Origin of the sequence: Aeromonas sp. 602200 (assembly GCF_049173895.1) — a bacterium.
GTDB classification, from domain to species: domain Bacteria; phylum Pseudomonadota; class Gammaproteobacteria; order Enterobacterales; family Aeromonadaceae; genus Aeromonas; species Aeromonas veronii_A.
On record NZ_JAAKSL010000001.1, the window covers coordinates 55,995 to 113,665 of the forward strand.

At 58.4% G+C, this 57,671-nt stretch carries 48 protein-coding genes (2 of these 48 cut by a window edge); 28 read left to right on the forward strand and 20 right to left on the reverse strand.

Annotated elements, in window-relative coordinates; all coding sequences use genetic code 11:
* A protein-coding gene (locus G5221_RS00295; RefSeq protein ID WP_005336856.1) for a MarR family winged helix-turn-helix transcriptional regulator crosses the window boundary here: on the reverse strand, positions 1–108 show its 5' end (the start). It extends 357 nt beyond the left edge of the window; 108 of the gene's 465 nt are visible here — the first part of the coding sequence; the start codon lies at positions 106–108; the stop codon falls past the left edge of the window.
* Between the two features lie 170 nt (positions 109–278).
* Positions 279–1,493, reverse strand: a complete 1,215-nt coding sequence (locus G5221_RS00300) for a UPF0149 family protein (protein ID WP_421262579.1) — start codon at positions 1,491–1,493, stop codon at positions 279–281.
* A 231-nt stretch (positions 1,494–1,724) separates the two neighbouring features.
* On the opposite strand from G5221_RS00300, the gene G5221_RS00305 reads away from it, so the two are divergent.
* Positions 1,725–2,585, forward strand: a complete 861-nt coding sequence (locus G5221_RS00305) for a CvfB family protein (RefSeq protein WP_005336853.1) — start codon at positions 1,725–1,727, stop codon at positions 2,583–2,585.
* 1 nt (position 2,586) lies between these two features.
* Positions 2,587–2,898 carry a DUF1289 domain-containing protein gene (locus tag G5221_RS00310; protein WP_421262580.1) on the forward strand — a complete coding sequence of 104 codons (312 nt, stop codon included), beginning with the start codon at positions 2,587–2,589 and terminating at the stop codon, positions 2,896–2,898.
* A gap of 55 nt (positions 2,899–2,953) precedes the next feature.
* Here G5221_RS00310 and G5221_RS00315 read toward each other — a convergent pair whose 3' ends face one another.
* Entirely contained in the window at positions 2,954–3,277 is a 324-nt protein-coding gene (locus tag G5221_RS00315) for an HI1450 family dsDNA-mimic protein (protein WP_005336851.1), read from the reverse strand.
* Positions 3,278–3,424: 147 nt separating this feature from the next.
* Here G5221_RS00315 and G5221_RS00320 point away from each other — a divergent pair, with 147 nt between their 5' ends.
* Complete coding sequence (locus G5221_RS00320) at positions 3,425–3,553, forward strand: hypothetical protein (protein ID WP_019445852.1); 129 nt, start codon at positions 3,425–3,427, stop codon at positions 3,551–3,553.
* Positions 3,554–3,556: 3 nt separating this feature from the next.
* Here the strand turns inward: G5221_RS00320 and mtgA are convergent, their stop codons facing one another.
* The 5 genes from mtgA to minC all read right to left on the reverse strand — a co-directional run bounded on the left by mtgA (position 3,557) and on the right by minC (position 6,675).
* Positions 3,557–4,348 carry a monofunctional biosynthetic peptidoglycan transglycosylase gene (gene mtgA / locus G5221_RS00325; RefSeq protein ID WP_421262581.1) on the reverse strand — a complete coding sequence of 264 codons (792 nt, stop codon included), beginning with the start codon at positions 4,346–4,348 and terminating at the stop codon, positions 3,557–3,559.
* A complete protein-coding gene (locus G5221_RS00330) occupies positions 4,333–4,659 on the reverse strand; it encodes an HI1450 family dsDNA-mimic protein (protein WP_005352317.1) in 327 nt (108 codons plus the stop codon). The genes mtgA and G5221_RS00330 overlap by 16 nt, the downstream gene beginning before the upstream one ends.
* 196 nt (positions 4,660–4,855) lie before the next feature.
* Positions 4,856–5,122 (reverse strand): cell division topological specificity factor MinE, encoded by a 267-nt coding sequence (gene minE / locus G5221_RS00335; RefSeq protein WP_005336848.1) that lies wholly within the window; start codon positions 5,120–5,122, stop codon positions 4,856–4,858.
* 2 nt (positions 5,123–5,124) lie between these two features.
* Entirely contained in the window at positions 5,125–5,937 is an 813-nt protein-coding gene (minD, locus tag G5221_RS00340; protein WP_005336847.1) for a septum site-determining protein MinD, read from the reverse strand.
* 18 nt (positions 5,938–5,955) lie between these two features.
* Entirely contained in the window at positions 5,956–6,675 is a 720-nt protein-coding gene (gene minC, locus G5221_RS00345; RefSeq protein WP_139408307.1) for a septum site-determining protein MinC, read from the reverse strand.
* A 107-nt stretch (positions 6,676–6,782) separates the two neighbouring features.
* On the opposite strand from minC, the gene G5221_RS00350 reads away from it, so the two are divergent.
* Complete coding sequence (locus G5221_RS00350) at positions 6,783–7,061, forward strand: YcgL domain-containing protein (protein ID WP_270904862.1); 279 nt, start codon at positions 6,783–6,785, stop codon at positions 7,059–7,061.
* Positions 7,062–7,915: 854 nt separating this feature from the next.
* Here G5221_RS00350 and G5221_RS00355 read toward each other — a convergent pair.
* From G5221_RS00355 to G5221_RS00365, 3 genes are all read right to left on the reverse strand, one after another.
* Positions 7,916–9,286 carry an L-serine ammonia-lyase gene (locus tag G5221_RS00355; protein ID WP_005336844.1) on the reverse strand — a complete coding sequence of 457 codons (1,371 nt, stop codon included), beginning with the start codon at positions 9,284–9,286 and terminating at the stop codon, positions 7,916–7,918.
* Positions 9,287–9,561: 275 nt separating this feature from the next.
* Positions 9,562–10,947, reverse strand: coding sequence for an L-serine ammonia-lyase (locus G5221_RS00360; RefSeq protein WP_421262582.1), 1,386 nt, complete (start codon positions 10,945–10,947; stop codon positions 9,562–9,564).
* A gap of 152 nt (positions 10,948–11,099) precedes the next feature.
* Entirely contained in the window at positions 11,100–11,384 is a 285-nt protein-coding gene (locus G5221_RS00365; RefSeq protein WP_005336842.1) for a pyrimidine/purine nucleoside phosphorylase, read from the reverse strand.
* A 270-nt stretch (positions 11,385–11,654) separates the two neighbouring features.
* On the opposite strand from G5221_RS00365, the gene G5221_RS00370 reads away from it, so the two are divergent.
* Positions 11,655–12,896, forward strand: coding sequence for a dicarboxylate/amino acid:cation symporter (locus tag G5221_RS00370; RefSeq protein ID WP_005352303.1), 1,242 nt, complete (start codon positions 11,655–11,657; stop codon positions 12,894–12,896).
* Between the two features lie 1,617 nt (positions 12,897–14,513).
* On the opposite strand, the gene pfkA is transcribed toward G5221_RS00370, so the two are convergent.
* From pfkA to elyC, 3 genes are all read right to left on the reverse strand, one after another.
* The gene (pfkA, locus tag G5221_RS00375) at positions 14,514–15,485 is read right to left on the reverse strand and encodes a 6-phosphofructokinase (RefSeq protein ID WP_005336840.1); all 972 of its coding nucleotides are present in this window, start codon (positions 15,483–15,485) and stop codon (positions 14,514–14,516) included.
* A gap of 149 nt (positions 15,486–15,634) precedes the next feature.
* On the reverse strand, positions 15,635–16,390 hold the full coding sequence (gene tpiA, locus G5221_RS00380; protein WP_421251706.1) for a triose-phosphate isomerase: 756 nt from the start codon (positions 16,388–16,390) through the stop codon (positions 15,635–15,637).
* A 135-nt stretch (positions 16,391–16,525) separates the two neighbouring features.
* The gene (gene elyC, locus G5221_RS00385; protein WP_421262583.1) at positions 16,526–17,296 is read right to left on the reverse strand and encodes an envelope biogenesis factor ElyC; all 771 of its coding nucleotides are present in this window, start codon (positions 17,294–17,296) and stop codon (positions 16,526–16,528) included.
* Positions 17,297–17,397: 101 nt separating this feature from the next.
* Between elyC and cmoM the strand changes: the two genes are divergently transcribed.
* The 6 genes from cmoM (at position 17,398) to G5221_RS00415 (ending at position 25,835) form a co-directional block, all read left to right on the forward strand.
* Complete coding sequence (cmoM, locus tag G5221_RS00390; protein WP_421262584.1) at positions 17,398–18,174, forward strand: tRNA uridine 5-oxyacetic acid(34) methyltransferase CmoM; 777 nt, start codon at positions 17,398–17,400, stop codon at positions 18,172–18,174.
* Between the two features lie 100 nt (positions 18,175–18,274).
* Positions 18,275–19,594: a chromosome partition protein MukF gene (gene mukF, locus G5221_RS00395; RefSeq protein ID WP_042030892.1), complete on the forward strand. Its 1,320-nt coding sequence runs from the start codon at positions 18,275–18,277 to the stop codon at positions 19,592–19,594.
* Positions 19,575–20,294, forward strand: coding sequence for a chromosome partition protein MukE (mukE, locus tag G5221_RS00400; protein WP_005336835.1), 720 nt, complete (start codon positions 19,575–19,577; stop codon positions 20,292–20,294). The genes mukF and mukE overlap by 20 nt, the downstream gene beginning before the upstream one ends.
* A 3-nt stretch (positions 20,295–20,297) precedes the next feature.
* Positions 20,298–24,725, forward strand: a complete 4,428-nt coding sequence (gene mukB / locus G5221_RS00405) for a chromosome partition protein MukB (RefSeq protein WP_421262585.1) — start codon at positions 20,298–20,300, stop codon at positions 24,723–24,725.
* Positions 24,726–24,786: 61 nt separating this feature from the next.
* Positions 24,787–25,404 (forward strand): hypothetical protein, encoded by a 618-nt coding sequence (locus G5221_RS00410; protein WP_216977741.1) that lies wholly within the window; start codon positions 24,787–24,789, stop codon positions 25,402–25,404.
* Positions 25,405–25,442: 38 nt separating this feature from the next.
* Positions 25,443–25,835, forward strand: a complete 393-nt coding sequence (locus G5221_RS00415) for a septal ring lytic transglycosylase RlpA family protein (protein ID WP_216977740.1) — start codon at positions 25,443–25,445, stop codon at positions 25,833–25,835.
* Between the two features lie 39 nt (positions 25,836–25,874).
* On the opposite strand, the gene G5221_RS00420 is transcribed toward G5221_RS00415, so the two are convergent.
* Positions 25,875–27,113 (reverse strand): PD-(D/E)XK nuclease family protein, encoded by a 1,239-nt coding sequence (locus tag G5221_RS00420; RefSeq protein WP_216977739.1) that lies wholly within the window; start codon positions 27,111–27,113, stop codon positions 25,875–25,877.
* A 255-nt stretch (positions 27,114–27,368) separates the two neighbouring features.
* On the opposite strand from G5221_RS00420, the gene G5221_RS00425 reads away from it, so the two are divergent.
* The gene (locus G5221_RS00425) at positions 27,369–28,199 is read left to right on the forward strand and encodes a hypothetical protein (RefSeq protein ID WP_216977738.1); all 831 of its coding nucleotides are present in this window, start codon (positions 27,369–27,371) and stop codon (positions 28,197–28,199) included.
* A 79-nt stretch (positions 28,200–28,278) separates the two neighbouring features.
* Here G5221_RS00425 and G5221_RS00430 read toward each other — a convergent pair whose 3' ends face one another.
* Together G5221_RS00430 and G5221_RS00435 are read right to left on the reverse strand one after the other, a co-directional pair.
* Positions 28,279–28,482, reverse strand: a complete 204-nt coding sequence (locus tag G5221_RS00430; RefSeq protein ID WP_416034981.1) for a hypothetical protein — start codon at positions 28,480–28,482, stop codon at positions 28,279–28,281.
* Positions 28,483–28,961: 479 nt separating this feature from the next.
* A complete protein-coding gene (locus tag G5221_RS00435) occupies positions 28,962–30,203 on the reverse strand; it encodes an esterase/lipase family protein (RefSeq protein WP_421257712.1) in 1,242 nt (413 codons plus the stop codon).
* A 212-nt stretch (positions 30,204–30,415) separates the two neighbouring features.
* Here G5221_RS00435 and G5221_RS00440 point away from each other — a divergent pair, with 212 nt between their 5' ends.
* Positions 30,416–31,420: a Wadjet anti-phage system protein JetD domain-containing protein gene (locus G5221_RS00440; protein ID WP_421262805.1), complete on the forward strand. Its 1,005-nt coding sequence runs from the start codon at positions 30,416–30,418 to the stop codon at positions 31,418–31,420.
* Positions 31,421–31,461: 41 nt separating this feature from the next.
* Here the strand turns inward: G5221_RS00440 and G5221_RS00445 are convergent, their stop codons facing one another.
* The gene (locus G5221_RS00445; RefSeq protein WP_040070009.1) at positions 31,462–32,055 is read right to left on the reverse strand and encodes a hypothetical protein; all 594 of its coding nucleotides are present in this window, start codon (positions 32,053–32,055) and stop codon (positions 31,462–31,464) included.
* A 605-nt stretch (positions 32,056–32,660) separates the two neighbouring features.
* Between G5221_RS00445 and ygeW the strand changes: the two genes are divergently transcribed.
* The 7 genes from ygeW (at position 32,661) to G5221_RS00480 (ending at position 41,450) form a co-directional block, all read left to right on the forward strand.
* Complete coding sequence (gene ygeW, locus G5221_RS00450) at positions 32,661–33,848, forward strand: knotted carbamoyltransferase YgeW (protein WP_040070007.1); 1,188 nt, start codon at positions 32,661–32,663, stop codon at positions 33,846–33,848.
* A 137-nt stretch (positions 33,849–33,985) separates the two neighbouring features.
* Complete coding sequence (dpaL, locus tag G5221_RS00455; protein WP_040070005.1) at positions 33,986–35,185, forward strand: diaminopropionate ammonia-lyase; 1,200 nt, start codon at positions 33,986–33,988, stop codon at positions 35,183–35,185.
* Between the two features lie 139 nt (positions 35,186–35,324).
* Positions 35,325–36,542 (forward strand): YgeY family selenium metabolism-linked hydrolase, encoded by a 1,218-nt coding sequence (locus tag G5221_RS00460; RefSeq protein ID WP_040070003.1) that lies wholly within the window; start codon positions 35,325–35,327, stop codon positions 36,540–36,542.
* Positions 36,543–36,656: 114 nt separating this feature from the next.
* Entirely contained in the window at positions 36,657–38,081 is a 1,425-nt protein-coding gene (gene hydA, locus G5221_RS00465; protein ID WP_421262806.1) for a dihydropyrimidinase, read from the forward strand.
* A 95-nt stretch (positions 38,082–38,176) separates the two neighbouring features.
* Positions 38,177–39,109, forward strand: a complete 933-nt coding sequence (gene arcC / locus G5221_RS00470; RefSeq protein WP_421262586.1) for a carbamate kinase — start codon at positions 38,177–38,179, stop codon at positions 39,107–39,109.
* Between the two features lie 171 nt (positions 39,110–39,280).
* Complete coding sequence (locus G5221_RS00475) at positions 39,281–40,204, forward strand: DMT family transporter (protein WP_421262587.1); 924 nt, start codon at positions 39,281–39,283, stop codon at positions 40,202–40,204.
* Positions 40,205–40,364: 160 nt separating this feature from the next.
* Complete coding sequence (locus tag G5221_RS00480) at positions 40,365–41,450, forward strand: calcium/sodium antiporter (RefSeq protein WP_421262588.1); 1,086 nt, start codon at positions 40,365–40,367, stop codon at positions 41,448–41,450.
* A 119-nt stretch (positions 41,451–41,569) separates the two neighbouring features.
* On the opposite strand, the gene yqeB is transcribed toward G5221_RS00480, so the two are convergent.
* Together yqeB and yqeC are read right to left on the reverse strand one after the other, a co-directional pair.
* Complete coding sequence (yqeB, locus tag G5221_RS00485; protein ID WP_421262589.1) at positions 41,570–43,162, reverse strand: selenium-dependent molybdenum cofactor biosynthesis protein YqeB; 1,593 nt, start codon at positions 43,160–43,162, stop codon at positions 41,570–41,572.
* A gap of 27 nt (positions 43,163–43,189) precedes the next feature.
* Positions 43,190–44,038, reverse strand: coding sequence for a selenium cofactor biosynthesis protein YqeC (yqeC, locus tag G5221_RS00490; RefSeq protein ID WP_421249777.1), 849 nt, complete (start codon positions 44,036–44,038; stop codon positions 43,190–43,192).
* Between the two features lies 1 nt (position 44,039).
* Here yqeC and mocA point away from each other — a divergent pair, with 1 nt between their 5' ends.
* The 8 genes from mocA to G5221_RS00530 all read left to right on the forward strand — a co-directional run.
* A complete protein-coding gene (gene mocA, locus G5221_RS00495) occupies positions 44,040–44,687 on the forward strand; it encodes a molybdenum cofactor cytidylyltransferase (protein ID WP_319920224.1) in 648 nt (215 codons plus the stop codon).
* Positions 44,688–45,006: 319 nt separating this feature from the next.
* Positions 45,007–48,117 carry a putative selenate reductase subunit YgfK gene (gene ygfK, locus G5221_RS00500; protein ID WP_421262590.1) on the forward strand — a complete coding sequence of 1,037 codons (3,111 nt, stop codon included), beginning with the start codon at positions 45,007–45,009 and terminating at the stop codon, positions 48,115–48,117.
* 30 nt (positions 48,118–48,147) lie between these two features.
* Positions 48,148–49,476 (forward strand): putative aminohydrolase SsnA, encoded by a 1,329-nt coding sequence (ssnA, locus tag G5221_RS00505; RefSeq protein WP_245096866.1) that lies wholly within the window; start codon positions 48,148–48,150, stop codon positions 49,474–49,476.
* A gap of 80 nt (positions 49,477–49,556) precedes the next feature.
* On the forward strand, positions 49,557–50,333 hold the full coding sequence (gene ygfM / locus G5221_RS00510; protein ID WP_257124887.1) for a molybdopterin-dependent oxidoreductase FAD-binding subunit: 777 nt from the start codon (positions 49,557–49,559) through the stop codon (positions 50,331–50,333).
* Positions 50,330–53,227, forward strand: a complete 2,898-nt coding sequence (locus tag G5221_RS00515) for a molybdopterin-dependent oxidoreductase Mo/Fe-S-binding subunit (RefSeq protein WP_421262591.1) — start codon at positions 50,330–50,332, stop codon at positions 53,225–53,227. Before ygfM ends, G5221_RS00515 begins: the two co-directional genes overlap by 4 nt.
* A gap of 95 nt (positions 53,228–53,322) precedes the next feature.
* Positions 53,323–54,846, forward strand: coding sequence for a nucleobase:cation symporter-2 family protein (locus tag G5221_RS00520; RefSeq protein WP_265062816.1), 1,524 nt, complete (start codon positions 53,323–53,325; stop codon positions 54,844–54,846).
* Positions 54,847–54,898: 52 nt separating this feature from the next.
* Positions 54,899–56,215 carry a guanine deaminase gene (gene guaD, locus G5221_RS00525; RefSeq protein WP_421262592.1) on the forward strand — a complete coding sequence of 439 codons (1,317 nt, stop codon included), beginning with the start codon at positions 54,899–54,901 and terminating at the stop codon, positions 56,213–56,215.
* A 379-nt stretch (positions 56,216–56,594) separates the two neighbouring features.
* A protein-coding gene (locus G5221_RS00530) for an NCS2 family permease (RefSeq protein ID WP_162516894.1) crosses the window boundary here: on the forward strand, positions 56,595–57,671 show its 5' portion. The gene runs 225 nt beyond the window's last position; only the first 1,077 of its 1,302 coding nucleotides appear in the window; it begins with the start codon at positions 56,595–56,597; its stop codon lies beyond the right edge, outside the window.

Genomic DNA, 57,671 nt, shown 5'->3' on the forward strand with positions numbered 1-57,671 from the left:
CTGGTAACGCTGCTCATAAAACTGTTCGAAGGTATCCCGTAGCATCTCGGCGGCATGTACCAACTGATAGGGCGGGTAGTGAGCGAGTAACGCTATGATTTTTGACATATTACACCCTGCTGTGACGGCTGCATCAGATGCAGTTTCTTTTGATACTTTGACATTGATGATACGAAACTCAAGCTGATTTGTCTGACCCGGTTGCGATGAAATGTGCGGTGGCGCACGCCCTCAAGGAAAAACCGGGTCTGACCGACGGGATTTTAAGCCAACGCTGTTCAGCCTTTACGCAACCAGATGAGGGCGTTCTGCTTGAGCCAAGCCTCGCGAGTGTGGATAGCGTAGAGCGCGGCCTCGTCGCGGCTGCCCGCTTGCCAGCTTTGTGGCTCCTGTTTGGGCAGCTTGCGCTGACCCAGCAGGCAGGCCGGAATGTGCGGGTTGGCCTCGATGGCGACCAGCAGATGGGGCTTGGCTGCCTCGGCACCCTCGGTAGCAAAGACCATCAGTGCCTTGTTATAGAGCAACCAGCTGGAGGCTTCATCGAAGCGCACCAGCAGGGCGGCCAACGCCAGCCAATCACCTTGCAGTGCATAGAGGGTGGAGAGGTTGTAGCGGCAACCCAGCTCATCGGCCATGCAGATTGTCAGCAGCGCCAGATACTCCGCTTTGGCCTCGCCCAGCTTGCCAAGGCGCAACAGGCAGTCGGCGCGGCCGGCTCTGGCGGCCAGCAGAGGACGCAGCTCGGGGGCACTCCAGCCGTGGCCGGCGATTTGCTGCCAGAAGGCTTCATCAAAGAGCGGAGTGGCATCGGCGATGATCTTCTCGAACCAGCCGAGGCGGGCCTGATGATCGCGGCAGCTGTCGGCCAGCTCGAACCAGGTCTGCCACTGTTGGGCCTGCTCGCCATTGAGGGCCACATCAGCGTTGGGGGCGGCCTGATACTGGTCGAGGTTGAGCAACTGGTTGAGGGCGGTTTTCATATTCTGGCGCTGGCGTTTGCAGAACTCGACAAAGGGGAGTTCGCTGGCGGCGGCGCTATAGAGCATCTGGGCCATCTGCTTGTCGCGAAACAGGCTCAGCTCGGCGGCCAGACTGAAGCGGTACTGGGTGGTCGGGTCGTTCAAATCCTTCGGCTTGGGCCAGGTGGCAAAACCCATGCTGAAGCCATAACACCATTGACCGAGTGGGTGGCTCTGTTCGAACACCTGCTCGGGGTTATCGCTGGGCAGGCGGCATTGACTCGGCAGGGCCAGCTGGGCGTCGTCGGCCTGGGATTCCAGCTCGGCGATCAGGTGGTTGAGGGCTTCTGCGCTTTTTTCATCCAACTCGGCATCCTGTTCCAGCAGACCAGCCAGCGGGCGTTGCCAGTCAGGGCTTTCCGGCCCTACCAGACGAGCACAGAGAAAACCGTGCAGGGCTGGGTAGGTCATGTCCTGATCGCTGTGGCTCTGGATCCATTGATTAAGATGGCGGGTGCGAGTGGATGGGTTCATCGACAGTTCCTCTGGATTTGAACAGCCGCGAAGTCTACCTAAAAGTGGGGTTATTTGCAGCAAATGGCCGCCTGTTTGGCGATTTAATCACCATTGGCGGATAAGATAGGGGCGAAAGAGCGGCCAGTGGTGGCTTGGGGACTAGGCCGGATCACCGCTCTTGAGGTAACATGCGCGCCCATAGGGGCCATGATCAATTGGCCCATCCGGGTAATGAAAAAAGAGAGCACCATGATACAGATTGGCAAGATGAACACCCTTACCGTTGTTGAACTCGAAGACCGTGGCGCCTGGCTTGCGGCCGATGAGTACGGTGAACTGCTGCTGCCCAAGCGTCAACTGCCGGAAGGGGTGAAAGAGGGGGATAGCGTGCAGGTCTTCCTCTATCTGGATGCCGATTGCGAGCCGGTGATCACCACCGACAAGCCATTTGCCATGGTGGACGAATTTGCCGGTCTGAAAGTGGTCAATGCCAACAAGATTGGTGCCTTCCTCGACTGGGGCATGAAAAAGGATCTGTTTGTGCCTAGCCGCGAGCAGAACAAGCCGATGCAAGTGGGCCACGTTTATCTGGTGCGTCTGCAACTGGATAATGAAGGGCGCATGGTCGGCACCAGCCGCATCGAGCGTTTCCTGACCCCGGCCGGCAGCAATTTCAAGGTTGGTGACGAAGTGACCGCGCTGCCGGGGGAGCACTCGCCCCTTGGCATCAAGGTGATCGTCAACGGTCAGTATCCCGGCATGCTGTTCAAGAACGAAGTGTTTGGCCGGGTGATGACCGGTCGGCCGCAAACCGCCTGGGTCAAGCAGGTGCGCGAAGATGGCAAGCTCGATCTGACCCTGCAAAAGCCGGGTCTGGCGCGGGTTGATGATGCCGGTGAACGCATTCTGAGCCGGATGAAAAAGCAGGGCGGCAGTCTGGCGGTGGGTGACAAGAGCGAACCCGAGCTCATCTACAAGCTGTTCAGCATGAGCAAGGGCACCTTCAAGAAGGCGATCGGTGGCCTCTACAAGCAGGGCAAGATTGTTATCGAAGACAATGCCATCACTCTGGTGGCCACAGAGACCGACTCGGCCGTGGATAGCGAATAAGATGCCGAGTCCCTGTGTTGGTCTCTGCAAGGCGAAAGACGGGCTTTGCCTGGGTTGTGGCCGCACCCTGAGCGAGATCGGCTACTGGTCGGCGATGGATAGCAAGGCCCAGCTGGCGGTGATGGCCGAGTTGGATGGCTCGAAAAGCACCCACCGCTGCCCGGGTTGTGGCGAACCGGCCTATTGCGCCGTCTCTGCCGGTCAGGCCATTGCGCAGTGCTGGTGCAGCCAGTTACCGGTACTGCCGATGCAGGAGGCCAGCGCTTGCTGGTGCCGCCGCTGTCTGGCCAAGGCCATCGCGGCGCAGGATTAGCAGAGAACAGCAATAAGAGTGCACAGAAACAAGAAAGGCGCCGATGGCGCCTTTTTTATGCCTGCTGCTGGCGATGCCAGCGCACATGCACTTGATCTTCGGTCAACAGACGGGGCAGCAGGAAGGTGGCGAAGATCACCTCAAACTCATCCTGATGATCCAGCAAACCGACCCACACTTCGACCCAGCGCTCCATATCGACCGGCTCACCCAGCTCGGTCGACCAGTCGGCATTGGGCAGGGTTGCCTCCACGGCGCCACGCTGCTCAAACTCCAGGGTGATGTCGACTATTTGTTCGGGGGCCAGCATATCGGCGGCCTGCTCAAGAAACTGATCATAGGCCCATTCGACCAGCTGATCCGGGGTACGCTGTTCCATGAAATCACTCCAGATACATCGAGGTTCGCTACTGTAACAATTATTGACTGCGGCGGCCAGACCAGTACGCCGGGCGTGGCTGGCCTGTCCAAGTTGCCGTTGGGGGAGTATGGTTAAGGCGCGGATCAGCTGGCAGGGAGTAAGGGGATGAAGCAGCGGGGACGGCGGCAACAGATCAAGCGACGGCGCGAGGCCTGGTGGTGGCACTATCTGCCGCTTCACCGCGAGACGGTGGGCGGCCATCTGGGCCCACCGGAGAAACCCGATGAGCCCTGAGGATCAGTCGGCCTGATGCACCCGATTGAGGGTGATCTGGCCCAGTTGTCCCATCTGGCGGCGGATCCAGACCGAGCGCTTCTGCACGTAGGGTGACGGGGGCTTGACCCGATAGCGCCACGGATTGGGCAGGGCGGCGGCCAGCAGGGATGACTCGTAGCGGGTCAATCGGCTGGCCGGTTTGCCGAAGTAGGTGCGGGCGGCGGCTTCAGCGCCATAGATGCCGGGGCCGAACTCCACGATATTGAGATAGACCTCGAGAATGCGGGCCTTGTCCCAACCCAGCTCCATCAGCAGGGTAAACCAGGCCTCCAGCCCCTTGCGCAGGAAGCTGCGATCACTCCACATAAAGAGGTTCTTGGCGGTCTGCTGGCTGAGGGTGCTGGCGCCGCGCACCCGTTCGCTGTGCTGGTTGTGCTTGAGCGCCGCATTGATGGCATCCATATCAAAGCCGTTGTGGTCGGCAAAGCGCTGATCCTCGGCGGCGATGACCGCCAGTTGCAGCTCTTTGGAGATAGACTCCAGATCTACCCATTCATGGCGCACCTGGGTGATCTTGGCGGGCGGAAACAGGGCCCGCTCGACACGCCAGCTCCACATCGGCGGATCGATAAAACGCAGCAAGGCGACCGAGCCGACCGAGCAGAGCAGCCCGGCCAGCGCGATCTTGCCTGCCCACCTCAACACCCAGCGCCCAAACGATGCAGATGGGCGCTCAGGGGCCACAGAGTCAGGGCCAGACTCCCACTGATAGTGGCTGGGATCATCGGGATCCGGAATTATTGGGGCAGCCATTCGATGTGGCAGAACTTCTCGTCAACACGGCGGGAGAGCAGCATGCGGGCAAACAGGTGCTCATACTCTTGTTCTTCATTGCCAAGGCCTACCCAGATCTCGGCATAGTCGGTGTCGCTCACGGCAAAACCCACGTCCGCTTCCCAGTCATCGGCCGGGTCGGTTTCGGCCAGCAGGCCGCGGTCGTTGAACTCCTGATTGAAGCGGGCGATCTCCTGCTCCGGCAGGTTGTCAGAGGCCAGCTCCATAAAGAGTTCGAGGGCGGTATCGAGCAGTTCCTCGACGCTGTGCATTTCGTCATTCATAGACATAAGCGGTCTGTTCCAGAAAAGAGAAAAAGGTGCCGCGCAGATCACTGCCTGCGGGGCGGCGCTATTCTAGCGGTCGGCAGACCCCTTGGCGAGATGAGGCGAGCCGCTGTGACCTGTTTTTGTGCCAATAAAAAACCGGATCCAGTGACAGGATCCGGTCTTCATTGGGGGAAGGGGTCACGCATAGGGCGTCAGCTCATCCCTTCTTGTCATCGGCGAAGGTGATGTTGAGCTCCAGTACCGACAGCTCATCACTCTTCTGATCCAGTTGGACGGTTATCTTCTCCGGATCAATGTTGACGTATTTGCGGATCACATCGAGGATGTCCTGCTTGAGCTGGGGCAGGTAATCCGGCCCCCCTCTGGATGAACGCTCGTGAGCAACAATGATCTGCAACCGCTCTTTGGCCAGTTGTGCGGTGTTCTGTTTCTTGTTGGAACGAAAATAATCCAATAATGACATGTTTAACTCCCGAACAGTCGGCTAAAGAAGCCCTTCTTCTCTTCTTCCAGAAAACGAAATTCCTTGGCATCGCCCAGCAGGCGGGACACCGCATCTTCGTAGGCCTGACCGGCATCGGACTCCTTGTCCAGAATAACCGGTTCGCCGGAGTTGGAGGCGCGCAGCACCGCCTGGGACTCCGGGATCACCCCGAGCAGCGGGATGGCCAGGATCTCCTGCACATCCTGCACGCTCAGCATGTCGCCGCGGTTGACGCGGGTCGGGCAGTAGCGGGTCAGCAGCAGGTGCTCCTTGATGGGGTCTTCGCCACGCTCGGCGCGACGGGACTTGGAGGCCAGGATGCCAAGGATTCGGTCGGAGTCACGCACGGAAGAGACTTCCGGGTTGGTGGTGACGATCGCTTCATCGGCAAAATAGAGTGCCATCAGTGCGCCCGCCTCGATCCCCGCCGGGGAGTCGCAGACGATGTAATCGAACTTCATCTCCGCCAGTTGATCCAGGATCTTCTCGACCCCCTCACGGGTGAGGGCATCTTTGTCCCGGGTCTGGGAGGCGGGCAGGATAAACAGATTTTCAGAGCGTTTGTCTTTGATCAGCGCCTGATTGAGGTTTGCTTCCCCGTTGATGACGTTGACGAAGTCATACACCACGCGCCGCTCGCAGCCCATGATGAGATCCAGGTTTCTCAGACCGATGTCAAAGTCAATGACCACTGTCTTGTGACCACGCTGGGCTAAGCCGGTGCTCAGGGCCGCACTGGTTGTGGTCTTGCCAACGCCACCTTTACCCGATGTAACGACTATGATTCGCGCCATTCTCGCTTCCTTGTAACTCTATTTGATACGGTCTATTCGGAGTTGTTCGTTGTCCAGCCGGACGTGTACCGGTTGCTGGATCAGGCCTGCCGGCAATGCATCGCTCAGCTGGAATGTGCCCGCGATGGAGAGCAGCTCGGCCTGTAATTGCTGGCAATAGATCCGGGCCTGGGTGTTTCCCCGGGCACCGGCAATGGCTCTGCCACGCAGGGTGCCATAAATATGAATGCTGTCGTCGGCGAGCACTTCGGCTCCCGGACTGACGGACCCCAGCACCACCAGCGAGGTGCCGGCGGCGTAAATCTGCTGGCCGGAACGAACCGGTCCCACATGTACCTTGCTCGGGATCAAGGGGGCGGGTTCGGGCTCGGGAACCACCTCAGGGGCGGCTGGCACTGGGGCAGGCTCGGGTTCCGGTTCGCTCTTGCGACTCTTGCCCGAGGCCATCACAGCCAGTCCCACCGCCTTGGCGGCTGTCTTCATCTCTTCACTGCGCGCCCCCGTGATGCCGACCAGCACAAACTCTTCGGACTCCACCAGCTCCTTGAGCTGTTCGAAATCGGGAATATGTTCCAGTCGGGAAACATTGATCACCAGTGGCGCACAATTAAAAAAGTAGGGTGCCTGGGCCACTTTTTCGGCCAACAACTGACGTATCCGCTCAGGCTCGCCATCGCTGATATGCAACACAGAAATAGTGAAGGTGGTCCCTTTCAATTCGTTATCGCGCTCAACCATGAATCTTCCCCGAGGCAGAGATGCTAATCCGTTATTGTTATTCAATTCCTGATGTTATAGTTTGCCCCCATCAGAGGCAATAAACTCGTCGGATTATATCAATTTCCATGTTGTGTGCAGTCTATAAAAGTCGCAAAAAAGCCGAGACCTACCTTTTTGTTGAAAAAAGAGAGGATTTCTCCCGCGTTCCCGAGCCACTGCTGAGCGCATTCGGGCGTCCCGAGCTGGTGCTGATGACCAAGCTGGATCCGGCCAAGCCCTTGGGGTTGGCTGATGTCGGCAAGGTGATGGCCGCGCTGACCAACCAGGGGTTCTACCTGCAGGTGCCGCCGCCCCCTGAGAATTTGCTGGAGCAGCACAAGGCCAGCCTGAAAAAACCAGCCTGAATATCCAGCCCCGTTGTGTGTTCTGCCCAGCGGGGCTAATTCTTTGTGACTCTGCATGACGCATTCCGGCCCCGGAGAGGTGGCCTGCGATAATCCCGTGACAGGATCTGGCCAAATTAAACCCTCCCTTTGGTGATATTCACTTTTCGTTGTTTAAATAGAAAGTCAATCTGCTCCCAACACCATATCCTCAACCTTTGCTGGCGCTCACAAAAATAGCGAGTGGCGCGTACTCATATCCTCCATTTCAACGGTTATTGGCTCATTCATCGATTATTTTCAGCCTCTTCCTTGGGCGCTGTTTTGGCCTCCACTGCGTGATGAGTTGTCCATCAAAGGGCGCGTAAAGAGGGCGGTGATAACGGTGCTAAAACCAGTTTGCGCGATGCGCTGTGGCCAAAATGATGAGCTAACCCCCTGTTTGTGTACTTGATTGTTTGCCCTGATCACGAAAGTGCCACATAGGAGGCAATCAATGTGGCGGCGTGATAATCCGCAGGGTGAGCGGTAACCGCGTCTTGCCAAACAAGGGTATGACCAAAGGGGGGATATTGAGCTGAGGGGGCATCTCGATATCGATTAGTTGTGAAATTGTGGCTGGGGCAAGATAGCAGGTACAGGTTTCATGTAGGGGCGTAATGTCCCTCTCAATGCATTGAGAAGAGTTAATCAAGGTATGTAATTAGAGAGGTATGCAGACAATGCAATCCGCATTGCGGTGGCGTAGCAGGGTATATCAGCGACGCCCTACAGTGAAATGGTCGGTATGCCGGTATAAGTGCCTGGCATCCCATTCGGGCAATAAAAAAGGCGGGATATCCCGCCTTTGTTCAGATGAGGGTCGCAACCCCTATTTATTCGCAAGCAACCTGCATCACCTTGATGGCCAGACCACCACGGGAGGTTTCACGGTACTTGGAGTCCATGTCCTTGCCGGTGATGTACATGGTCTCGATCACCTTGTCCAGAGAGACGCGCGGCTTGGAGGTACGACGCAGGGCCATACGGGAGGCGTTGACTGCCTTCATGGCTGCGATGGCGTTACGCTCGATGCAAGGCACCTGTACCTGACCGGCAACCGGATCACAGGTCAGACCCAGGTTGTGTTCCATACCGATCTCGGCAGCTTCGCAGACGTGCTCCGGGCTACCGCCCATCAGCTCGGTCAGACCGGCAGCGGCCATGGAGCAGGAGACACCCACTTCACCCTGACAGCCCACTTCGGCGCCGGAGATGGAGGCGTTCATCTTATAGAGGATGCCGACGGCACCGGCAGCCAGATAGAAACGGGTGTACTCGTCACGGCCAACCGGCTGGATGAACTTGTCGTAGTAGGCCAGTACGGCCGGGATGATACCGGCAGCGCCGTTGGTCGGGGCAGTGACCACTCGGCCACCGGCAGCATTCTCTTCACTCACGGCCAGAGCGAACATGTTGACCCAGTCAACGATGTTCATCGGGTCGCTCGAGAGGTTCTCGTTGGTGTTGAGCTGACGGTAGAGCGGTGCGGCACGACGGGGTACACGCAGCGGGCCGGAGAGAACGCCTTCGGTACGGCAGCCGCGCTCGATACCTTCGCGCATGGTGTTCCAGATCTTGCCGAACTTCTTGTAGATCTCTTCCGGGGTGTTGAAGCACTTCTCGTTTTCCATCATCAGGGCAGAGATGGAGAGACCGGTCTGGCTGCAATGGGCAACCAGCTCGGCGGCGCTCTTGAACGGATAGCGTACGGACATGTCGCCGCTGTCAGCCTTGCCGAAGTTCTCTTCGTCAACGATGAAGCCACCACCGATGGAGTAATAGGTCTTGCTGTAAACCACTTCATCTTCGATCAGGGCAGTCAGCTTCATGCCGTTTTCGTGCAGCGGCAGGGCTTCGTCGTGGAATACCATGGCGTCACGCGGGAAGCTGACGGTGTGGCAGTGCAGGCCGATCGGCAGGCGCTCGGTCTGCTCAACACGGGAGATAAACTCGGGGATGGCATCGATATCGACATTTTCCGGCAGGTTGCCAGCCAGGCCCATGATGATGGCAGTGTCGGTATGGTGGCCTTTGCCAGTCCAGGAGAGGGAGCCGTAAACATCGACATTGATCCGGGTTACATCGCGGATCTTGCCGCCCGCGCGCAGCTCGTCAACAAACTGTTTGGCCGCTTTCATCGGGCCAACAGTGTGGGAAGAAGAGGGGCCTACACCGATTTTGAAGATATCAAAAACGCTGATCATGTCACTATTACCTCAGGGTAGAAGGGGGCGGCATGCCCACTCACAGAAATTTGGGAGATCCATGGAGCGCGCTTGTCAGCGCAGGTCACAGAACCAGATAACCGTAGTGTAACGGCTCTCGACCTAAAAAAAGTTGAAATAGATCTATTTTTGTTGAATCTGAGGCGCGAGTATAAAATTTATTTTTGTGCTTATCCATTTTGTTAAGCGTTTGCCCATAAAAATACCCGGCGATGCCGGGCATTTGGGAACCAAATGGAGTCATTTGCCGTTTTTTAACATTCGGTAATGTTAACGGCGAGGCCGCCACGGGCCGTCTCCTTGTATTTGGTCTTCATGTCGTTGCCGGTCTCCCACATGGTCTTGATCACCTTGTCGAGCGACACCTTGTGCTCGCCGGTGCCGCGCAGGGCGAGGCGGGCGGCATTGATCGCCTTGACCGCCCCCATGGCGTTGCGCTCGATGCAGGGCACCTGCACCAGTCCGCCTATGGGATCGCAGGTGAGGCCGAGATTGTGCTCCATGCCTATTTCGGCGGCGTTCTCCACCATGGCCGGGCTGCCACCCAGCAGTTCGGTCAGTGCGCCAGCCGCCATGGAGCAGGCGACACCCACTTCACCTTGACAGCCCACTTCGGCCCCGGAGAGGGAGGCGTTCTTCTTATATAAGATGCCGATGGCAGCCGCGGTGAGGAAGTAGCGGATCAGCGTCTCGTCATCCACCTTGTGCACGAAGCGATCGTAGTAGTGCAGCACGGCGGGGATGATGCCCGCAGCGCCATTGGTGGGGGCGGTGACCACCCGGCCACCGGCGGCGTTCTCCTCATTGACCGCCAGCGCAAAGAGATCGACCCACTCCATCACCATCAGCGGATCCTTGTTGAAGTTGGTCTCGCAGCTTAGCTGGCGGAACAGCCCCGGGGCGCGGCGCCGAACCTTGAGGCCGCCCGGCAGCACCCCTTCGCTTTTGCAGCCTCGCTCGACGCAGCCCTGCATCGCCTGCCAGATCTTGCGCAGCCCCGCTTTTATCTGCTCATCGCTGCGAAAGACCCGCTCATTGGCCAGGATCAGCCCCGAGATGGAGAGGCCGCTCTCCTGACAGTGGGTCAGCAGTTGGGCGCCGCTGTCGAACGGGTAGGGGACAGGGTGCTCGGCATCAGACTTGGCGGCCTCTTCCTTGGCGGTGGCAAAGTGGCTCTCTTCGATGATGAAGCCGCCCCCAATGGAGTAGTAGGTCTGGCTGAAGCGCAGGTTTTCCTCTTTATCAAAGGCGCGCAGAGTCATGCCATTGGTGTGGGCCGGCAGGGTTTTGCGACGGTTGAAGATGATGGCACCGGTGCGCGGAAAATGGCTTGGTTGCTCGCCTGCCAGCTGCAGGTTCTGCTCCTTTTCCACTCGAGCCAGAATGGCGGGAATCGCATCGATATCGACCGATTCCGGTTCAAAGCCCGATAACCCCAGAATGATTGCCTTGCCGGTACCGTGCCCTTTGCCGGTCTGGCCCAGCGAGCCGTAACACTCCACTTCGACCCGCGTGACCTCTGGCAGATGGCCTTGCAGCTTGAGCTGCTGGACGAAGGCATAAGAGGCACGCATGGGGCCGACGGTATGGGAAGAGGAGGGGCCAATTCCGATGGAAAACAGGTCAAACACGCTGATCATGACATCAATCCGGTGATGGTTTATGTCTGTTTATTCTAGGATTTTTGCCGTGGATGGAAAGCGGGGATGTGCGGTGCTGTGACATGGACACAGATAATGGGGCTGGGGGGACCAAGAAAGTTGAAGGGGCTGATCCCCTTCAACCGGCCTGATCAGTCGAGAAATTCGCACAGGTAGGCGGTGGGGGTTTTCACTTCCAGTTTGAAGGAGGAGTGACCGGCAACCAGGAAGGATTCACCCTGGCTGTAGGTGTGCCACTCATCTTCATCAGCCAGCTGGATGGTGAGGGCGCCCTTGATCACTGTCATCCGTTCGGGGGCGGCGGTGTTGAACAGGTAGTCACCGGCGTTCATCACCCCGACGGTTGATTTCTCGCCTTTTTGTTCGAAACCGATGGATTTTACATTTCCGTCGAAATACTCGTTAACTTTCAGCATCTTTACATCCCTGTGTGTACGTTTGTGCAGCCAAACTAGCACAATCTTTTGCCAGTTGTCATGGGGGATGAGGTAAAAATCGCCGAGACCGCTTTGAATCTTCACTTTTTCGCAAACTTATTAATAGCCAAGGTTAATGATTTGCTGATTTAAAACAGCAATTAAATGTGAGATAACACGCGCAAACAGGGGAATGGGCAGCCGCTCATTCCCCTGTTTGGTTAATTGCACTGGGAAAAGTGTGAATTTTGCTACATAAAGGAACATATTGTGTTAACTAAAGGACTCATTAAAAACATCGGCTTCCAGGTTGTGGTCGCCATGGTACTGGGCGCAGTGGTCGGCGCGTTCATGGGTGAACAAGCCACCGTGTTTGCACCGCTCGGTACCCTGTTTATCCAGCTGATCAAGATGCTGGTGATCCCGCTGGTGGCGGTTGCCATCCTTTCCGGCGCCGCCAATCTGGGCGCCAGCCCGGCTGCGGGCAAGATCGGTGCGGCTACGCTGGCTTTCTTCCTCGTGACCTCAGCGTTGGCCGTGTTGCTGGCACTGGTGATGGGGCAGATCTTCAAGCCGGGTGTCGGGGTCGATTTCGCTTCCGTTGCCTCCATGTTTGGCGGTGACTATGCCGATAAAGGGGCGTTGCCGGATGCAGTCGCCACCTTGCTTGGCATGATCCCCACCAACGTCTTCAACTCCCTCAACGAAGCGAACATCCTGCAGATCCTGGTGTTCTGCATGTTCCTCGGCATTGCGCTGGCCAAACAGCCGCGCGAGCGGGCCAAGCCACTGGTCGATGGGCTCAATACCCTGGTGGATGCCTTCGTCTGGATGATCAACAAGGTGATGATCATCGCGCCGCTCGGGGTGTTCGGTCTGATGGCGGAAGCCATCGGTACCTATGGCTTCGATGTGCTGACCCTGGTACTCAAGCTGTTCGTGGTCTATGTGGCTGCCATCCTCATCTTCGGCTTCGTGGTCTATCCGCTGCTGGTGATGATGTTCTCCAACACGCCGGTAATGAAGTACCTCTCTGCCATGAAGAAGCCGCAGATCGTGGCCTTCTCCACCGCCTCTTCCATGGCGACCCTGCCGGTCAATATGGAGACCTGCGAGCATGATCTGAAAGTGACCAACGCGACCGCCTCCTTCGTGTTGCCGCTGGGTGCCACTATCAACATGAGCGGCAACGCCATCTATTACGGTCTGGTCGCCATCTTCTTCGCGCAGGTTTACAACATCGATCTGAGCGTCGGTGCCTGGGCGGCCATCATTGTGACCTCCACTTTGGGGGCGATCGGTCAGGCCGGTGTGCCGGGCCCAAGCTTCCTGGTGGTTGCCGTGCTGCTGGCGGCCGGGATCCCCATTGAAGGGTTGCCGCTGCTGTTCGCGCTGGATCGTCTGTTCGACATGATCCGCACCTCCCTCAATATCACCGGCGATGCGGCCTGTGCTGTCATTGTTGACCGTTTCAGCCCGGAATATGACCCGCAGCGCTGGAACAAGGCATAATTGCTTTGAACTGGGCTGAGATATAACAGCCCTAAGCTGATACTGCGTAACGCGAGCCCCTGCCATGATGGCGGGGGCTTTTTTATATCTGCCGGACAAGTATCAGAGCAAAGGTGTGCACAAGAGATTACTGACGGATGTAGCTGTGTTGAATGGAGAGTACAGGAGGGGAAAACATCAGTTGTGGGCATGGGCCTTGTGACGGATAGCTGCCTGTGTGTCCGCCGGGGCAATGGGGTTGTCAAAGACAGGTAACAAAAAGGGGAGCCTTGCTCCCCTCGGATATGATCTGCTGCTGGTTCTACTCCATCAGGCCATATGGTTAAACCATCCTGGTTACACCCTTGTGGCGAAAGAAACAGCGTCAACGTGATGAAATCATATCTATGTTGACCATCTCGGCATTGTCACTGAAAAGCGCCAGTTGGTGGCGATTAAACAGACATGGCAAAGAGGGTCGGTCCGGATTGATGCCTCTCTATCCGGCTCAGAACTGTGACAGTGAGGGCAGAGAGACAGCAACCAGGGTGAAAAACACCGTGAAAACGGCAGTAACGACAAACTCTTTCATTTTTCTCTCCCTAAGTTGTTGGTTGATGTAGTCAAGATACCATAACAAGGGGGTAAAACAAGGTGTAAATTGATAAAATGGCCACTTTATGTTTTTGGTTGGTTGAGATGGCTGTTTTTGTCATATTGAGCTGATTTTATAACCTCATCTGGCGGGGTTAGCATTTAAGATTCTGTTTTTATGATTATTTCATTTAAATTCAATTGGTTGGTGAGCTGCTGGTTGGCTTGATGATGGGTTTTTTATGGATCCTTAGTGGCTTTTTATAAGTTTTCACCCTTGCAACAGTGTCATTGAAGCCATAAAAAGTGTGTAAGGCCATGCTTTGACGATTCCTGACGTAGATAGCCCATCCAAAAGAAGTCTATGGAGACAATCTGGTCGCCAGCCCTTGTCGTACAATCACTTTATCAGTCCGGAGTCTCCGCATTTTTACAGCAATAGACTGGGTTCATTGGGAGGAGAGCGGTGCATCGGGGGGATACAGAGTGGCAGCTGGCTGTTTTATCACCGCCAATTTTCCCGCCGGCCTCGGAATAGACATGGCCGCAGCAAGAGTGAGGAGCATAATCGGCTAGAGGCGTATTCTCTGGCTGGGCTGGGCTGGGCTGGGCTGGGCTGGGCGCGAGTAGCGATTTGCGTAGCCGGTGCATCTGCGTGAATCATGTGAGTGCAATACGAGAACTGCGCCGGAGCATGGTTGGGGAAGATATCTGAATCCCTTCTGCAAGATTGAGATATAAAAAGCGGCGTATGACGAGGAGGCTGAACAAACTGGTTTCAGGGGCGACAGAGCGCAGGTCAACGCAATCCGGTTCGCAGTGATAAAACATCCACGACAATATCGGAACTCTGTTCGTAGGATGAAGCCGGTTGCTGTGAGGAGGGGAAGGTTAATGATCAACCAGATGGCGCAAGGGTTGGTAATCAGGCAACCCGTATGGTGAGGGGTACACAGCGTGCCGATGCACCCGTTTTTGCAAGATATTAAAAAACCCTCCGATGGAGGGTTTTTGTCATCAACAGCCGGTAAAAAGCCGCGAGGCTTAGAACAGGGTGGTGGAGAGGTTGTACAGCTCCTGATCGAACGGACGCTTCATGTTCTCGATGCAGTCGATGATGTCGTGGTGTACCAGCTCGTTGCGCTGGATACCGACGCAGCGGCCACCGTGGCCGGCCAGCAGCTGCTCAACGGCGTAAGCACCCATACGGCTGGACATGATGCGGTCACGAGCAGTCGGGGCTCCGCCACGCTGGATATGACCCAGGATGGTGGCGCGGGTTTCACGACCGGTCAGGGCTTCGATGTCCTTGGCCAGCGCGTTCACGTCGGTAACGTGCTCGCAGATGGTGATGATGGCGTGTTTCTTGCCCTTGGCTTCGCCTTCCTTGATCTGCTTGAGCAGCTTCTCTTTGTCGAAGGCTACTTCCGGCACGATCACATACTCGGCACCACCGGCAACGGCGGCAGACATGGCCAGATCGCCACAGTGGCGGCCCATGATCTCGACCACGGAGATACGGTGGTGGGAGCTGCAGGTATCACGCAGACGGTCGATGGCGTCAACCACCACGTTCAGAGCGGTATCAAAACCGATGGTGAAGTCGGTACCGGCGATGTCGTTGTCGATGGTGCCCGGCAGGCCGATGCAGGGGAAACCCTCTTCGGTCAGCTTCTTGGCACCCATATAGGAGCCGTCACCACCTATGACGACCAGCGCATCGATACCGTGTTTTTTCAGATTTTCGATCGCTTCGGCGCGCACTGCGGGGTCTTTGAAAGCAGGGAAACGGGCGGAGCCGAGGAAAGTACCACCACGGTTCACCACGTCGGAGACGCTGTGACGCTCCAGCTTGACGATGCGATCCTGGTGCAGGCCGAGGTAGCCATCATAAATACCGTAAACTTCCAGGCCATGATGCAAACCGGCGCGAACCACGGCGCGAATGGCTGCGTTCATACCGGGTGCGTCGCCACCACTGGTCAAAACACCAATACGTTTGATTTGTTTGGTCATGAGTGCCTCTGGATCTGAGTTGTCAAATACGAATGTTTAAATAGACAAGCCACTTTTACTATATCGGCTTTCATATGGGATGCGGGGGCCACCATAGGAAAAGCGATACAAGAGAGGGGACGAGCCCCCCTCTTTGCCGTAATCAGCGATTACTTGGCTGCGCCAGCGATGATCTGGGAGAAGTCGTCCACTTTCAGGGACGCACCACCGACCAGGCCACCGTCGATGTCCGGCTGACCGAACAGGTCGGCTGCAGTGGCGCCAGTGACGGAACCGCCGTACAGGATCTGTACTTTGGCAGCAACAGCGGCATCAAAACCGGACAGGTACTGACGGATGTGAGCGTGAACGGACTGAGCGATCTCCGGAGTGGCAGTCTTGCCAGTACCGATGGCCCATACCGGCTCGTAAGCGATAACGGCGTTGTTGAAGGAGGCGATACCGCAACGGTCGATAACGGCTTTCAGCTGGGTCTCAACCACGTTCTTGGTCACGCCGGCTTCGAACTGCTCCAGAGTTTCCCCGATGCACAGAACCGGGATCAGGCCGCCTTTCTGGATGGCTTCGTACTTGGCTGCAACCACGTCGTCGGTCTCTGCGTGCAGGGTACGACGCTCGCTGTGGCCGACCAGAGAGTAGGTGCAACCAAAGGCTTTCAGCATGGAGGGGGCGTTTTCGCCGGTGAAGGCGCCAGACTCGTGTACGTCAGCGTTCTGGGCACCGTAGGCAATCTTGCTGCCAGCGGTCAGTTGCTCAACCAGACCCAAAAAGATAACCGGCGGGCAGACGGCGACTTGCACAGAAGGATGAGCGGCAGCAGCCGGGGTCAGTCCTTTGATCAGAGCTTCTACAGAAGCCTTGGTGCCGTTCAGTTTCCAGTTACCCATTACCAGGTGCTGTCTCATCTTGTATATCTCCTAGGCATTTGATTGCGCGACATTATATGAATTGAACCGAGCCCAAGATAGCTGACCCGGCGGCAAATGACGTAATTTTTTTTCGCTTTCCTGATCCAAATCAGGAATGAAACGCTTGATCGCTCATTCGTTAACCTGCCCCCGCAAGCGAGCCCACCATACCCCAATCCATTCGTGGATGGCAGCTTCGGAATACATCAGATAACGCCCTTTGGGTAAATAACTGTAGAGGGGCTGGGGTACCTGGCTCTGCTTGGCGGTGTAATCGGTGGGGGCCGGCACTGCATTGAGTCCCTGACCTTGATAGAGGGCCATGGCTCGTGGCAAATGAGTGGCCGAACTGACCAGCGCCACCTCTTTTCCCTTGAGGTGGCGGCTGATACTGACCGCCTCATCATGAGTGTCTTTGTTGTTTTCAAACAACGTCATCCGCGAACGGGGTATGCCGAGGCTCTCGGCCATCCGGGCATTGACCTCGGCATTGGAGAGGGTATCCCCCGACACATAGCCGGAGAAAACCAGCTCGGCTTCGGGATAGGCCTCGGCGAGGCGCACCCCTTCGAGAGTCCGTGCCAGCGAGATATTGTTCTGCCAACTGCGCATCGGCACCGCCGGGTCGCTGACATGACCATTGCCGAGCACCACGATGGCGTCGATGTTGGGATGCTGGCTCACCTCGAACGGCGGGAAGGTTTGCTCCAGCCCGCGGGCCAGTTCGTAGCTCACCGGCCGCATTCCCAGCAGGGCGACCAGCAGCAGCGACAGAGTCGCCAGCAGCTTGCCGGTTTTCTGAAAACGGGTGAACCAGAGCAGCAGCAGGGCGACCAGCAGCAAGGAGAGGGAGAAGGGGAGCGGCATCAACAGCTGACCAAGCCACTTTTTGAGCACAAACACGGCAGACACTTCCTTGAGTTTTCAGCAAATTCGGGATGTGACAGAATACCTCTCTTTTTTGGGATGGCCACAACCCTGTGGCGCTAATGTTGAGTTTCTCCTTGAAGCACGATCAGAGTTTTGACGGGCGCGCCGACAAGTTCGCCCGCAACATTTACGACTCCACCAAGGGGCGCATCCGCACCACCATTGTCTGGAGCGACATAGAAGCCTGCCTGGCCCGCCTTGGCAACCGACCGCTGCGCATCCTCGATGCGGGGGGCGGTTTTGGCTATTTCGCCCAGAAGCTGGCGGCCATGGGTCATCAGGTGGAGCTGTGCGATCTGTCAGTAGAAATGCTGGAACTGGCCCGCAGCCAGATCGCCGAGAAGGGGCTGGAAGACAAAATTCGTCTCATCCATTGCCCCATTCAGGATCTGAAGCAACACGTGACCGGGACCTTTGATCTGGTGCTCTGCCATGCGGTGCTGGAGTGGCTTGCCGAGCCGCGCCAGACCTTGCTGGGTCTGTTCCCTTTCGTCAATGCCGGGGGCATACTGTCGCTGCTTTTTTACAACCGTCATGGTTTGCTCTTCCAGAGCCTGGTGGTGGGCAATTTTGACTATGTGCGCCTTGGTCTTCGCAAGAAGCGCCAGACCGCGCTTACGCCCACCAATCCCCAGCTGCCGGAGCAGGTCTATGACTGGATTGGTCGCGGGGGGCTGCGCATCATCGGCAAGACCGGGGTGCGGGTGATCCACGACTATATGCGTCACAAGCAGGATCAGGTGGAGAAGTTCGACGATCTGCTGGCCATGGAGCAGCAATATTGCCGTCAGGAGCCTTTTGTCTCCCTCGGTCGCTATATCCATGTGATGGCCCAGAAGCCGGCCAGCTGATTGCTCGCGGTTCACGTCGATGTGAACCATGTTTTCGATGCTACCGGATGTAGCCGCGCGCACGATTTTGCGCCCAATACAACAACGAGATGACAACATCATGATGAGTACATCCCGTACCCTGCCCGAAATGGTGGGATGGGTCAGGCAGGAGGGGTTGGCGTTGAGCCTGCCCACCGATCGGCTGGCCTTTCTGATTGCAATCAAGACGCTATCCGAAGATGAGTCGGACCTGTCGGAAGCAGCACTGCACGACGCTTTTGGCTATGTCAGCAGCGCCTTCGGCCAGATGGACGAGACCCTCACCGGTCGCGCCAACAACGCCATCAACGATCTCATTCGCCAGCAGTTGCTGTCGCGTTTCAACACCGACATGGTGGCGGGGGAGAGCCTCTACCGCCTGTCTCGCCTGGGCGTGAGCATCGTCGACTTCTTTATGGATCAGCGTCAGGTTGACTCCATCAAGCTCTCCATTCTGCTCGAGCACCTGGCTTCCGAGCTCGACACCGCCCGCAAGGCGGCGCTCGAGACCAACACCCGCGAGCAGTGGGATGCCGAGGTGCTGCCGCGCCTCACCTTCTCGCTGGAAGAGACGCTGGGGCGCATCGATCTCACCCAGCGCGCCATGGATGAACAGCAGAATCAGGTCAAGAGCGAGATTGCGGCCCTGCTGACCCAGAACTGGGTCGATGCCATTCACAGCTGCGAAAAGCTGCTGCACGAGACCGGCCAGACCCTACGCGAGCTGCAGGATACCCTGGACGCTGCCGGCCACCGCCTGCAGGCTGGGCTGCTCAACATTCAGGAAGCGGCGCAGGGGCGCGACGATCTGTTCCACGTCGAGGAGCTGACTCACGCCTTGCAAGGGCGCCTTGACGTCATCACCAGCTGGGGTCAGCAGTGCATCGAGCTCTGGTCCCGCTACGACAGGCACGTCCACAAATTTATCCGCAACGCCATCGACATGGACAAGAACCGCGCCTTCAGCCAGCGGCTGCGCGAGTCCATCCGCAATTTCGAGCAGCACAACTGGCAGCTGCGGGTGGCCGAAGAGCCCCGTCTGCTGGAGCTGCGCGACGAAACCATCGCCATCCATGACGAGGAGGTGACCGGCGAGGTGCCCCTCGAGATGGAGTACGTCGAGATGGTGGACATCAACCAGGAGCTGGCCGAGCGTATCGAGCGCTATCTGGCCCGCTACCCCGAGCAGGGGCAGCAGCTGGACTTGGCCGATGTGCTGCGCGAATACCTGCTGGACTACCCGGCTCATGCCCACTTCGATGTGGCGCGTCTTCTGATCGACCAGGCCGTGCGCCTGGGCCATGCCAGCGGCGAGCGCGAACTGCATCGCCAACCCGCATGGAAACCCATTAACCAAGCTGGATCCAAGGTTCAGGCCTATGTCATTGATCAATTCTGAGTTTCCCTTGCCGCTGCGCCTCGCAGAGGCGATTGCCAACCCCTTGTTTCCGCGCATCGACACCGCCTTGCGCTCCGGCCGCCACATCAGTGCCGACGAGTTCGAGCAGCATTCGGCGCTGGTCGAATATCACAGCGAGCTGGAGATCTTCTACGGTCGCTATCAGGTGGAGCTGATCAAGGCGCCGGAAGGCTTCTTTTACCTGCGCCCGCGCCCGAGCTCCGACATCGGCACCACTGTGCTCTCCGAGCTCGATATGCTGGTGGGCAAGGTGCTCTGCTACCTCTACCTGAGTCCGGATCGTCTCGCCTCGGAAGGGGTATTCGCCATGGCTGAGCTGCAGGAAGAGGTGCTGAGCCTCGCCGACGAGAAGCAGCTGCTGCGGATGGTCAACAGCCGCTCCGGCGGTACCGATCTCGACAAGAAAAAGTTGCTCGAAAAGATCCGTACCTCCATGCGCCGTCTGCGCCGCCTTGGCATGATCACCGCTCTTGGCAATGGCGATAAATTTCGGGTCAACGAATCGGTGTTCCGTTTCGCCGCCGACGTGCGCTCCGATGAAGATCCGCGTGCCGTCCAGCTGCGGATGATCCAGGAGGGTGAAGCCATCTTCCACGACGACGAAATGCCGAGCAGCGACTCGCTCTTTGATGACATCGAGGCGGATCTCGATGAAGAACAACTGGATCTGGAGGTATAACCGGTGCGAGGCAAGTTCAAATCCCTGACCATGGTCAACTGGAACGGCTTCTTTGCCCGGACCTTCGATCTCGACCAACTGGTCACCACTCTTTCCGGCGGCAACGGCGCGGGCAAGTCCACCACCATGGCGGCCTTTATCGCAGCGCTCATCCCTGACCAGTCACTGCTCCATTTCCGCAATACCACGGAAGCGGGATCGAGCAGCGCCTCCCGTGACAAGGGGCTCTACGGCAAGCTGCAGCGCGGGCACTGCTATTCCCTGCTGGAAGTGATGAACAGCCGCGAACAGCGGATCTGGGTCGGCGTTCACCTCGAGCAGGTGGCCAACCGCGACAACAAGGTCAACATCACCCCGTTTGCGCTGGTGGATGTGCCGGAGAATCTGGCGCCGACCGATCTGCTGCTGGAGAAGCTCGATGGCGGCAAGGGGCGGGTACGCGCCTTTACCGACCTGAAAGGGGCGGCCGCCGAGCTGGGGGCGTTGAAAGTCGCCAAATTCAATACGGTGACCGACTATCACAACTTTATGTTCGAGTTCGGCATCACCCCGAAGAAGCTGCGTGATCAAAAAGATCGCGGCAAGTTCTATCGCCTGATCGAAGCCTCCCTCTACGGCGGCATCTCCTCGTCCATCAGCCGTTCCCTGCGCGAATACCTGCTGCCGGAGAACTCCGGGGTGCGCAAGGCGTTTGCAGACATGGAGGCGGCCATCTATGAAAACCGCCGCACGCTGGAGGCCATCAAGGAGACCCAGGGTCAGCGGGATCTGTTCAAGAACCTGATCACCGAGACCACCCACTATGTGGCCGCCGACTATGTGCGCAATGCCGCCGAGAAGAGCCGCCTCTCCGAGCTGGCCCTCAAGGCGCGCCAGGAGCTGGCCGACAAGCGCCGTATTCTGGCCGAAGAGAAGCAGCGCGCCATCTATCTGGCCGACGAGGTGGAGCAGCTCACCAACCGCGAAAAATTGCTGACCGACGAGCTGGAGTCTGCCTCCGAGCATCTGGCCAAGGTGATGGCGGCTGTCAGCTTGCAGAAGAAGATCGAAATGTATCGCGCCGATCTGGCGGATCTCTCTGACAAACTCGAACAGCAGCAGGCGGTAGTGGAAGAGATCCACAGCCAGCTGCTGGAAGTGGAAGAGCGCAAGGAGCTGGCGCAGGCAGAAGTCGACAGCCTCAAGACCCAGCTGGCCGACTACCAGCAGGCGCTCGATATCCAGCAGACCCGCGCCATCCAGTACCGTCAGGCGGTGCAGGCCCTCGATGCTGCCCGCGAGCAGTGCGAGTTGCCGGGGCTGACCGCCGAACAGGCGAGCGACACCCTGCATCAGTTCCGCGCAGCCGAGCAGAGCCTCACCAGCCGGGTGCTGGGGGCCGAGCAACAGCTGGCACTGGCCAAGGCGGCGGTGGCCGAGCACGAAGCGGCGTTGGCGCTGCTGCTCAGCATCGCCCCGGAGACAGTGCGCGAGGCCGCCTGGCCCACCGCGCAGGCGCTGCTCAAGCGTCATATCGAAGACAAGGCTCGCATTGCCCAGGGGCAGGGGCTGCGCGCCGCGCTGGCTCGCCTCGAGAAAGAGAGCGAAAGCCAGAAGAGTCTCTTCAAGCTGCGTGACGAGCTGCAGCAGGCCTCTGGCCAGCTGATTGCCAACAGCGATGAGCTGGAGATCTTCCTCGAAGCCCAGCGCACCCGTCAGGAGGAGCTCTCCGAGCAGCAGGCGGAGGTGAACCAACGCCGCGCCAGCCTCGAGCATCAGGGCACCCAGCTGGGTCGTGATATTGCGGAGCTGACCAAGCTGGCGCCGCGCTGGCTCAAATCCTTTGAAAAACTCGAGCAGCTGCGCGAGCAGAGCGGTCTGCCGCTCTCCACCGCTGAAGAGCTTTCGGCCGGTATGCAGACAGTGCTCGACAAGGAGCGCGAGTTCGAACAGGAGAGCAACCGCATCGCGGCGCAGAAACAGGCGCTGGAGCTGCAAATTCGCAACCTGCAGCTGGGGGCTGGTGAGGCAGATCCGCGGCTGGCTCGCATCGCCGAGCAGGTGGGGGGCGTGCTGCTCTCCGATGTCTATGACGATATCTCCATCGACGATGCCCCTTACTACTCCGCGCTCTACGGCCCGGCTCGCAGCGCCCTGGTGGTGCTCGACCTCGAAGGTGTCATCGAGCGGCTGAAAAAGCTGGAAGATTGCCCGGAAGATATTTACCTGATTCAGGGCAACCCCGACTCCTTTGACGAGGATCTGGTGGAAGCGGATGAGCTGGGGGACGCCGTGCTGGTGCGCACCAGCAAGCGTCAGGTGCGCTTCTCCCGCTACCCCGAGCTGCCGCTGTTTGGCCGTGCAGCCCGGGAAAAACGGATCGAGCAGCTCGACCTTGAGCGTGAAGGGCTGATCGAGGGTTACGCCAAGGCCGCCTTCGAGCAGCAGAAGTACCACCGTCTCTACGGTCACTTCCGCGACTTTATCGGCCAGCATCTGGATATCGCCTTCCGCCCCGACCCCGAAGCCGAAGTGCAGGCCAAACAGGCCGAGCTGCGCGCGCTGCAAGGTGCCATCGGTGAGTGCGACAAGCAGCTGAGTGATGCCAAAGCGGCCGCCGCCCAGCTGACCCGCCATATCCAGCTGGTGCAGGGGATGCTGCCCTTTGCCCACCTGTTTGCCGAGACTGATCTGGCGGCCCGCCTCGAGGCGGCTCACGCCGATGTGGAAGCCCTGAAACAGGCCGAAGCCTTTATCGCCAAACACGGCAAGTCGCTGGAGAAGCTGGAAACCATGGTGCAGGTACTGCGTCAGGATCCGCAGGATCTGGCCGCGCTGCAGGCTGCCTACGATGAGGTGAGCGACCTGCTGGCCGAGCAGAAGCGCCGTTGCTACGCCCTCGATCAGCTGGTGGCCCGTCTGCCGCACTTTGCCTATCAGGATGCGCAAGACCTGCTGGGCAAGGCCTCTGAAATGAGCGAGCGACTCAAAGAGAAGCTCAAGGCGGCCGAGCTTGCCGCCCGCACCGCCGGCGAGCAGCACAAGCAGATTGCCCAGCGTCACACCGAGGCGCTACAACTGCGCACGGCGCTTAACTCCAGCGTCGAGGCCAAGCGCCAGACCCTGACCGAGTTCGAGCAGGAGCTGGCGGCCATGGGGCTGACCCTCTCTGACGATATGGAAGAGAAGGCGCGTGCCCACAAGAAAGAGATTGAAGAGCTGCTGATCCGCACCCGTTCCCGTCGCACCAGCGCCGAGGCCCAGTTGCAGGTCACCAAGCGCGAGATCGAATCCCTTGGCGGTCGTCTCAAGCTGGAAGGCAAGGATTACTACAGCGCCCGTAAATCTCTGGTGGGGCACAAGGCGAGCTGGTCGCGGGTAGTGCGGCTGGCGCGGGAGACCGACGTCGAGAAGCGCCTCAACAAGCGTGAACTGGCTTATCTTGACAGCGACGAGCTGCGCTCCATGTCGGACAAGGCCCTCGGCGCCCTGCGGGTGGCTGTGGCCCACGACGAGGCCCTGCGCGATGCGCTGCGTCTCTCTGAGGGCAACCGTAGCACCGAACAGAAGGTCGCCTTCTACGTGCAGGTCTACCGCTACCTCAAAGATCGCATTCGCAACGACATCATCCGCTCCGATGATCCGGTGGAAGCGATCGAGGAGATGGAGATCGAGCTGGCCCGTCTGGCCGATGAGCTCAAGCAGCGGGAAACCCATCTGTCGCTCTCCTCCCACGAGGTGGCGGCCAAGATCACCAACATCATCCGCCGCGAGCAGAACCGCATCCGGGTGCTCAACCAGGGCTTGCAGAACATCGCCTTCGGTCTGGTGCGCGGGGTGCGTCTCAACGTCAATATCCGCGAGGCCCATACCCGTCTGCTGACGGCGCTGGCCGATCAAACCGCCATGCACAACGATCTGTTCGCCGACAAGGAGCTCAGCTTCTCCGAGGCGATGGCCAAGCTGTTCCAGCGCCTCAATCCGCAGATCGAGCAGGGGGATCGCAGCTATCAGGTGATGGGCGATGTGTTGCTCGACTATCGCAACTATCTGGAGCTGGAGATCGAGGTGCAGCGCGGCGCCGACGGCTGGCTGCGGGCCGAGAGCGGCGCGCTCTCCACCGGTGAGGCGATCGGTACCGGTCAGGCCATCCTCTTGATGGTGCTGATCAGCTGGGAGGAGGAGTCCCGCCGCCTGCGCGGCAAGGATATCGCCCCGTGCCGTCTGTTGTTCCTCGACGAAGCGGCCCGTCTGGATGGCAAATCCATCGCCACCCTGTTCGAGCTGTGCGAGCGGCAGGATATGCAGCTGCTTATCGCGGCGCCCGAGAACATCAGCCCCGAGAAGGGCACCACCTACAAGCTCATCCGCAAGGTGCAGGGCAAGCACGAGCATGTGCATGTGGTGGGCCTGCGTGGCTTCGGCTTTAGCGATGATAAGCTGATTGCCTGATAGGTAACGTATGAAAACGGGAGGCAGGCCTCCCGTTTTCAAAAGATTGAAGAGGGCTATTATGGTGATAGACAAAGATGTTGTTCTGCCAATTGTCACAGCCCTAGTCGGATTTCTGTCCGCTCAGTTCTATGCATTTATACAGGCTCGCATCAATAGAAATAGAATTAAAAATAATATGTTTCTTGAGCTTTCCGATATTGATGCTCAGTTAGAAAATGCACAATTAACTCTAGAGGGAAATATAAAGCATATCTGTAATAAAGAGTTTAGTGGTGCATTTCCAAGCAAGATAAGAGCTTGTGTTTTTAATGGTTTTTTTGTTGATGTCGCCATCCATCTTAATCGCTCCCAACGAGTATCATATCAAATCATTCATGGGTATTTGGATGATATTAATAATGAGTTGTCATATTTGGTTGGTGAAACTAGAGTTTTTAGAGATGAGGTTTTTAGTAACGGGGGAATAGAGCGAAGCAAGCTTAATATCTGGATGGATAGATATAGAACGATTTATACGAACATTTGCATGGCTCGTTGGCATATCAGACATCACATAGATAATAAAATAAATCCAGAGCTTCCTCTATCTGGTTGTGTTTATGATGAGTATCAGGTTTTTTGTAGGAATATTGATAAAACATTGAATGATTTCATACATGAAAGTATAGATAAATAATTTTCATGTTAGATGCTTTATTTAACAAGGATAATGTTATGCATAATAGAGTGGGCGAAATTCTAGTAATATCACTCTGTTTGCTACTTGTAGCCTGTAGCAGCCGTTATGACGAGCGTCACGGCGGTAGCTGGCGCGGCTATAGCGAGACCGGTTACGCCAGCTATTATGCCGACCGCTATCACGGTAAAAAGACCGCCAGCGGCGAGATCTATCGCAACAACCTCAATAGCGCCGCCCATATGGAATTGCCCTTTGGCTCCATGGTGCGGGTTACCAACCTCGCCAACGGCAAGAGTGTAGTGGTCAAGGTCAATGACCGCGGCGCCTTTAAAAGGGGGCGTATTATCGATCTCTCCAAATCAGCCTTTAGTGCCATCGGCAATATTCGTGACGGGATTATCAAAGTAAAGGTTGAAGTCCTTAGATAATTTTATTAGAAGGACATTGTTGTAAACGGCTTGCATGTATTATGTGAAAAGAGATTGGAAACTACTTTCCATTCTAAAAATGTGTTGTATTAGTTGCTCGATACGAAGAGTTCTATTTTCAACTTGAGTAAAATAAACATAGGTGCAGCTTTCATTTTTTTCATATTCTTCGAATGCTATTGGATGTGGGCATCCTTGTTCTGGATCAAAGTAATAGCAAGATAACCAATTAGGGTCCTTGGCTGAAACTGCGTTACCCACCCCAACATTGTTGTTGACTGACAACTTTAGCTCTTGGTTAACACACAGTTGGTTATTTTTGTCATGACAGCGCAGGCCATAATGTAGCCATGAATACACATTTATGTAGGTCCATATACTCTTGAAACTATCTTCATATATACAGTAGCGTATTCCAATGTTACGATGGTTTTTGCTTTTGAAAAAATATGCATGACAAATGTCATCTATATTACTTCCGCCATATATTTCAGGTTTCTTCCCTACAGAGATTAGTTTTGCATTCAGTTCGTTCCAAAACAATCTCATAATACGTTCTTGTGCATAAACGACCGCTTCAGATATCGATAAGGCAGCGAGCATTTTCTCAGTAGAACCAGCAATTTCGGTAGAGAGAGCAGGGATAAGGCTATTTTTATGAGTCAATTTTTCCACCAATGATAGATATTGATTAAGGGTTTGTTTTACTACTGACTCGTTAGGCGCCTGTGCTACGCATTTCTGAAGCCATGTTAAAATGTGTATATCAAAAGAAATACAATTGATATGTTCTATTGGTAGTTTTCCTAAACTATATAGTGATGGTTCTTTACCATTTAAAGTGAGATAAAATATTGATACCCTTTCATTATTTTTTGCACGAAAAAATAACTCATCATAATAGTCATTAAGTTGATTACATTGATCTCCAGCATCAATTTTCATTTCAATGCCGATCAGATGACTTTTGGTGCTGATGGTAAAATCTATCCTTCTTCCTGATCTAGTTAAATCCTCTCGTCGAACCTCTATGCTATGAGCATCGACATCCAAGTTGATTATTTCAAGAAGGGTCTTTACAGGAAAATAACCAAGATTGTGTGCACCTCTAGGATTTAATAGCTCATATATAAACCTTGAATGTGTACCGACCTCATCTTTTTCAATATTAAGGATGGAAAATAGATTGAAGTTTACACCATTATGAACGCTGGCCTTTTCATGTTCAACAATTGTTGAGTGTACTTTGTCAAGTAGACATTCTATCCTTGAGTTCAAGTATTCACCTGTGAGCACGGTAAGTGAAAGATAATATTATGTAGATACATTGTATACTTGCATAAATAATAAAAACTTGATCAACACGATGTTTATAAAACATTTGTATGTATAAATGTAACTGATGATACTCTGAACGAATTACCGTGTCGCCCTCTGAACCGTTTAACCAGAACGGCTGGAGCAGTGGACGCATGAGTGACAAGCATTAACTGAAAATGGTTGGCAGGACTATGTATATGGGGAGCAGGCAGAATGAAAGTGGCAAGATGGAATGTCAGGGCGCTGTTTAGCCGCAAGAGCAATGAGGTGCGGGGACGTTATGGGGTGAAGGACCTGCTGTTGCTGGGAACATTGTGGGTCGCACTTCCCGCATCAGCCGATGAAGAGCAGTTGCCGGCCGAATATCGCCCCTTTGTGCAGCAGTTGGTCGATGCGGCAGAAGCCCGGGATCATCAGGCCCTTGCCAACCAGATGAAGTATCCCTTCAAGCAGGAGTATCCCATTCCTGCCATCAAAACCCCGGCGGAGATGTTGACCCGTTTTGACGAGGTATTTGATGACGTCATTTTAACAAGCATCGCTACATCCCGGGTCGGGCAGGATTGGCAGACCATGGGCTGGCGCGGCATTATGCTGGGCAGTGGCGAGGTCTGGATGGATTTTGATGGCAAGGTGATCGGTATCAATCATCAGACGGCGCAGGCCGCCAAATTGAAAGCCGAGCTTATCGCCAGGCAGAAGAGCGATCTGCATCCCAGTGTGCGGGAGTACAAGAACCCCGCTTTGATGTGGCAGACCGAGAAATTTACCATCCGCATCGACGAGTTGGACGATGGCCATTATCGCTACGCCTCCTGGGCCAAGGGCAAGAAGCTCGCCGACAAGCCGGATCTGGTGCTGAAAAATGGCACCGTCAGGGTGGAGGGGACGGGGGGCAATCATACCTATCTCTTCACGAGCGGCCCCTATCGCTACGAGTGCGTCGTCACCATACTGGGTGAGCGAGGTGTGCCATCGGGTGAGCTGGTGGTCTATAAAGACGACGTCGAGATAGTGCATCAACCGGTGATCAAGGTGCTGTGACAGCAAATCCACATAAAGAGAGATCAAAGAGCGGCCAGGTGCCGCTCTTTTGCTTTCGAAAATAGAGAGATGAGCTGCGCTAGGTTTGTGGCACCCTGACCCCTTTATCGAGATAGAGGCTGCTGAAGTGGGCTCGGTGGGTGACAAACATCACCTGATGGCGGCTGCCGTCGGAGAGGATAATAAAATCCCCCGCCTGAGCGGGGCTTTGCAAGGTGATCTCCTGCTCGGGGGCGGTCAGGCGATCGACATCTTCCTTGAAGGTGAGGGTGTAAGAGTACATATGGCGCTCCACTGCTGGCTCATATCAAACACTCCGTTGAAGGTAGTTGCTGGCAAGGGGGCGCGCGGCGCCCGATTGGCGCTGTTAGACCAAATATCAGCGATGAGAACGTGCGTGGCTTCAGTCGGGTTGTTCTGCTGAGGTGCGCTTGAGGCGTTTACATCAAGGCCATTGGTATCAAAACGATGGTAAAGGGGCGAAAGGGGGATGAAAAAACCGCCTATTGGCGGTTTTTCTTATGCGGTGGGCCCTACTTCAGGGCCTTCTTCAGCTTCTTGATCTTGCCTTCATGCTTGGCAATTTTCTCAAGACGAGCGGCGATCTTCTTCTTGATCTCTTTCTTGCTTGCTTTGGCCATCGGTGGCGCTCCTTTGCAGTGGGGACACATCAAGTGTCAGTGTGGGTCTTCCCTTTGACGTCCCAGAGTGCCACAGGGCTCCTGTGTGAACCAGCATTCTGTTGCTTTAATAGCCAGTTCGCTATAACTGCAAGGGGCTGAGCCAGCGCAGCAGTTGCTGGCCAACCTGCGGGTTGGCGAGCAGGGCCATATGGCTGGTGCGATAGACAATCAGGGTATGGGCAGGAAGAAAAGCCAGCTGATGGCGCGCTTCGTTGTGCTGACCGAGGGCACTGCGTAGCGGCACCAGTCCATCGCCAATCAGCCGGTCGGCCAGCAGGCTGCGCTTGGCGGCAGTGGTCGCGGCGATGGCATAACAGTTGACGCTGCAGGGTAAGGGGAGTGGAACGCGGGGATCGCGCAAGGGCACGGCGGGGTCGGGTTGGGCCACTTCGTCGATCACCTTGCCGTGGCGCAGATCCTTGATGCCTGCACTGCGCAGCCGCGCCAGTCTGACGAAGGGTTCGCTGTAGGCGGTAGCGGGCAACAACTGTTCCAGCCAGTGACCTGCATGTTCGAGCGGTGCGCCGTGGTGTGGTGTGCCGAGAAATATCAGGTTGGCAAGGTGCGCAGGCCAGGTGAGCCCGGCCACGCCGGCATGGTGGCAGGCGCTGCGTGCAACCAGTCCCCCCATGCTATAGCCCATTATCGTTATCTCTTTGAGCTCTCCCGGCCAGTGGGCGAGCAACTGCTCCAGCAACAGAGCAAGTTGCTGCCCGTTTTGTGCGATGGGCAGGCCCGAGTTGTAGCGCAGGTAAAGAGGCTGATAGCCAAGCGCGTTGGCAAGTTGCTCCCCGTGATTGACCGGCTTGCCTTGATGCTCGGTCTGCCACTGTAGATCGTTCATGCAGAGGCCATGGATCATCAGCAGCACCCGTCCCTCGCGGGGTAGATCCTTTGGCATCGCTTGCCAATCGAGGGGCTTGCCCTGATAGCGCAGTGTCATGGGGGTGGCGAGGGCATTGTGGTGCTCGACCAGCTTGTCCCCCAACATGCCGTTGAGCGTGGCGATCAGGGCTGCACGTTTCGGGGTTTCGGGGATCTGGTGGGGCGGCGGTGTGGCTGGCAGGCTGCTGAGTAGTTGGTTGATACCGCTGCTTAGGGTGTTGGCGGTGCCATGTACCCCCTTGTAGACCAGCCCGGTGATCCCGGCTGTTTTTCCCTCATCCCGTCCCTTGAGCCCCATACCGCTCAGTACCGCCTGATGTACCGCTTCGGTGATCTCTACCGCGGCGGGCAGCGCCAGAGTCAGCAGGTGCGCCAGCTCGCGGATATCCGAAAGATGCCAGGAAGAGGATGGCAATGGGTCTGTGGCGTCGGTCATGGCAAGCCCTTGTGAAAGTGGGGGTCTCGTTGTCGTGTCGCGAAGAGCGCAACGTATCTCTATATCAAACCAGCTTGCGCCCTTTGTGGCGGGTTTACCAGTAACGGGCCATGCATGGCGGGGCTGATAAGAACCGCTTGCGAAGCCGGTCACGGTAATGACAGGGAAAATCACCTCTACTTCGTCATATGAAGCCACATGGAGAAGTGATGATGTCGCTGTTTGATGAGGTGCGGGTACAGGATTTGTGTGCACGGTTGCTCGATAGCCAGAACGGAAAGGGCTGCTCCCTTGAGAGTCGGCATGGCCGCGAGTTGAAGGATCTGTTGCAGGCAGTGGCGGGGATCAAGCCGGTTGGCCGAGGTGCTCATTATGCGTTGACCGACGCGGGGCGGACTTATCTGACCGGACAACTGGCACGGGCAGAGCACCCCGAACCGGACAAGGGTGAGCTGCTGCAACGTTTGGGAGTGAGTTTGCCTGCACGGCTCAATCAGGCCTGCTTTTATGCCCTCTGGCATGGGGACAGCAAGCATTCGCGATCAGCATCCCTTGCAGCGCCAATGCTTGCGGACTTGACGCTCACGCAAGATGAGGTGATCCGCATCCGCACCCTCGAGCCGCTCTCACTGGTCGATCGGCAAGGCCAGCAGCACGATATGACGGTAATGATGGCGCTGCTGGGAGAGTTGGCGTTGCCGGAGCGGACTCTGGGCATGCTGGCGGCCATCGGCTGGCAGGGGGAACGGGTCATTACGGTGGAGAACAAGGGGGCCTTTGTCGACTACCCGCTGCAACCCGGGCAACTGCTGCTCTTTGCTCCCGGTCGCAATACCTCCCTGGCCAAACAGCTGATCCCGCTGCTGCCTGCGGGCGTGCAGTGGGCACATTTCGGTGATCTCGATCAACGGGGTATCGATATTGCCGTCGAGCTGGCGCGCGAGCTAAATCGACCGGCCATGCTCTGGCTTCCCTGTGAGCTGCAACCTTATCTGGATCACTATGCCCGTCCGGTACGCACCTTTGCGACGGACAGTGGCAAGGTGCCCTGGCGTGTGACTAAGCAGGCTGATCAGGTCGATAGTCATGGCGCGTTGGCAGGCGTTCCCTGGCTCGATAAACTGATCACAGACGGGACTTGGCTGGAGCAGGAGGTATTGATTCTGGCGCCTCACTGGTGGAGCTGGTCATTGGAAGCGATGGGCAATCAGGTGTGAAACGGGGAGCCTGTGCTCTCCGTCATTTCGTGGTCAGCTGCTTACTTGGCGTTGATGGGCCCCTTGGTGCCGGCATCATTATCGACCCAGCCATCTTCACCCTTGATGCGGCGATCCCCCTGAATGGTGTAGATGACCATGCCATCCTTGAACACCAGCGCGCCATCGGATTTTTTGGCATTGACCTTCTTGTCGTTGACCCACACCTGATCCTTGCCATCGATGCGGATATTGGCCACGGTGGCGCCGGTTTGGGGGAAGGTGGCGATCCAGTTGCCCGTATAGGGGCTGCCGCTGGTTGCCGCGGCCGGAGCATTGCCAACACCGGCAGCCGCGTTCTCAGCCTTGGTTTTGTTGATATCGCAGCCATTGAGCTCGCTCACCTGAGTGCAACCCGAGCGCTCCAGCTTCTGCTCATAGCTCAGATTCAGACCGCCCTCCGCCGCAGGGGCAGCCGTGCCAAATCCCGCCTTGGCATTTTCCGCTTTGGTTTTGTGAATGTCACAGCCCTGCGCCTCGGTAACCTGGGTACAACCGGATCGCTCCAGTTGCTCGGCATATTTGGCGCTGATGGCGTAGGCAGGGGCGATCCCGAGCAGGGTCAGGGTGATGAGCAGAGCGGCATTCCTGGACATAGATAATCCCTCAAAGATGTAAGTCATGCAGGTTCTTCCGCGCAGTTGCGGCAGTGAACGTCGGGCTCTTCTGAGCATCCGAGACAGATGCGCAGCTGGCGTATTCACGTTAGCACCTTGGGCCAACCGCGCCCAGCGATGTGGCCGGAAGATAAGGCGAGAGGCGATACGGGAGTGCAGGGGAAGCGAGATAGCAGCAGTGTCAACGCTGGAGAGATCATTCCAAGAGAAAAGGTGTTGCGGGCATTATCATAATGATAACAACAGCCCCGTCGATATCATTTCAGCCCCTGAAACTGACCTTTGATGATAATTCTCACCGATGCCGAGATATCGCCTCTGATTATTATCACTCGGCTATTTTATGGCTTGGCTGATCCGCTCACCTTTTTATGGATTAAATCGCTGAAATAGCCGCTGATTTTGTGGGTGGCATCACACACTTTTGCCATTTATTAATATCTGCCTGCATTTTATTGGTTTGGCACGGTTATTGATTGCCTCATATCGACGCTAACCGACGCGCTCACCCACAACCGGGATGCTGGTGACATCGTGAGTGAAAGGGGAGCTATCCATATCTCATCCAATGATTGGGGCGAACGATGAAAGCAGTTAACGAATTAATCAAAGAGATCAGAGCACTCAAATCCAACCTGCATGAAAAAGATTTTCTGCTGACCTGGGAGCAAACTCCTCAGGAGCTGGAGCTGGTATTGAAACTGGCCGAATCCCTCAAGACCCTGCGCGCCGAAAATATCTGCACCAAACTGTTTAACAGCGGGCTCGGTATCTCGGTTTTCCGCGATAACTCCACCCGAACCCGCTTCTCTTACGCCTCTGCCCTGAACCTGCTCGGCCTGGCCCAGCAGGATCTGGATGAGGGCAAATCCCAGATCGCCCATGGCGAAACCGTCCGTGAAACCGCCAACATGATCTCGTTTTGCGCCGATGCCATCGGGATCCGTGACGACATGTTCCTCGGTGCCGGTAACGCCTATATGCGCGAAGTGGGCGCCGCACTGGATGAAGGGTTCGAGAAGGGAGTGCTGCCCCAGCGTCCGGCGCTGGTCAACCTGCAGTGCGACATTGATCACCCGACCCAGTCCATGGCTGATCTCGCCTGGTTGCAGGAGCACTTCGGCAGCCTGGAGAGCCTCAAGGGCAAGAAGATTGCGATGACCTGGGCCTACTCCCCCAGCTACGGCAAGCCGCTCTCCGTGCCCCAGGGCATCATTGGTCTGATGACCCGTTTCGGTATGGACGTGACCCTGGCCCACCCGGAAGGGTATGACCTGATCCCGGATGTGATCGAAGTGGCCAAAGAGAACGCCAAGGCCTCCGGCGGCAGCTTCCGTCAGGTCACCTCCATGGAAGAGGCTTTCAAGGATGCGGATATCGTCTATCCCAAGTCCTGGGCCCCCTACAAGGTGATGGAGCAGCGCACCGAGTTGCTGCGCGCCAATGATCACGCCTGCCTCAAAGAGCTGGAGAAACACTGCCTTGAGCAGAACGCCAAGCACAAGGATTGGCACTGCACTGAGGAGATGATGAAGCTCACCAAGGGGGGCGAGGCGCTCTATATGCACTGCCTACCGGCCGATATTTCCGGCGTCTCCTGCAAAGAGGGCGAAGTGACCGAAGGGGTATTCGAGAAATACCGTATCGCCACTTACAAAGAGGCGAGCTGGAAGCCCTATATTATCGCCGCCATGATCATGGCCCGTAAATTTTCCGCCCCGGCAGAAACTCTGGAAAATCTGATTAAAGAGGCGCAAAAGCGGGTGAAATAAATAACGGCAGGGCAGGGTGAATATTCATCCTGCCCATACTGTCGAATTCATTATTTCGAGTTTTCTCCCCGTGGTATCTGAATAACGGATCTCCCGGCGAGGCAGCTCTTTGTCAGGTAACGCCTAGTGAGGTAAGCATGTCCCAATTTTCGCTGAAGATGGATATTGCCGATAACCGCTTTTTTACCGCCGAGCCATCTCCGCTGTTTTCTCGCGCCGAAGCACAAAAGGCTCGCGCTTTTCATAAAAAACTGGCCGGTTATGAACCGACCCCATTGTGCGACCTGAAAGATCTGGCCGCCTATATCGGGGTGAAAAATATATTGGTCAAGGACGAGTCAAAGCGCTTTGGCCTCAACGCCTTCAAGATGCTGGGTGGCGTTTATGCCATCGCCAACTTGCTCTGTGAAAAGTACGGGGTGGCCATCGAGGATTTCTCCTTCGATCTCATCAAACGCACCATCAAGGAGCCGATGACATTCGCCACCACCACAGATGGCAACCACGGTCGTGGCGTTGCCTGGGCCGCCAAACAGGTGGGTCAGCATGCGGTGGTCTACATGCCCAAGGGCTCGGCCCAGGAGCGGGTTGACCACATCCTCAATCTCGGTGCCGAGTGCATCGTCACCGACATGAACTATGACGACACCGTGCGCCTAACCATGAAGATGGCCGAAGAGCGCGGCTGGCACATAGTGCAGGACACCGCCTGGGAGGGCTACACCAAGATCCCGACCTGGATCATGCAGGGTTACTCCACCCTGGCCGACGAAGCGGTCGAGCAGATGCAGGCCATGGGCATCAAGCAGCCGACCCACGTGTTGCTGCAGGCTGGCGTTGGTGCGCTGGCGGGCGGTGTGCTCGGTTATCTGGTGGACTGCTTCGGGGCGAAAAACCTGCACAGTATCGTGGTCGAACCGGATCAGGCCGACTGCATCTTCCGCTCCGGTGTGGCGGGGGAGATGGTCAACGTGGGGGGCGACATGCGCACCATCATGGCCGGTCTCGCCTGCGGTGAACCCAATCCGCTCGGCTGGCCGCTGCTCAGAAGCTGCACCACCCAGTTCATCTCCTGTCACGACAAGGTGTCGGCATTGGGCATGAGAGTGCTCGGCAACCCCCTTGGCAATGATCCACGCATCATCTCCGGTGAGTCCGGCTCGGTCGGTACCGGCGTGCTGGCGGCAGTACGTCACCACCCGGATCGCGCAGCGCTGATGGCGCGCCTCGGGCTAAGTCGCGACTCCGTGGTGCTGATCATCAACACCGAAGGGGACACCGATGTGACCCACTACCGGGAAGTGGTGTGGGAAGGCAAACATCCTGCCTGCGATTAACCCCGGCTGTGAGTAACCCCTGCGAGAGCAGAGAGACGAATTGAAGAACTGATCGCGCCTCGCCAACGGGGCGCGGTAACGGGCACAGGGCGCTGCCGACGAACAGGCCGCGCACTCTCAGTTGTTATGGAGAATCACAATGAGCAAGCAAATTCCGTTTGAAATGGTGTTGGAGAAGGCCTACCAGTACAAGGCCGAGATGAGTCAGTTCCTGCGCGACATGATCGCCATCCCGAGCGAGAGCTGCGATGAAGAGCGCGTCGTGCTGCGCATCAAGCAGGAGATGGAGAAGGTTGGCTTTGACAAGGTCGAGATCGACCCCATGGGCAACGTGCTGGGCTATATCGGCCACGGCCCGCACCTGATCGCCATGGATGCCCACATCGATACCGTGGGCGTCGGCAACATGGCCAACTGGAAGTTCGACCCCTATGAGGGGATGGAAGATCACGAGATCATTGGTGGTCGTGGCGCATCTGACCAAGAAGGCGGCATGGCCTCCATGGTCTATGCGGGCAAGATCATCAAGGATTTGGGGCTGGAAGATCAGTACACCCTGCTGGTGACCGGTACCGTACAGGAGGAGGATTGCGATGGCCTCTGCTGGCAGTACATCATCGAGCAGAGCAAGATCCGCCCCGAGTTTGTGGTCAGTACCGAACCCACCGACTGTCAGATCTACCGTGGCCAGCGTGGCCGCATGGAGATCCGCATCGATGTGCAGGGGGTCAGCTGCCACGGCTCCGCACCGGAGCGCGGTGACAACGCCATCTTCAAGATGGGCCCCATCCTTGGCGAGCTGCAGGAGCTGAGCCACAACCTCGGCAATGACGACTTCCTCGGCAAGGGCACCCTGACCGTCTCCGAGATCTTCTTCACCTCACCGAGCCGCTGCGCCGTGGCGGACAGCTGCGCCGTCTCCATCGACCGCCGCCTCACCTGGGGCGAGACCTGGCAAGGTGCGCTCGACGAGATCCGTGCCCTGCCTGCGGTGCAAGCCGCCGGTGCCGAGGTCTCCATGTACCAGTACGACCGTCCGGCCTATACCGGTCTGGTCTACCCGACCGAGTGCTACTTCCCGACCTGGAAGGTGGAAGAGGATCACATCACCGTCAAAACCCTCTCCAAGGCTTATCGCGAGCTGTTCAACAAGGAGCCGGTGGTGGACAAGTGGACCTTCTCGACCAACGGGGTCTCCATCATGGGTCGCCACGGTATTCCGGTGATCGGTTTTGGCCCGGGTAAAGAGCCGGAGGCCCACGCCCCGAACGAGAAGACCTGGAAAGAGCATCTGGTCAAGTGCGCCGCCATGTACGCCGTGATCCCCATGCTCTATCTGGCCGAGCTGGACAAGTAAGGGGTCTGCCGGGTGGTGACTGCCATCGCCGCCCGGCTGTCGCAAGTGTGGCAAGTGCCCCGTCTCCATTGAGGCGGGGCTTTGCTGTTTGAAGTGATGTTCGAGGTGGTGGGGATGAAACGGCTGATCAAAAACGGTGTGCTGGTCGATGCACAGGGTGAATATCGTCAGGATCTGCTGATCGATAACGGGGTGATCCGCGCGCGAGCCGCCGCTATCCAGCCCGATGGCGAGACCGACGTGATCGATGCCAGCGGCTGCTATGTGATGCCGGGTGGCATCGACGTCCACACCCACTTCAACATCGATGTGGGCATTGCCCGCAGTTGCGATGACTTTTTCAGCGGTACCCGTGCTGCCGCCTGTGGTGGCACCACCACTATCGTCGATCACATGGGATTTGGCCCGGCGGGGTGTAACCTGCATCACCAGCTGGCCCGCTATCACGACTATGCCGCCGATCAGGCGGTGGTCGATTACAGCTTTCACGGCGTTGTCCAGCATGTGGATGACGCCATCCTCCACGAGATGGCCGCCATGGTGCAGGAGGAGGGGATCAGCAGCTTCAAGCTCTATCTCACCTACCAGTACAAGCTCGGAGATCACGATGTGTTGCGCGCGCTGGCCCGCCTCAAGGAGGTGGGCGCGCTCGCCACCGTCCATCCCGAGAACGATGCTGCCATCGCGGCGCGCCGTGCGGCCCTGCTGGCCGCCGGTCACCATGAACCCTGGTATCACCCGCAAAGCCGCCCATTGGAGTGCGAGGCGGAGGCGATCGCCCGGATGATCAATCTGGCCGGACTTGCTGGCAATGCGCCACTCTATATCGTCCACCTCTCCAACGGCTTGGGGCTGGAGTATCTGAAACTGGCGCGTCGTCAGGGGCAGCCGGTCTGGGTGGAGACCTGCCCGCAATATCTGCTGCTCGATGAGCAGTGTTATTACAAGGAGAACGGGGTCGACTATCTGCTGAGCCCGCCGCTGCGCTCGCGCCGCGAGCAGGACAAGCTGTGGGTCGGCATCGCTGCTGGCGACATCGACACGGTGGCGACCGATCATTGCAACTTCTCCCACGCCCAGCGCGTGACCCTCTCGGGAGGCGATTTCAGCCGCTGCCCCAACGGCTTGCCCGGGGTCGAAAACCGGATGCTGCTGCTGTTTTCCCACGGGGTGCTGGGGGGGCGCATCTCGCCGTCCCGCTTCGTGGCCCTCACCAGCGCCAACCCGGCGCGCCTGTTTGGCCTCTGGCCGCGCAAGGGCAACCTGCAACCGGGGTCTGACGCTGATCTGGTGCTGATGGATCCCCACGGTGACACCCTGATTTCTCACCCACTGCTGCATGACAACGGCGACTACAGCCCCTACGAGGGGATGCACTGCCCGGGCCGGATCAGGATGACCCTCAGTCGTGGCGAGATAGTCGCTCGCGATGGCGAGTTCCTCGGGCGGCGTGGTCATGGCCGGTTTTTGGCCAGATCGCCCTTTGATCCGGCCTTGGCGCCGGATCTGCGCTCGCCTTGCCCCTTGGTGGCAGGCTGACAATTCGTTCGAAACACGCAAATCAGCAAGCTTATGTGAACAACGAAAGGTGGGCCGGTATTGCGCCGGCTTGTCCCATCACTGGAGATAACAAGATGAAACAGAGAATCGTACTGGCCCTTGGTGGCAATGCGCTGGGCAACAACCTGCCCGAGCAGATGAAGGCGGTGCAGAGCACGGCGGGCACCATTGCCGACCTGATCGCTCAGGGGCATGAAGTGGTGGTGACCCACGGCAACGGGCCGCAGGTGGGGATGATCCAGCAGGCGTTCGAAGTGGCGGCCCGCCACGAGCCAAAATCCCCCCATCTGCCGATGTCGGTCTGCGTGGCCCTGAGTCAGGGCTACATCGGTTATGACCTGCAAAATGCCCTGCGTGAAGCCCTGCTGGAACGCGGCATCCACAAGCCGGTCGCCACTCTGGTGACCCAGGTTGAGGTGGATAAAAACGATCCCGCCTTCCTTGACCCGAGCAAGCCCATCGGCGGCTTCTTCAGCAAGGAGGAGGCCGAGGCATTGATGGCCAAGGGCGAGCGGCTCAAAGAGGACGCTGGTCGTGGCTATCGCCGGGTGGTCGCATCCCCCAAACCCGTCGATATCATCGAGAAAGAGACCGTCTCTGCCATGCTGGCCGCCGGTCAGGTGGTGATAACCGTCGGTGGCGGCGGCATCCCGGTGCTGCGGGAGGGCAATCACCTGCGCGGTGCCAGTGCGGTGATCGACAAGGATTGGGCCAGTGCCAAGCTGGCGGAGCTTATCGACGCCGACATGCTGATCATCCTCACCGCGGTAGAGAAGGTGGCCATCAACTTCGGCAAGCCCGAGGTGCAGTGGCTCGATCAGCTGAGCGTCGGAGATGCCAACAGCTTTATCGCCCAGGGGCAGTTTGCCAAGGGCTCCATGCTGCCCAAGGTAGAAGCGGCGCTCTCGTTCGCTACCTCCATGCCGGGACGCAAATCCCTGATCACCTTGCTGGAGAAGGCCGCCGACGGCATTACCGGCAAGACGGGAACCCTTATCTGCCGCTAGGCGTTCCAGCTCGGGTTGAGTGTGATTGCGGGGGCCGACGGCCCCCTTGTTCATTTCGGGGCGACCATGGTCAGCGGAGGATGAGCGGCGTAAGATGGCCGCCTTCAAGCGCGGGCAAGACGCCGAGAGCAGACCCGGCGCAATGAGTGACAAGAGGTGAGTAACAAACAAATGAGCGGAAGGATCAATATGGCGGCGCTTGGGGGGCTTGTTCTGCTCACCGCCATCTGGAGTTACAGCTGGATCGTGATGAAGCAGGTGATGCTTTACGCGGGGGCCTTCGAGTTCACCGCCCTGCGCTGCCTGTGCGGATCTCTGGTTCTGCTGCTGGTGTTGGCCCTGCGCGGTCGCCGTTATCTCAAACCCACCCCGTTTCGCTATACCTTCGCCATCGCCCTGTTCCAGACCTGCGGCATGGTGGGGTTGGCTCAGTGGGCGCTGATCAGCGGCGGGGCGGGCAAGGTGGCTATTCTGAGCTACACCATGCCGTTCTGGGTGGTGATTTTCGCGGCGCTCTTTCTCGGCGAGCGGATGCGCAAGCTCCACTATCTGGCGGTCGGGGTAGCGGCCTGCGGGCTGCTGCTGGTGATCGAGCCCTGGCAGCTGCATCTCGATTCCATGAAGAGTGCGCTGCTGGGGATTGCCTCCGGCATCTGCTGGGGGATCAGTGCCATCATCGCCAAGCGGATGTATGCCCGCCACCCCGCGGTGGATCTGATGTCCCTCACCACCTGGCAGATGATCTACGCCACCATGGTGATGGCCGTGGTGGCGGCGCTGGTGCCGGAGCGACCCATCGACTGGCAGCCCTATGTGTTTGGCGCGCTCGCCTACAGCGCCATCTTCGCCACGGCACTGGCCTGGAGCCTCTGGCTGTTCGTGCTGAAAAAGCTGCCGGCCGGGATCGCCAGCCTCAGCACATTGGCGGTGCCGGTGAGCGGCGTGCTGCTCTCATGGTGGCTGCTTGGTGAAAATCCGGGGCCGGTGGAGGGGAGCGGCATCGCCCTTATCGTGCTGGCGCTTATCGTCATCAGCCGCAAGGGCAAGCGCTCTGTGGTGTCGGTGGCGGGGGAGACCCGTATCAAGCACGGTTGAGTGGTGACTGAGCTGCCAGTGGCACGATAAACGGCACTCAAAAGAGCCCGCGACAGGGGACCAGCCCCTAGTTACAATGGCGTGGTCTGACTGTGCTGGAGCACAGGTATCTGATTTATTGTGATTATTTCAACGAACCTAACGGCAAGGATGAGACCGTATGATGACGCTGGTGTGGTTGGCTGTAGGCCTGGTGTGTCTGGTGGTGGGGGCCGAATCTCTGGTGCGGGGCGCATCTCGCCTCGCCACCATGATGGGGATATCGCCACTGGTGGTGGGATTGACCATAGTGGCCTTTGGGACCAGTGCTCCCGAGCTGGCGGTGAGCATCCAGTCTGGCCTCGAGGGGCAGGCAGGGATAGCGGTGGGGAACGTGGTCGGCAGCAATATCTTCAACGTGCTGTTTATTTTAGGTATTTCGGCACTGATCGTACCGTTGACCGTCTCACAGCAACTGGTACGTCTCGACGTGCCCTTGATGATAGTGGTCTCTTTTCTGGTGTTGTTGCTGGGCTACGATGGCCGTATTGCGCCACTGGAAGGGGCGCTGCTGTTTGCCGGCATCATCGCCTACACCGTGTTTCTCTTTGTCCAGAGTCGACGGGAAAACAAAGCGGTGCAGGCGGAGTACGAGCAGGAGTTTGGTACCTGTGAAGCGAGTACGGCGGGCAACTGGTTGCGCAATCTGCTCTTTATTGCCGCAGGTCTGGGTCTGCTGATCCTCGGCTCCCGCCTGCTGGTTGGCAGTGCGGTTGAGATTGCCCACTACTTCGGGGTGAGCGATCTGATCATCGGCTTGACCATAGTGGCGGCCGGTACCTCCTTGCCCGAAGTGGTGACCTCCATCGTCGCAGCCCTGCGCGGGGAGCGGGATATCGCTGTGGGGAACGTGGTGGGCAGCAATATCTTCAATATCCTCTGCGTGCTGGGGCTCACCTCCATTGTCACTCCCGGTGGGCTTGAAGTGTCGGCCACCGCCCTTCAGTTCGATATTCCGGTAATGATTGCGGTGGCGCTTGCCTGCCTGCCCATCTTCTTTACCGGTTACACCATCGCCCGCTGGGAAGGGGCGCTGTTTCTGGCCTACTACATCGGCTACACCTGCTGGCTGATCCTCCACGCCACATCCAGTCCGCTGCAAGGTCAGTTCAGTGCAGCGCTAACCGGTTTTGTGTTGCCGCTCACCGCCATCACTCTGGTTGTGCTGGCGGTGCGAGCCTGGCGATTGCAACGAACCCGGTCGTGATGCAGGTTCTCCTGATGTAAAGGAGCTGAATCAACCGACAGGCCGAAAAAAGCCCCACCATCATGGTGGGGCTTTTGCTTGGTGCTGAACTTGGTGCTGAAGAGGGACGCGAAGAGCCGTTATCGGCGCTGGGCCAGATGCATCATGGCCTCCAGCACGGCGCCGCCGATGGCGCGTGCCTTGTCAGAGACGGTGGTGGCATCGGCCCGTTCGCCTCTGGGGTCGATGTCACCGATCTTGAAGCCGACGGTGACCTCGATGCCATCGCTGAGCAGACCTCGCACCATGCCGGAGAGGGGCGCGATAATGGGAGCATCCCCCACATGGGCGATCACATCCCCTTCCTGCACCAGATCGCCGAGCTTGATAATGCTTTTCATCACCCCGGGGACGGGGGCGCGCACCACCCGGCGGGCGGAGTGCCCCTCGATCACCCCGGGAATGCCGGTATTGGGCTGGGCGGGGCCCTGATAGATGACCCGCCCCAGATGGTGACCACGGTTGGTCTCGATCACCGCATCGCAGTCGCGCCCCGCCTCAAAGCCCGGGCCGAGGGCTACCGTAATGGGGGCCATCTCCTTGTGGGTGCCGAGGTTCTGCTTGGCGAGGATGGCATCCACCAGATAGCGGGGCTTGAACTCGGCGAGGGTGGCGCAGTCGGGGTCAACCAGCAGCGGAATGATGCCCCTATCCAGCTGCTCGAACGCTTGCTCAACGCTCTCGACCCGCTTGGCGCGCACACCCTCGACACTGGTTTCGCCATCAAACATCCCTTGAGCGAAGGCGACGGTGCGGCGGATCACCGTGGGCTTGTCGAGATCCAGCATCACCACCTTGAAGCCGGCATTGTGCAGGCGCAACGCGACGCCGGTGGCGATATCGCCGGAGCCACGCATCACCACCAGTTGATCCCGCTTGAGGCGCACGTCATCCTGCATTAGCCCACCCGATTTGCCGTTTTTCACTTGCAGCAGTTCGGCGAGGATGCTGATGGCGATCTCCTCGGGGGTTTCGGCACCTATGTTGTAGCCGATGGGGGCGTGCAGCCGCTGCAATTGCTCCTGACTCACCCCTTGCTGGCGCAGCGCCTGGGTGAAGGTCTGCACCTTGCGCTTGCTGGCGAGCAGCCCCAGATAGGCGAGGGGACGGCTGATGAGCCGATCCAGCGCCTCCTTGTCCTGATGGTTGGTGGCGATGATGACGAAGTTGGCGGGCTCGATGGCCAGTTTCTCGATCACCGCGCTGATGGTATCGGCCTGCACCAGATGGGTACCGGCGGGGAAGAGGTCAGGGTTGAGGCTCCCCTCGAAGCAATCCCCTACATGGACATCAAAGCCGAGCGGCGCCGCAGCATGGGCCACAGCCCGGTTGACGTGGCCGGCGCCGATCAGTACCAGACGGGGGCGCAGGCCGTAGACATCGATATAGACCGACATGGCGCCGCCACAGTCCGACCCCACCGCATGCTCGCCGTTGCGAGCCATCCGGCCATGGAAGATGCGCGGCTTGCGTTCGGCAATGGCGGCCATCGCTTCCTCGATCACCAGCCGTTCGATCATGCCGCCGCCGATGGTACCGAGGATCTGGCCATCGGCCATTACCAGCATCTGGGCCTGATGGCGCGGGGTGGAGCCGCGGCTCTCGATGATCTGGGCCATGGCAAACGGAGTGTTCTCCTGTTCCAGTCGGGCTGCGTGTGCAAACAGATTCATAAGGTACCTCTTCTTATCCTTAAACCATCATGGGCGAGGCGGCTGTGCCTCATCCAGAGCGAAGTAACCGAGTGCGTGGCGAATGGGCTGTGGCTCGCGAACCGCCCCCTGCCAGATGGCATAGATCTCGGGGTGGCAGCTATGCAGCTTTATCAATTCATCGAGCCACGACGCCTCATTTTGATAATCCCCATTGATAAACCAGATCCGGCGCGCCCTGGCCGGGGTGCCCTTGAACAGCCCCTCGGGGTGGGAGATCAGCTGGTTATACAGGGCCCAGTCGAGGGGGTCACCGGCCTCTATCCCGCACAGTGCCTGAAGCTGTGCCCAGCGGTGGATCTGCTGCGGGTCGGCCTTGGCCCCCACCATGGCGCCGCCCGTCAGGGCGATCACCCAATCACTGCTCTGGGGAATGCAAGGTTCGTGCAAAGCGGGCACTTTCAATAACTTGTGATGGGCGCCATCCGCCTCGACCAGGATAAGATCGAAGCGCTGCTGTCCCTTGATGAGATCAATCTGCTGGGGAGTAGGACCCGCCACCTTGCCGCTGGCCTGATCGATATGGCTGAAAAGGGCGACCAGCGCCGGGCCATCCGGTAGCGCCTGACAGCGGGTCAACTGGCGGACGGGATCGGCTTCCAGGATCAATTCCCGATAGTGTGACGGGGCAGGCAGAAACATCCGGGTGGTGGTGGTAATTAGCACCCTTTTACCCTGTTGATAAAAATATTCCGCCAGCCAGAACAGGGTGCTGGTTTTTCCACCGGCCCCGCAGAGGCTAATTAAGGTGGTATGGCTATCAATATTTTTGGTGAGCGAGTTTAATAGCGGATCTATATCTGGAAATGCGACAGCAACAACGTGTGGTAGCGACATAATGACGACCAAAATAAATATCGAAGGGAGTGGAAAACAACGTTGCCAGGAACAAGAGCATTGTGACTGTATAATAACGGCGGCGGGTTTATCTTCCCGAATGGGTACCTGGAAAATGATGCTACCTTATTGCCAGGGGACAATGCTTGATGCAAGTCTAAAAAATGCCCTGGTTTTTTGTCAGCGCGTTATTCTGGTGGTGGGCCATCGTGGCGAGGAACTTCAAGCGCGCTACGGATCACGGCCGGATATTGTTGTCGTCCACAACCCCGACTATCGGCAGGGGCTGGGCAGCTCCATCCGCTGCGCCCTGGCGGCCAGTGACGCTGACTACCTCTTTATCAGCCACGGGGATCTCCCCTGTATCCCGCGCGAGGTCTATCAACAGATCTGGCAGGCTCGGGGTTGTGAGGCTCTCTTTCCCACCTGGCAGGGGGAGGCGGGCCATCCGGTGTTGCTGCCCAAATCCCTTGCCCGCGAGCTGGCAGCGGCCCCGGTGCAGCCGTCGGTACGACGCTGGTTGCGAGGGCATCCGCACCGTATGGTGCCCGTTGACAGCCCCGCCATCCTGTTTGATGTGGATACCCCGGAGCGCTATCAGGCGCTGCTGGGTGGCATTCTTGAAAATGAGAGCGAGCCCACGAAATAACCCAGTTTAAAAAGATAACGGGGAGATAAATGGCGTATCAAAGTGATATTTCTCGCACTTGAACTGATAGAGCGAGCTCTTTTTGAACTGCTCATTAAGTAAATTCCAGAGTGATTGATAACTACTCGCAACACCCATAATGGTGGCATCGTAAATTCTCTCCATTAATTGGAGCTGTCTCACGCTTTTACCGTAAAAAATAGTTTTGTAACTGTAGTGGCCTGATTGTTGCTCTTCTCCTTGCCAAGGGGGAACACCCGTGCGGGATACCCCATTTATTCATGCTGCCAATGGGCAGAACAGCTGCAAGGAGATAGCCATGGGCGATATTATGCGACCCGTTCCGTTCAAGAACCTGCTGACCCGTATTTTTGCGGAATATAAAGAGAGTCAGAGCATTTTCGGTATTCCCGCCGCACAATTTTATCGCAAGCAGGACGAGCGCAAGATCAAGGTGTTCGGTGAAACCTGCGAGACCCCCATCGGCCCGGCAGCCGGCCCCCATACCCAGTTGGCCCAGAACATCGTCACCTCCTGGCTGACTGGCGGGCGCTTTATCGAGCTCAAGACGGTGCAGATCCTGGACCGTCTCGAACTGGAAAAGCCCTGCATCGATGCCGAGGATGAGTGCTTCAACACCGAGTGGTCTACCGAGTTCACCCTGCCCAAGGCGTTTGACGAGTATCTGAAGGCCTGGTTTGCCCTCTACCTGCTGGAGGAGGTGTTCGACCCGCGCCTCGACGGAGAGGCCAAGTCCTTCATCTTCAACATGAGCGTGGGGTACAACCTCGATGGCATCAAACAGCCACCGATGCAGCAGTTTATCCACAGCCTGATGGATGCAAGCCAAAGTCCGAAGTTTGCCGAGTACCAGCAGGTGCTGCGCGAGCTGGTAGCCGACGAGCAGTTTATCGCCGAGCTGGGACTGGGTTCCCGCCGCGATCGCCTGCAACAGCTGGTGGATCGCATCCCGGCCGAGCTGGTGCACGGTGTCACCCTCTCCACCATGCACGGCTGCCCGCCGAATGAGATTGAGGCCATCTGCCGCTACATGCTGGAAGAGAAGGGACTCAACACCTTCGTCAAACTGAACCCGACCCTGCTGGGCTACCCGCGGGTGCGCGAGATCCTCGATACCTGTGGCTTTGATTACATTGGTCTGAGCGAAGCGTCGTTCGATCACGACCTCAAGCTGGATCAGGCCAAGGCGATGCTGACCCGTCTGATGGCGCTCGGGGCCGAGAAGGGGCTCACCTTCGGGGTCAAGCTCACCAACACCCTGGGCACCATCAACCGCAAAGGGGCACTGCCGGGGGATGAGATGTACATGTCCGGCCGCGCGCTGTTCCCGCTCTCCATCAACGTGGCGGCTGTGCTGTCTCGCGCTTTCGATGGCAAGCTGCCCATCTCCTACTCGGGTGGCGCCAGCAAGTTCAATATCGCGGAGATCTTCGAGACCGGTATTCGTCCCATCACCATGGCTACCGACCTGCTCAAACCGGGCGGCTACCTGCGCCAGATTGAGTGCCTCAAAGAGATCGACGCTTCTGACAGCTGGGGCATGAGTCAGGTGGATGTGGCCAAGCTGGAGGCGCTTGCCGCCAAGGCCCTCACAATGGATTACACCCAGAAGGAGTGGAAGTCCGAGGATCGCATCGAAGTGGGTGGTGGCCTGCCGCTGACCGACTGCTACGTGGCGCCCTGCGTCACCGCCTGCGCCGTGCATCAGGATATCCCCGAGTACATTCGCCTGATGGGCGAGGGGGAGTATGTCGCAGCCCTTGAGCTGATTTATCAGCGCAACGCCCTGCCCGCTATCACCGGCCATATCTGCGATCACCAGTGCCAGTACAACTGCACCCGTCTCGACTACGACAGCCCGCTCAATATCCGTGAGCTCAAGAAGGTCGCGCTGGAGCGGGGCTGGGAAGGGTACAAGGCGCGTTGGCACAAACCGGCAGGCAGCGGTGACAAGCATCCGGTTGCGGTGATTGGTGCAGGCCCCGCCGGTCTCTCCGCCGGTTACTTCCTGGCCCGTGCCGGCCACCCTGTCACCGTGTTCGAGCGCGAAGCGGATGCCGGTGGCGTGGTCAAGCACATCATCCCCGAGTTCCGCATCCCGGCTGAGCTTATCCAGCACGATATCGACTTTGTCGCCGCTCACGGGGTCAAGTTCGAGTTTGGCTGCGATCCGGCGCTCACCGTCGACAAGCTGCACGCCCAGGGCTTTACCTATGTCTTCGTCGGCATCGGCGCTGACAAGAATGGTGGCATGCGTCTCGAAGGGGGTCATGATCGGGTCTACAAATCCTTCAACTTCCTGCGCAGCTTCAATCAGGGCAAACCGCTGCCGCTGGGCCGCCATGTGGCGGTGATCGGCGCCGGTAACACCGCCATGGACTGCGCCCGCGCTGCCCTCAAGGTGCCGGGTGTCAGCGATGTGACCGTTATCTACCGCCGCAGCGAAAAAGAGATGCCCGCCTATCGCGAGGAGTATCTGGAAGCGGTGGAGGATGGGGTGCGTTTCTGCTTCCTCACCAATCCGGAGCGCTTTGAGAAAGATGGCAAGCTCACTGTGCGGATGATGGCGCTGGGGGATCCTGACGAGCAGGGCCGCCGCCGTCCGGTGCCCACCGAGCAGACCGAAGTGATGCAGATGGATGCCCTGATCACCGCCATCGGCGAGCAGCCTGACTGCGAGGTGCTCAAAGCCATGGGCATTCCCTTGGGCAGCGATGGCTGGCCCGAGGTGGACAGCCAGACCGGCGAAACCAGCCGTCGCAACGTCTTCCTTATCGGTGACGTGCAGAGCGGCCCGTCCTCCATCGTCGGTGCCATCGGTGGCGCCCGCCGCGCCGCGGATCTGGTGCTATCTCGCGAGCATATCGCCAGCCAGCAGAGTGAAGTGACCATCCAGCCGTCGGGCAAGGATGAGATCTACCGCCGCAAGGGGAGCATCGCTGTCACCCTGGTCGACAAGAACGAGCGTGATGCCTTCGTGGCGCAAGAGGCGCACCGTTGCCTCGAGTGCAACTACCTCTGCAGCAAGTGCGTGGATGTCTGCCCCAACCGGGCCAACATCGCCATCTCGGTACCGGGCTTCAAAGACCAGTTCCAGACCCTGCACCTGGATGCCTACTGCAACGAATGTGGCAACTGCGCCCAGTTCTGCCCGTGGCAGGGCAAGCCCTATCAGGACAAGGTCACCATCTTCAGCCTGCCCGAGGATTTCGACAACAGCCGCAACCCCGGTTTCTATCTGGCTGACGGTGGTGAACTGCGGGTGCGTCAGGATGGCGAGACCTATCGCCTGACCATAGACGCCCAGAGCCGGATCAAGGATGCGCCAGCGGCCCTTGGCGACATGTGCCGCATCATCAGCCATGTCCATGCTCATCACCACTACCTGCTGGGGGCCGTCGAGGCCTGAACGAACAACGAATAAGCGAAGGAGCAAACCATGTTTATTCTGAAGAACGTCACCGCTGTCCAGCTGGAGCCGACCCGGGTGCTGGAAGGGGTGGATATCGCCATCGAAGGCACCCTTATCAAAGCAGTGGGGCCCAATCTGCGGGCCCTCTACCCGGAGGCCAACTATCGGGAGATGGGCGGCAGGCTGGTGATGCCGGGCATCGTCTGTGCCCACAACCACTTCTACTCCGGCCTGTCGCGGGGGATCATGGCCAATATCGCCCCTTGCCCGGATTTTATCTCCACCCTGAAAAACCTCTGGTGGCGGCTCGATCGGGCGCTCGATGAGGAGTCCCTCTACTACAGCGGCCTCATCTGCTCGCTGGAAGCGATCAAAAGCGGTTGCAGTGCGGTGATCGACCACCACGCCTCGCCCAACTTCATCAAGGGCTCGTTGAATGTATTGCGCAAAGGGTTTGTGGAGGTGGGCCTGCGCGGCATGACCTGCTTCGAAACCACGGATCGCAACGGCGGTCTCGCCGAGCTGCAGGCCGGGGTAGAGGAGAACATCCTGTTCGCCCAACAGATCGATGCGGCCAAGGCCAAAGGGAACGAACCCTATCTGGTGGAGGCTCATATCGGTGCCCACGCCCCCTTCACTGTCCCCGACGAGGGGCTGGCCATGCTGCGCGAAGCGGTGCAGGTCACCGGTCGCGGCCTGCATATCCATGTGGCGGAAGACCGCTACGACATGGCCCACGGCCACCACCACTATGGCAAGGAGCCCATCGCCCGGCTGGACGAGTTTGGCCTTATCGACAGCAAGTCGCTTGTCGCCCACGGTATCTACCTGAGCCCGGCCGACATTGAGCTGCTCAACAGCCGCGATGCCTTCCTGGTGCACAACGCCCGCTCCAACATGAACAACCATGTGGGCTACAACATGCACCTGCCGGAGTATCGCAATCTGGCGCTTGGCACCGATGGTATCGGCTCCGACATGCTCGAAGAACTCAAGTTCGCCTACTTCAAGCACAAGGATGCCGGTGGCGCCCTGTGGCCCGACAGCTTTGCCCGGTTCCTCTGGAACGGCAACACCCTGCTGGAGCGCAACTTCGGTGCCAAATTTGGCCGCCTGGAGCCGGGCTACAAGGCCGACCTCACCATTTGCGACTACGACGCACCGACCCCGCTGGCGCCGCGCAACCTCGGCGGCCATCTCGCCTTTGGTATGGGATCGAACAGCGTCAACAGCGTGATGGTGGAGGGGCGCATGGTCTATCAGGATCGCGAGTTCCCGTTCGATGTCGCGCCCATTTACGAGCAGGCCAGCAAGGTGGCGAGCCGCCTGTGGCAACGGATGGATCAGCTGGCCTAAGGCCACCTTCCACAGTTTTGGACCGGATTGCCCGCCCTGTGGATTTTCCCGGCGGCGGGCAGCAAGAGTAAGGACGACACATGATTGAGCAATTCTTCCGACCCGAGCAACTGGGTCAGGCTTTGGAACTCAAGGCCAGTTTCGGCAACGACGCCGTCTACATGGGAGGCGGCAGCAAGCTTAACGCCGCTCCGACTCGCACCGACAAGAAGGTCGCCATCTCGCTGGAGAGGCTGGGGCTTGACCAGATTGAGCAACAGCACGGCCAGCTCCATATCGGCGCCACCGTCACCCTGCAGACCCTGAAAGATGATCCCCGTACCCCAGCCGCCCTGTGCGAGGCGCTGGGGTTTGTCTACTCCCGCCATCTGCGCAATCAGGCCACCCTCGGCGGCGAAATTGCTTGCCAGCAGCAGGACTCCCCGCTGTTGCCGGTACTGCTGGTACTCGAAGCCGTGGTAGTGCTGGAGAACAACCTGCTGCAACCCATCGACGCCTATCTGGCGGGGCAGCGCAATGCCCTGGTGCTCGGAGTTGTGCTGCCGGAGCCTGAACTGCGCTGCGCCACCCGCCGCATCAGCCGCAACGCCGATGGCTTGGCGGTAATGACCGCCGCGGTAGCCCTCGACAGCATTGGCGAAATGCGGGTAGCCGTCGCTGGCGTTACTCCGCAGCCGATGCGCCTGCGGGATCTGGAGCGCCGCGAACTGCACGATGCCGCGCTGGAGGCCGCCGTAAGCGAGCTGATTGCGCCCCGTGAGGATCTGGCGGGAAGCGTGAGTTACAAGCGGTATATCACTGGTGTAGTGGTGGCAGATCTGCTGGTGGATTGCCAGCAGCAGGAGGTGCAAGCATGATGGAACTCAACTTTACCCTGAACGGTGCCCTGCGCACTGTCATCACCCCGGCTGGCGAGAATGCCCAGCGGGTGCTGTTCAACCAGTGCCGGATGCACTCGGTGCGCAACAGTGACGACGGCTTTGGCTTTGCCGGCTCCGACGCCATTCTCTTCAACGGCAAGGTGATCAACTCCTCCCTGCTGATCGCCGCCCAGCTGGATGGAGCAGAGGTGCGCACCGCCGAGTCGCTGGGCAGCTGGAACCAGCTCAGTCTGGTACAGCAGGCGATGGTAGATGTGGGCGTGGTGCAGTCGGGCTACAACGATCCGGCTGCGGCGCTCATCGTCACCGACCTGCTTGATCGCCATCCCGAACCGACCCGTGATCAAATCGATGACGCGCTCTCGGGCCTCTTTCACCGGGACGGCGGCTACCAGCAGTTCTATCAGGCCATCGAGCTTGCCAGTTCACGGATGAAGGATCCCGATTATCTGTGCCAGATTGCCCCCGAGTTTCGTGACGACCTGCGCCACATCGGCAAGAGCTGCCCCAAGGTTGACGCCGCCAAGATGGTACAGGCCAAACCCTGCTACGTGGAGGATCGGGTCACCGAGGATGCGCTGGTCATCAAGATGCTGCGCAGCCCCCATCCCCATGCGGTGATCACCAAACTCGACGTGAGCCGCGCCGAAGCCATGCCGGGGGTGGTGCACGTCATCACCCACCTCAACTGCCCGGATATTTACTACACCCCGGGTGGCCAGAGCGCGCCCGAGCCGTCACCGCTGGATCGCCGCATGTTTGGCCGCAAGCTGCGTCACGTCGGTGACCGGGTGGCCGCCGTGGTGGCCGAGAGCGAAGCCATCGCATTGGCCGCGCTCAAGCTCATCGAGGTCGAGTATCAAGTGCTGCCGGCGGTCATGAGCATTGACGAGGCGATGGCCCCCAATGCGCCGCTGGTGCACGACGAGCCCATCGTCTACATGGCCGGGGCACCTGCGGATCTGGAGCAGCAGAACGCCTGTTCGGTGCGTCGCGGTGACGAGCACATGATCATCAACTTCCCCATCGGTTCCCGTCCGCACGAGAACCTGGCCGCCAGCGTCCATGGCCAGATCGGTGACGTGGCCAAAGGCTTTGCCGAGGCGGACGAGATTGTCGAGCGCACCTACGAATCGACCCAGGCCCAGCAGTGCCCGACCGAGCCGCACATCTGCTTCACCTACATGGATGGCGATCGTCTGGTCATTCACGCCTCCACCCAGGTGCCGTGGCACGTGCGTCGTCAGGTGGCGCGCATCGTCGGCATGAAGCAGCATCAGGTGCATGTGATCAAGGAGCGGGTAGGGGGCGGCTTTGGCTCCAAGCAGGACATCCTGCTGGAAGAGGTGTGCGCCTGGGCGACCAAGGTCACCGGCCGTCCGGTCACCTTCCGCTACACCCGTGAAGAGGAGTTCATCAGCAACACCTCTCGCCACGTGGCCAAGGTAAAGGTGAAAGTGGGGGCCAAAAAAGATGGCACCATCACCGCCATCGACATGGATTTTCGCGCCAACACCGGCCCTTACGGCAACCACTCATTGACGGTGCCAAGCAACGGCCCGGCGCTCTCTTTGCCGCTCTATCCGTGCGACAACGTGCGCTTTACCGTCAACACCTACTACAGCAACATCTGTCCGACCGGGGCCTATCAGGGTTACGGCGCGCCCAAGGGCAACTTTGCCCTGACCATGGCGATTGCCGAACTTGCCGAGAAACTGGGCATCGATCAGCTCGACATGGTGGAGCACAACCGGGTGCATGAAGGGGACATCCTCAAGGTGCTGGGAGCCATCGGCGAGGGCAAGATGCCTACTTCGGTGCCCCATGCGGCCAGCTGCGCCCTCGAGCCCATCCTCAAACAGGGTCGCGAACTGATTGCCTGGGATAGCCCCAAACCCGCCGACGGGGATTGGCGCATCGGTCGTGGCGTCGCCATCATCATGCAAAAATCGGGGATCCCGGATATCGATCAGGCCAACTGCATGGTCAAGCTGGAATCTGACGGTACCTTTATCGTTCACTCCGGTGGCGCCGATATCGGCACCGGCCTCGATACCGTGGTGGCCAAGCTGACCGCCGAGGTGCTCGTTTGCCCGCTCAGCGATGTGCATGTGATCTCCGGCGACACCGACCATGCGCTATTCGACAAGGGAGCCTACGCCTCGTCCGGTACCTGCTTCTCCGGCAATGCGGCCAAGATGGCGGCCGAGAACCTCAAGGCGAAGATCCTGTTCCACGGCGCCGCCATGCTGGGCGAGCCGGTCGAAGACGTAGAGCTGGTTCACCCGGGCATAGTACGCGGCAAGCAGGGGGAGGTGAGCCTCGCCAAGCTGGCCCACAAGGCGGAGACCGGTACCGGCTTCGGCATTCTGGTGGGCACCGCCAGCTACATCACCTCTGAGCTCGCCTTCCCGTACGGGGCCAACTTTGCCGAGGTGGCGGTCAACGTCAGAACCGGCGAGATCCGGCTCGACAAGTTCTACGCCCTGCTCGACTGCGGTACCCCCATCAACCCGGAGCTGGCCCTCGGCCAGATCTACGGGGCGACCATGCGGGCCATCGGCCACACCATGACCGAAGAGATCTGCTACGACAGCAAGGGCATTCCGCTGACACGGGATCTGAAGAGCTATGGTGCGCCCAAGATTGGCGACATTCCGCGCGATTTTCGGGCCTTCCTGGTGCCGAGTGACGACAAGGTTGGCCCTTACGGCGCCAAGTCCATCTCGGAGATCGGGGTGAACGGCGCGGCGCCCGCCATCGCTACCGCCATTCATGACGCTTGCGGTGTCTGGCTGCGCAAGTGGCACTTCACGCCGGAGCAGATCCTGCGCGAACTGGGCAAGCTGGAGCAAAAAGTGTCGGCATAACAAAAGAAAAGGTGAGGGGCGGGCGCCAGCTCGCCCCCAGCGCCTGACGGCGGAATGAGTACTCCGCCTACATTCTGTGTGATGGGACAAACACGATGTCTAAAACAACACGCAAGCACTCGGATCTCATTTACGAGCTGGAAGACAAACCCCCGTTTTATCAAACCCTGATGGGTGCAGTGACCCATCTGCTGGCCATTTTTGTCCCCATGGTGACCCCGGCGCTGATCGTCGGTGGCGCCCTGGGTCTCTCCACCGAGATCACCGCCTATCTGGTCTCCATGGCGATGATCGCCTCCGGTATCGGCACCTGGCTGCAGGTGAACCGTTATGGCCCCATCGGTTCGGGGCTGCTCTCCATCCAGTCGGTCAACTTCTCCTTCGTGACCGTGATGATCGCGCTCGGCGGCGCCATGAAAAAAGATGGCATCCACGAGGAGCTGATCGTCTCGACTCTGCTTGGGGTCTCCTTTGTCGGTGCTTTTCTGGTGATGGGCTCCTCCTTTGTGCTGCCCTACCTCAAGCGGGTGATCACCCCGACCGTGAGCGGGGTAGTGGTGCTGATGATTGGTCTGAGTCTTATCAAGGTGGGGATCATCGACTTTGGCGGCGGCTTCTCCGCCATGAGCAGCGGCACTTTCGGCAAATACGAGCACATCGGGCTGGGGCTTTTGGTGCTCTGCGTCATTGTCGCCTTCAACTGCAGCCGAAGCCCGCTGCTGCGGATGAGCGGCATCGCCATCGGCCTGCTGGTAGGTTATGCGGTGGCCCTGATGCTCGGTATGGTGGATTTCTCCGCCCTTGAGGACCTGCCGCTTATTACTGTGCCGATCCCGTTCAAGTACGGTTTCACCTTCGATTTTCACGCCTTTATGCTGGCAGGCACCATCTATCTGTTGAGCGTGCTGGAGGCGGTGGGGGACATCACCGCCACCGCCATGGTCTCCCACCGGGATATTCAGGGCCCCGAGTTTCAAAAACGGCTCTCCGGCGGCGTGCTGGCTGACGGTCTGGTATCGGTGATCGCCTCTGCCCTCGGCTCTTTGCCACTCACCACCTTTGCCCAGAACAACGGCGTCATCCAGATGACCGGGGTGGCCTCACGCCATGTGGGCAAGTTTATCGCCGTCATTCTGGTGCTGCTGGGGCTCTTCCCGGTAGTGGGGCGCTTCTTTACCACCATACCGTCACCTGTGATGGGGGGCGCCATGGTCATCATGTTCTCGATGATCGCCATCGCCGGTGGTCGCATCATCATCAGCCACGGCTTCGATCGGCGGGAGACCCTGATTGTCGCCACTTCGCTGGGTCTTGGGCTCGGGGTTTCCTATGACCCGAACGTCTTCAAGGTGCTGCCGGCGGGTATCTACATGCTGGTGGAGAACCCCATCTGCGCCGGCGGCATCACCGCCATCATCATGAATCTGGTGCTGCCGCAAAGCCGCAAACGCAAGGCGGCCGTCAGGGATGCCGAGGCGGTGGAGGTGATCCAGCTGAGCGACAAGCCGGATGTGAGCTTTACCGCCCGCAGCGCGGGCCTGTCATCGGCCAGCAAGGGTGAGGGGTCACCAGAGCCAGTGCCCGGGCAGGCGGTGGCGCCACAAGTGGAACGGATCTGACGGTTAAACCGGCAAAAAACGTCAACAGAACAAGAAAAACAGGGAAACGGTTATGAAAAACGACAACTCTGTCAAAGCGGTACGCGGCAGCTTCTTCGATATCACCCGGGTGGTGGATCAGCCCGAGGAGATTGAGTCCAACGCCCGTCTTATCGAGGATGGTCTGCTGATCATTCGCAACGGTTGCATCGACTGGTTCGGTGAGTGGGAGGAGGGCTGTGATCGCATTCCGGCCGAGGTGCGGGTGCGCGATTATCGTGGCAAGATGATAGTGCCCGGCTTTGTCGACACCCATATTCACTATCCTCAGAGCGAGATGGTGGGGGCCTATGGCGAGCAACTGCTGGAGTGGCTCAACCGCCACACCTTCCCGGCCGAGCGGCGTTACAACGATCTCGAGTATGCCCGCGAGATGTCCACCTTCTTTATCAAGCAGCTGCTGCGCAACGGCACCACCACGGCGCTGGTGTTTGGCACCGTTCACCCCGAGTCGGTAGATGCCCTGTTCGAGGCAGCCAGCCGCATCAACATGCGGATGATCGCGGGCAAGGTGATGATGGATCGCAATGCGCCCGACTATCTGCTCGATACCGCCGAGAGCAGCTATGTGCAGAGCAAGCAGCTTATCGAGCGCTGGCACGGAAATGGTCGACTTCTATATGCCATCACACCAAGATTTGCACCCACTTCGACATCCGAGCAGCTGACGATGGCGCGGCGACTGCGCGAAGAGTTTCCCACCACCTATCTGCACACCCATCTGTGCGAGAACAAGGACGAGATCGCCTGGGTAAAATCCCTGTTCCCGGCGCATAAGGGTTATCTCGACGTCTATCACCAGCATGGGCTCACCGGCCACAACTGCGTCTTTGCCCACTGCGTCCATCTGGAAGAGCAGGAGTGGGATTGTCTGAAAGAGACCAACTCCACCATCGCGTTTTGTCCCACCTCCAACCTCTATCTCGGCAGCGGCCTGTTCAAGCTGCACAAGGCGTGGCGCAAGCAGGTGAAAGTGGGGATGGGCACCGACATCGGCGCCGGTACCACCTTCAATATGCTGCAGACCCTCAACGAGGCCTACAAGGTGATGCAGTTGCAGGGCGAGCGTCTTTCTGCCTATCAGGCTTTCTATCTGGCGACCCTGGGCGGCGCCCATTCGCTCGGGCTGGACGAGAAGATCGGCAGCTTTGCGGTAGGCAAGGAGGCGGACTTCGTGGTGCTCGACCCGGTCGCCACCCCGCTGCAACAGCTGCGCTACGACAACTCCACCACCTTGCGCGACAAGCTGTTCGTGCTGCTGACTTTGGGGGATGACAGAGCCATCTACCGTACCTATGTGGATGGTCAGCTGGTCCACGAACGGGGTTAGAGAGAATAAACCGGGCAGGGCAGCAAGAGCGCCGCTCTGCCACGAATACGGAGGCTGGCGTGCCCGCTCGGGGCGCCAGCACCGCGATACATCAGGGCGACCCCCTGATGACCAACCTGAAATGGCCCGGTTTTTTGATCAGCAAGGCAAACGTTTGATTGGTGCTGCCAGCCCTGGTCTCTGAGTTGCACCTTCCGTGTGCAATGGCAGATCCACAGATCCTGTCGCCATTTCGTGATGAAACATTCAGGCGCTTGTGAAGGAGTTGGGTATGACCCAAGCAAACAGCAGGACAAACAGCGTGGAAGGGCTGGCCAGTCAAGACACCGGCAAGACCGTATCACAACAGCAACCGCTCAACGCTCTCGATCGCTATTTCATGATCAGCGAGCGGGGCAGCAACGTCAGACAGGAGGTGCTGGCCGGCCTCACCACCTTTCTCGCCATGGTCTATTCGGTGATCGTGGTGCCCGGCCTGCTCGGCAAGGCAGGGTTTCCACCGGGCGCCGTCTTTGTTGCCACCTGTCTGGTGGCGGGGTGTGGCTCGCTGTTGATGGGGCTCTGGGCCAAGCTGCCGATGGCTATCGGCTGCGCCATCTCGCTCACCGCTTTTACCGCTTTCAGTCTGGTGCTGGGGCAGCAGATCCCCATTCCGGTGGCGCTGGGGGCCGTCTTCCTGATGGGGGTGCTGTTTACCGCCATCTCTGTGACCGGGGTGCGTAGCTGGATCCTCGACAACCTGCCGATGGGGATTGCCCATGGCACCGGCATCGGTATCGGCCTCTTCCTGTTGCTGATAGCGGCCAACGGGGTAGGGCTGGTCATCAAGAATCCGCTCGAGGGGCTGCCGGTAGCGCTGGGGGCCTTTACCTCGATGCCGGTCATCATGACCCTGCTTGGCCTCGCGGTGATCTTCGGGCTGGAGAAGCTCAAAGTCCCGGGCGGGATCCTGTTGGTGATCATCGCCATCTCCATCTTTGGCCTTATTTTTGACCCGGCGGTGAAGTATCAGGGATTGTTCGCTCTGCCGAGTCTCTCCGACGATCAGGGCAAGTCTCTCATCTTCAGCTTGGACATCATGGGCGCGCTCTCGCCGCTGGTGCTGCCCAGCGTGCTGGCACTGGTGATGACGGCGGTATTTGATGCCACAGGCACCATTCGCGCCGTGGCCGGGCAGGCCAATCTGCTGGATAAGGATGGCCACATCATCAACAGCGGCAAGGCGCTGAGTGCCGACTCGGTGAGCAGCATCTTCTCCGGTCTGGTGGGGGCATCCCCGGCCGCCGTCTATATCGAATCGGCGGCGGGCACGGCGGCGGGGGGCAAGACTGGCCTCACTGCCACCGTGGTGGGCGGCCTCTTCCTGCTGATGCTGTTCCTGGCGCCGCTCTCCTATCTGGTGCCTGCCTATGCCACCGCACCGGCGTTGATGTATGTGGGTCTCCTGATGCTGAGC

What these genes read in the sequence shown, in the direction of transcription:
- G5221_RS00410 (WP_216977741.1), top strand. Translation starts at nt 24,787, where the DNA reads ATGGTGATAGACAAAGATGTTGTTCTGCCAATTGTCACAGCCCTAGTC.
- guaD (WP_421262592.1), top strand. Translation starts at nt 54,899, where the DNA reads ATGAAAAACGACAACTCTGTCAAAGCGGTACGCGGCAGCTTCTTCGAT.
- G5221_RS00520 (WP_265062816.1), top strand. Translation starts at nt 53,323, where the DNA reads ATGTCTAAAACAACACGCAAGCACTCGGATCTCATTTACGAGCTGGAA.
- minE (WP_005336848.1), bottom strand. Translation starts at nt 5,122, where the DNA reads ATGTCATTATTGGATTATTTTCGTTCCAACAAGAAACAGAACACCGCA.
- mocA (WP_319920224.1), top strand. Translation starts at nt 44,040, where the DNA reads ATGACGACCAAAATAAATATCGAAGGGAGTGGAAAACAACGTTGCCAG.
- G5221_RS00365 (WP_005336842.1), bottom strand. Translation starts at nt 11,384, where the DNA reads ATGCTGAAAGTTAACGAGTATTTCGACGGAAATGTAAAATCCATCGGT.
- G5221_RS00475 (WP_421262587.1), top strand. Translation starts at nt 39,281, where the DNA reads ATGAGCGGAAGGATCAATATGGCGGCGCTTGGGGGGCTTGTTCTGCTC.
- mukF (WP_042030892.1), top strand. Translation starts at nt 18,275, where the DNA reads ATGATGAGTACATCCCGTACCCTGCCCGAAATGGTGGGATGGGTCAGG.
- minC (WP_139408307.1), bottom strand. Translation starts at nt 6,675, where the DNA reads ATGGTTGAGCGCGATAACGAATTGAAAGGGACCACCTTCACTATTTCT.
- arcC (WP_421262586.1), top strand. Translation starts at nt 38,177, where the DNA reads ATGAAACAGAGAATCGTACTGGCCCTTGGTGGCAATGCGCTGGGCAAC.
- G5221_RS00350 (WP_270904862.1), top strand. Translation starts at nt 6,783, where the DNA reads ATGTTGTGTGCAGTCTATAAAAGTCGCAAAAAAGCCGAGACCTACCTT.
- G5221_RS00515 (WP_421262591.1), top strand. Translation starts at nt 50,330, where the DNA reads ATGATGGAACTCAACTTTACCCTGAACGGTGCCCTGCGCACTGTCATC.
- G5221_RS00445 (WP_040070009.1), bottom strand. Translation starts at nt 32,055, where the DNA reads ATGTCCAGGAATGCCGCTCTGCTCATCACCCTGACCCTGCTCGGGATC.
- yqeC (WP_421249777.1), bottom strand. Translation starts at nt 44,038, where the DNA reads ATGTCGCTACCACACGTTGTTGCTGTCGCATTTCCAGATATAGATCCG.
- G5221_RS00360 (WP_421262582.1), bottom strand. Translation starts at nt 10,947, where the DNA reads ATGATCAGCGTGTTTGACCTGTTTTCCATCGGAATTGGCCCCTCCTCT.
- ygeW (WP_040070007.1), top strand. Translation starts at nt 32,661, where the DNA reads ATGAAAGCAGTTAACGAATTAATCAAAGAGATCAGAGCACTCAAATCC.
- tpiA (WP_421251706.1), bottom strand. Translation starts at nt 16,390, where the DNA reads ATGAGACAGCACCTGGTAATGGGTAACTGGAAACTGAACGGCACCAAG.
- G5221_RS00330 (WP_005352317.1), bottom strand. Translation starts at nt 4,659, where the DNA reads ATGTCTATGAATGACGAAATGCACAGCGTCGAGGAACTGCTCGATACC.
- minD (WP_005336847.1), bottom strand. Translation starts at nt 5,937, where the DNA reads ATGGCGCGAATCATAGTCGTTACATCGGGTAAAGGTGGCGTTGGCAAG.
- mtgA (WP_421262581.1), bottom strand. Translation starts at nt 4,348, where the DNA reads ATGGCTGCCCCAATAATTCCGGATCCCGATGATCCCAGCCACTATCAG.
- yqeB (WP_421262589.1), bottom strand. Translation starts at nt 43,162, where the DNA reads ATGAATCTGTTTGCACACGCAGCCCGACTGGAACAGGAGAACACTCCG.
- G5221_RS00440 (WP_421262805.1), top strand. Translation starts at nt 30,416, where the DNA reads ATGTCGCTGTTTGATGAGGTGCGGGTACAGGATTTGTGTGCACGGTTG.
- mukE (WP_005336835.1), top strand. Translation starts at nt 19,575, where the DNA reads ATGTCATTGATCAATTCTGAGTTTCCCTTGCCGCTGCGCCTCGCAGAG.
- G5221_RS00355 (WP_005336844.1), bottom strand. Translation starts at nt 9,286, where the DNA reads ATGATCAGCGTTTTTGATATCTTCAAAATCGGTGTAGGCCCCTCTTCT.
- G5221_RS00300 (WP_421262579.1), bottom strand. Translation starts at nt 1,493, where the DNA reads ATGAACCCATCCACTCGCACCCGCCATCTTAATCAATGGATCCAGAGC.
- ygfK (WP_421262590.1), top strand. Translation starts at nt 45,007, where the DNA reads ATGGGCGATATTATGCGACCCGTTCCGTTCAAGAACCTGCTGACCCGT.
- G5221_RS00320 (WP_019445852.1), top strand. Translation starts at nt 3,425, where the DNA reads ATGAAGCAGCGGGGACGGCGGCAACAGATCAAGCGACGGCGCGAGGCC.
- G5221_RS00425 (WP_216977738.1), top strand. Translation starts at nt 27,369, where the DNA reads ATGAAAGTGGCAAGATGGAATGTCAGGGCGCTGTTTAGCCGCAAGAGC.
- dpaL (WP_040070005.1), top strand. Translation starts at nt 33,986, where the DNA reads ATGTCCCAATTTTCGCTGAAGATGGATATTGCCGATAACCGCTTTTTT.
- G5221_RS00305 (WP_005336853.1), top strand. Translation starts at nt 1,725, where the DNA reads ATGATACAGATTGGCAAGATGAACACCCTTACCGTTGTTGAACTCGAA.
- G5221_RS00480 (WP_421262588.1), top strand. Translation starts at nt 40,365, where the DNA reads ATGATGACGCTGGTGTGGTTGGCTGTAGGCCTGGTGTGTCTGGTGGTG.
- ygfM (WP_257124887.1), top strand. Translation starts at nt 49,557, where the DNA reads ATGATTGAGCAATTCTTCCGACCCGAGCAACTGGGTCAGGCTTTGGAA.
- G5221_RS00310 (WP_421262580.1), top strand. Translation starts at nt 2,587, where the DNA reads ATGCCGAGTCCCTGTGTTGGTCTCTGCAAGGCGAAAGACGGGCTTTGC.
- G5221_RS00460 (WP_040070003.1), top strand. Translation starts at nt 35,325, where the DNA reads ATGAGCAAGCAAATTCCGTTTGAAATGGTGTTGGAGAAGGCCTACCAG.
- hydA (WP_421262806.1), top strand. Translation starts at nt 36,657, where the DNA reads ATGAAACGGCTGATCAAAAACGGTGTGCTGGTCGATGCACAGGGTGAA.
- G5221_RS00430 (WP_416034981.1), bottom strand. Translation starts at nt 28,482, where the DNA reads ATGTACTCTTACACCCTCACCTTCAAGGAAGATGTCGATCGCCTGACC.
- pfkA (WP_005336840.1), bottom strand. Translation starts at nt 15,485, where the DNA reads ATGACCAAACAAATCAAACGTATTGGTGTTTTGACCAGTGGTGGCGAC.
- G5221_RS00435 (WP_421257712.1), bottom strand. Translation starts at nt 30,203, where the DNA reads ATGACCGACGCCACAGACCCATTGCCATCCTCTTCCTGGCATCTTTCG.
- G5221_RS00415 (WP_216977740.1), top strand. Translation starts at nt 25,443, where the DNA reads ATGCATAATAGAGTGGGCGAAATTCTAGTAATATCACTCTGTTTGCTA.
- G5221_RS00315 (WP_005336851.1), bottom strand. Translation starts at nt 3,277, where the DNA reads ATGGAACAGCGTACCCCGGATCAGCTGGTCGAATGGGCCTATGATCAG.
- ssnA (WP_245096866.1), top strand. Translation starts at nt 48,148, where the DNA reads ATGTTTATTCTGAAGAACGTCACCGCTGTCCAGCTGGAGCCGACCCGG.